The organism is Paraburkholderia caribensis, from assembly GCF_002902945.1.
In the GTDB taxonomy this organism is placed as follows: domain Bacteria; phylum Pseudomonadota; class Gammaproteobacteria; order Burkholderiales; family Burkholderiaceae; genus Paraburkholderia; species Paraburkholderia caribensis.
Genome location: NZ_CP026102.1, coordinates 2,815,285 through 2,872,248 on the forward strand (window position 1 = coordinate 2,815,285; position 56,964 = coordinate 2,872,248).

General features: G+C 63.2%; 54 protein-coding genes (1 of these 54 only partly in view). 35 read left to right on the forward strand and 19 right to left on the reverse strand.

The genetic code is table 11. The annotated features are described in order from the left end of the window. The 3 genes in view from gsiD to C2L66_RS29140 are tightly spaced (each overlapping or abutting the next) and all read left to right on the forward strand, a layout consistent with a single transcriptional unit that may run on beyond the window. Positions 1-295, forward strand: the 3' portion of a protein-coding gene (gene gsiD / locus C2L66_RS29130; RefSeq protein ID WP_054933288.1) for a glutathione ABC transporter permease GsiD. The gene continues 611 nt to the left of window position 1, outside the view; the window shows 295 of its 906 coding nt (coding positions 612-906); its start codon lies beyond the left edge, outside the window; it ends in the stop codon at positions 293-295. Next, on the forward strand, positions 292-1,353 hold the full coding sequence (locus C2L66_RS29135) for a DmpA family aminopeptidase (RefSeq protein ID WP_060604710.1): 1,062 nt from the start codon (positions 292-294) through the stop codon (positions 1,351-1,353). Before gsiD ends, C2L66_RS29135 begins: the two co-directional genes overlap by 4 nt. Beyond that, positions 1,350-2,174, forward strand: a complete 825-nt coding sequence (locus tag C2L66_RS29140; RefSeq protein ID WP_060604707.1) for a M55 family metallopeptidase — start codon at positions 1,350-1,352, stop codon at positions 2,172-2,174. Before C2L66_RS29135 ends, C2L66_RS29140 begins: the two co-directional genes overlap by 4 nt. 42 nt (positions 2,175-2,216) lie before the next feature. On the opposite strand, the gene araH is transcribed toward C2L66_RS29140, so the two are convergent. The 4 genes from araH to C2L66_RS29160 form a co-directional block, all read right to left on the reverse strand. Further along, the gene (gene araH / locus C2L66_RS29145; RefSeq protein ID WP_042304458.1) at positions 2,217-3,233 is read right to left on the reverse strand and encodes an L-arabinose ABC transporter permease AraH; all 1,017 of its coding nucleotides are present in this window, start codon (positions 3,231-3,233) and stop codon (positions 2,217-2,219) included. A gap of 39 nt (positions 3,234-3,272) precedes the next feature. Further along, on the reverse strand, positions 3,273-4,844 hold the full coding sequence (araG, locus tag C2L66_RS29150) for an L-arabinose ABC transporter ATP-binding protein AraG (RefSeq protein ID WP_082670413.1): 1,572 nt from the start codon (positions 4,842-4,844) through the stop codon (positions 3,273-3,275). Positions 4,845-4,857: 13 nt separating this feature from the next. Beyond that, the gene (locus tag C2L66_RS29155; RefSeq protein ID WP_054933285.1) at positions 4,858-5,862 is read right to left on the reverse strand and encodes an arabinose ABC transporter substrate-binding protein; all 1,005 of its coding nucleotides are present in this window, start codon (positions 5,860-5,862) and stop codon (positions 4,858-4,860) included. A 94-nt stretch (positions 5,863-5,956) separates the two neighbouring features. Further along, positions 5,957-6,886 carry a Gfo/Idh/MocA family protein gene (locus C2L66_RS29160; RefSeq protein WP_060604704.1) on the reverse strand — a complete coding sequence of 310 codons (930 nt, stop codon included), beginning with the start codon at positions 6,884-6,886 and terminating at the stop codon, positions 5,957-5,959. A gap of 484 nt (positions 6,887-7,370) precedes the next feature. Here C2L66_RS29160 and C2L66_RS29165 point away from each other — a divergent pair, with 484 nt between their 5' ends. Beyond that, positions 7,371-9,113, forward strand: a complete 1,743-nt coding sequence (locus tag C2L66_RS29165; protein ID WP_060604701.1) for an IlvD/Edd family dehydratase — start codon at positions 7,371-7,373, stop codon at positions 9,111-9,113. A gap of 27 nt (positions 9,114-9,140) precedes the next feature. Here C2L66_RS29165 and C2L66_RS29170 read toward each other — a convergent pair whose 3' ends face one another. Next, a complete protein-coding gene (locus C2L66_RS29170; RefSeq protein WP_036001991.1) occupies positions 9,141-9,869 on the reverse strand; it encodes a FadR/GntR family transcriptional regulator in 729 nt (242 codons plus the stop codon). 260 nt (positions 9,870-10,129) lie between these two features. Here C2L66_RS29170 and C2L66_RS29175 point away from each other — a divergent pair, with 260 nt between their 5' ends. Further along, a complete protein-coding gene (locus C2L66_RS29175; RefSeq protein WP_054933282.1) occupies positions 10,130-10,381 on the forward strand; it encodes a hypothetical protein in 252 nt (83 codons plus the stop codon). A gap of 10 nt (positions 10,382-10,391) precedes the next feature. On the opposite strand, the gene C2L66_RS29180 is transcribed toward C2L66_RS29175, so the two are convergent. Further along, positions 10,392-11,453 (reverse strand): asparaginase, encoded by a 1,062-nt coding sequence (locus C2L66_RS29180; protein ID WP_060604696.1) that lies wholly within the window; start codon positions 11,451-11,453, stop codon positions 10,392-10,394. 181 nt (positions 11,454-11,634) lie between these two features. Between C2L66_RS29180 and C2L66_RS29185 the strand changes: the two genes are divergently transcribed. The 9 genes from C2L66_RS29185 (at position 11,635) to C2L66_RS29225 (ending at position 22,738) form a co-directional block, all read left to right on the forward strand. Continuing rightward, a complete protein-coding gene (locus C2L66_RS29185) occupies positions 11,635-11,946 on the forward strand; it encodes a DUF4148 domain-containing protein (RefSeq protein ID WP_054933280.1) in 312 nt (103 codons plus the stop codon). Positions 11,947-12,278: 332 nt separating this feature from the next. Further along, positions 12,279-15,797: a response regulator gene (locus C2L66_RS29190; RefSeq protein ID WP_060604693.1), complete on the forward strand. Its 3,519-nt coding sequence runs from the start codon at positions 12,279-12,281 to the stop codon at positions 15,795-15,797. A gap of 19 nt (positions 15,798-15,816) precedes the next feature. Next, the gene (locus C2L66_RS29195; RefSeq protein ID WP_060604690.1) at positions 15,817-16,665 is read left to right on the forward strand and encodes a CheR family methyltransferase; all 849 of its coding nucleotides are present in this window, start codon (positions 15,817-15,819) and stop codon (positions 16,663-16,665) included. 41 nt (positions 16,666-16,706) lie between these two features. After that, complete coding sequence (locus C2L66_RS29200) at positions 16,707-17,342, forward strand: chemotaxis protein CheB (protein WP_054933277.1); 636 nt, start codon at positions 16,707-16,709, stop codon at positions 17,340-17,342. After that, positions 17,339-18,451: a hybrid sensor histidine kinase/response regulator gene (locus C2L66_RS29205; protein ID WP_060604687.1), complete on the forward strand. Its 1,113-nt coding sequence runs from the start codon at positions 17,339-17,341 to the stop codon at positions 18,449-18,451. The genes C2L66_RS29200 and C2L66_RS29205 overlap by 4 nt, the downstream gene beginning before the upstream one ends. A 184-nt stretch (positions 18,452-18,635) precedes the next feature. Further along, entirely contained in the window at positions 18,636-19,496 is an 861-nt protein-coding gene (locus tag C2L66_RS29210; protein ID WP_082670412.1) for a DUF2242 domain-containing protein, read from the forward strand. 470 nt (positions 19,497-19,966) lie between these two features. Then, positions 19,967-20,836 carry a flagellar motor stator protein MotA gene (motA, locus tag C2L66_RS29215; RefSeq protein ID WP_054933274.1) on the forward strand — a complete coding sequence of 290 codons (870 nt, stop codon included), beginning with the start codon at positions 19,967-19,969 and terminating at the stop codon, positions 20,834-20,836. Positions 20,837-20,858: 22 nt separating this feature from the next. Next, positions 20,859-21,842: a flagellar motor protein MotB gene (gene motB, locus C2L66_RS29220; RefSeq protein ID WP_054933273.1), complete on the forward strand. Its 984-nt coding sequence runs from the start codon at positions 20,859-20,861 to the stop codon at positions 21,840-21,842. Between the two features lie 308 nt (positions 21,843-22,150). Further along, positions 22,151-22,738 (forward strand): BPSL1445 family SYLF domain-containing lipoprotein, encoded by a 588-nt coding sequence (locus C2L66_RS29225; protein ID WP_060604670.1) that lies wholly within the window; start codon positions 22,151-22,153, stop codon positions 22,736-22,738. 75 nt (positions 22,739-22,813) lie between these two features. Here the strand turns inward: C2L66_RS29225 and C2L66_RS29230 are convergent, their stop codons facing one another. Further along, on the reverse strand, positions 22,814-23,464 hold the full coding sequence (locus C2L66_RS29230; RefSeq protein ID WP_060604667.1) for a hypothetical protein: 651 nt from the start codon (positions 23,462-23,464) through the stop codon (positions 22,814-22,816). Positions 23,465-23,714: 250 nt separating this feature from the next. Next, on the reverse strand, positions 23,715-24,653 hold the full coding sequence (locus tag C2L66_RS29235; protein WP_054933270.1) for a GlxA family transcriptional regulator: 939 nt from the start codon (positions 24,651-24,653) through the stop codon (positions 23,715-23,717). Between the two features lie 128 nt (positions 24,654-24,781). Here C2L66_RS29235 and C2L66_RS29240 point away from each other — a divergent pair, with 128 nt between their 5' ends. Beyond that, positions 24,782-25,597 carry an SDR family NAD(P)-dependent oxidoreductase gene (locus C2L66_RS29240; RefSeq protein WP_035998914.1) on the forward strand — a complete coding sequence of 272 codons (816 nt, stop codon included), beginning with the start codon at positions 24,782-24,784 and terminating at the stop codon, positions 25,595-25,597. A 210-nt stretch (positions 25,598-25,807) separates the two neighbouring features. On the opposite strand, the gene C2L66_RS29245 is transcribed toward C2L66_RS29240, so the two are convergent. Both C2L66_RS29245 and C2L66_RS29250 read right to left on the reverse strand, forming a co-directional pair. Next, entirely contained in the window at positions 25,808-26,923 is a 1,116-nt protein-coding gene (locus C2L66_RS29245) for a succinylglutamate desuccinylase/aspartoacylase family protein (RefSeq protein ID WP_060604665.1), read from the reverse strand. A gap of 36 nt (positions 26,924-26,959) precedes the next feature. Further along, a complete protein-coding gene (locus tag C2L66_RS29250) occupies positions 26,960-27,733 on the reverse strand; it encodes a transporter substrate-binding domain-containing protein (RefSeq protein WP_060604662.1) in 774 nt (257 codons plus the stop codon). 136 nt (positions 27,734-27,869) lie between these two features. Here C2L66_RS29250 and C2L66_RS29255 point away from each other — a divergent pair, with 136 nt between their 5' ends. Together C2L66_RS29255 and C2L66_RS29260 are read left to right on the forward strand one after the other, a co-directional pair. Next, positions 27,870-28,802, forward strand: coding sequence for a LysR substrate-binding domain-containing protein (locus tag C2L66_RS29255; RefSeq protein ID WP_060604659.1), 933 nt, complete (start codon positions 27,870-27,872; stop codon positions 28,800-28,802). A gap of 217 nt (positions 28,803-29,019) precedes the next feature. Next, positions 29,020-29,709: an HD domain-containing protein gene (locus C2L66_RS29260; RefSeq protein ID WP_060604656.1), complete on the forward strand. Its 690-nt coding sequence runs from the start codon at positions 29,020-29,022 to the stop codon at positions 29,707-29,709. A gap of 150 nt (positions 29,710-29,859) precedes the next feature. Here the strand turns inward: C2L66_RS29260 and C2L66_RS29265 are convergent, their stop codons facing one another. Continuing rightward, entirely contained in the window at positions 29,860-30,822 is a 963-nt protein-coding gene (locus C2L66_RS29265; RefSeq protein WP_060604653.1) for a helix-turn-helix domain-containing protein, read from the reverse strand. Between the two features lie 285 nt (positions 30,823-31,107). On the opposite strand from C2L66_RS29265, the gene hpaR reads away from it, so the two are divergent. Both hpaR and C2L66_RS29275 read left to right on the forward strand, forming a co-directional pair. Further along, entirely contained in the window at positions 31,108-31,602 is a 495-nt protein-coding gene (gene hpaR, locus C2L66_RS29270) for a homoprotocatechuate degradation operon regulator HpaR (protein WP_060604652.1), read from the forward strand. Positions 31,603-32,405: 803 nt separating this feature from the next. Further along, positions 32,406-33,677, forward strand: coding sequence for an IS256 family transposase (locus tag C2L66_RS29275; RefSeq protein WP_409372583.1), 1,272 nt, complete (start codon positions 32,406-32,408; stop codon positions 33,675-33,677). Positions 33,678-33,847: 170 nt separating this feature from the next. Here the strand turns inward: C2L66_RS29275 and C2L66_RS29280 are convergent, their stop codons facing one another. From C2L66_RS29280 to C2L66_RS29295, 4 genes are all read right to left on the reverse strand, one after another. Further along, complete coding sequence (locus C2L66_RS29280) at positions 33,848-34,027, reverse strand: hypothetical protein (RefSeq protein WP_060607018.1); 180 nt, start codon at positions 34,025-34,027, stop codon at positions 33,848-33,850. 25 nt (positions 34,028-34,052) lie between these two features. Further along, positions 34,053-35,750: an FAD-dependent oxidoreductase gene (locus C2L66_RS29285; protein WP_060604649.1), complete on the reverse strand. Its 1,698-nt coding sequence runs from the start codon at positions 35,748-35,750 to the stop codon at positions 34,053-34,055. Between the two features lie 22 nt (positions 35,751-35,772). Next, positions 35,773-37,137 (reverse strand): MFS transporter, encoded by a 1,365-nt coding sequence (locus C2L66_RS29290; protein WP_060604646.1) that lies wholly within the window; start codon positions 37,135-37,137, stop codon positions 35,773-35,775. Between the two features lie 154 nt (positions 37,138-37,291). After that, complete coding sequence (locus C2L66_RS29295) at positions 37,292-38,110, reverse strand: helix-turn-helix transcriptional regulator (RefSeq protein ID WP_060604643.1); 819 nt, start codon at positions 38,108-38,110, stop codon at positions 37,292-37,294. Between the two features lie 259 nt (positions 38,111-38,369). Here C2L66_RS29295 and C2L66_RS29300 point away from each other — a divergent pair, with 259 nt between their 5' ends. From C2L66_RS29300 to C2L66_RS29335, 8 genes are all read left to right on the forward strand, one after another. Further along, on the forward strand, positions 38,370-39,764 hold the full coding sequence (locus C2L66_RS29300; protein ID WP_060604639.1) for a selenium-binding family protein: 1,395 nt from the start codon (positions 38,370-38,372) through the stop codon (positions 39,762-39,764). A gap of 7 nt (positions 39,765-39,771) precedes the next feature. Then, on the forward strand, positions 39,772-40,383 hold the full coding sequence (locus C2L66_RS29305) for a hypothetical protein (RefSeq protein ID WP_060604636.1): 612 nt from the start codon (positions 39,772-39,774) through the stop codon (positions 40,381-40,383). A 340-nt stretch (positions 40,384-40,723) separates the two neighbouring features. Then, positions 40,724-41,836 (forward strand): BMP family ABC transporter substrate-binding protein, encoded by a 1,113-nt coding sequence (locus C2L66_RS29310; protein WP_098021615.1) that lies wholly within the window; start codon positions 40,724-40,726, stop codon positions 41,834-41,836. 33 nt (positions 41,837-41,869) lie between these two features. Continuing rightward, positions 41,870-42,412 carry a nucleoside deaminase gene (locus tag C2L66_RS29315; RefSeq protein ID WP_060604633.1) on the forward strand — a complete coding sequence of 181 codons (543 nt, stop codon included), beginning with the start codon at positions 41,870-41,872 and terminating at the stop codon, positions 42,410-42,412. A gap of 180 nt (positions 42,413-42,592) precedes the next feature. Further along, on the forward strand, positions 42,593-42,952 hold the full coding sequence (locus C2L66_RS29320) for a hypothetical protein (protein ID WP_060604629.1): 360 nt from the start codon (positions 42,593-42,595) through the stop codon (positions 42,950-42,952). Between the two features lie 165 nt (positions 42,953-43,117). Beyond that, the gene (locus tag C2L66_RS29325) at positions 43,118-43,687 is read left to right on the forward strand and encodes a cytochrome b (protein ID WP_060604627.1); all 570 of its coding nucleotides are present in this window, start codon (positions 43,118-43,120) and stop codon (positions 43,685-43,687) included. Between the two features lie 54 nt (positions 43,688-43,741). Continuing rightward, on the forward strand, positions 43,742-44,305 hold the full coding sequence (locus tag C2L66_RS29330) for a YceI family protein (protein WP_098021663.1): 564 nt from the start codon (positions 43,742-43,744) through the stop codon (positions 44,303-44,305). A 36-nt stretch (positions 44,306-44,341) separates the two neighbouring features. Beyond that, positions 44,342-44,920, forward strand: coding sequence for a YceI family protein (locus C2L66_RS29335; RefSeq protein WP_035998866.1), 579 nt, complete (start codon positions 44,342-44,344; stop codon positions 44,918-44,920). A 317-nt stretch (positions 44,921-45,237) separates the two neighbouring features. On the opposite strand, the gene C2L66_RS29345 is transcribed toward C2L66_RS29335, so the two are convergent. Both C2L66_RS29345 and C2L66_RS29350 read right to left on the reverse strand, forming a co-directional pair. Then, positions 45,238-45,633 (reverse strand): nucleotide pyrophosphohydrolase, encoded by a 396-nt coding sequence (locus tag C2L66_RS29345; RefSeq protein ID WP_054933244.1) that lies wholly within the window; start codon positions 45,631-45,633, stop codon positions 45,238-45,240. A 32-nt stretch (positions 45,634-45,665) separates the two neighbouring features. Then, on the reverse strand, positions 45,666-48,155 hold the full coding sequence (locus C2L66_RS29350) for a penicillin acylase family protein (RefSeq protein ID WP_060604617.1): 2,490 nt from the start codon (positions 48,153-48,155) through the stop codon (positions 45,666-45,668). A 138-nt stretch (positions 48,156-48,293) separates the two neighbouring features. Here C2L66_RS29350 and C2L66_RS29355 point away from each other — a divergent pair, with 138 nt between their 5' ends. The 5 genes from C2L66_RS29355 to C2L66_RS29375 all read left to right on the forward strand — a co-directional run bounded on the left by C2L66_RS29355 (position 48,294) and on the right by C2L66_RS29375 (position 51,611). Beyond that, positions 48,294-48,884: a helix-turn-helix domain-containing protein gene (locus C2L66_RS29355; RefSeq protein WP_060604614.1), complete on the forward strand. Its 591-nt coding sequence runs from the start codon at positions 48,294-48,296 to the stop codon at positions 48,882-48,884. Further along, positions 48,881-49,408, forward strand: coding sequence for a GNAT family N-acetyltransferase (locus tag C2L66_RS29360; protein WP_060604612.1), 528 nt, complete (start codon positions 48,881-48,883; stop codon positions 49,406-49,408). Before C2L66_RS29355 ends, C2L66_RS29360 begins: the two co-directional genes overlap by 4 nt. A gap of 136 nt (positions 49,409-49,544) precedes the next feature. Next, positions 49,545-50,009 carry a hypothetical protein gene (locus tag C2L66_RS29365; RefSeq protein ID WP_054933240.1) on the forward strand — a complete coding sequence of 155 codons (465 nt, stop codon included), beginning with the start codon at positions 49,545-49,547 and terminating at the stop codon, positions 50,007-50,009. 211 nt (positions 50,010-50,220) lie between these two features. After that, positions 50,221-50,748 (forward strand): ankyrin repeat domain-containing protein, encoded by a 528-nt coding sequence (locus tag C2L66_RS29370; RefSeq protein ID WP_007582862.1) that lies wholly within the window; start codon positions 50,221-50,223, stop codon positions 50,746-50,748. Next, entirely contained in the window at positions 50,745-51,611 is an 867-nt protein-coding gene (locus C2L66_RS29375; protein WP_060604609.1) for a S66 peptidase family protein, read from the forward strand. The genes C2L66_RS29370 and C2L66_RS29375 overlap by 4 nt, the downstream gene beginning before the upstream one ends. Here the strand turns inward: C2L66_RS29375 and C2L66_RS29380 are convergent. Next, on the reverse strand, positions 51,608-52,138 hold the full coding sequence (locus C2L66_RS29380) for a hypothetical protein (RefSeq protein WP_060604606.1): 531 nt from the start codon (positions 52,136-52,138) through the stop codon (positions 51,608-51,610). The two genes, C2L66_RS29375 and C2L66_RS29380, sit on opposite strands and share 4 nt — an antisense overlap. 233 nt (positions 52,139-52,371) lie before the next feature. Between C2L66_RS29380 and C2L66_RS29390 the strand changes: the two genes are divergently transcribed. The 3 genes from C2L66_RS29390 to hpnR all read left to right on the forward strand — a co-directional run bounded on the left by C2L66_RS29390 (position 52,372) and on the right by hpnR (position 56,074). Beyond that, positions 52,372-53,673: a sugar efflux transporter gene (locus tag C2L66_RS29390; protein ID WP_060604600.1), complete on the forward strand. Its 1,302-nt coding sequence runs from the start codon at positions 52,372-52,374 to the stop codon at positions 53,671-53,673. Positions 53,674-53,793: 120 nt separating this feature from the next. Then, positions 53,794-54,282 (forward strand): cupin domain-containing protein, encoded by a 489-nt coding sequence (locus C2L66_RS29395; protein ID WP_054933235.1) that lies wholly within the window; start codon positions 53,794-53,796, stop codon positions 54,280-54,282. Positions 54,283-54,532: 250 nt separating this feature from the next. Then, entirely contained in the window at positions 54,533-56,074 is a 1,542-nt protein-coding gene (gene hpnR / locus C2L66_RS29400) for a hopanoid C-3 methylase HpnR (protein ID WP_060604597.1), read from the forward strand. Positions 56,075-56,103: 29 nt separating this feature from the next. On the opposite strand, the gene C2L66_RS29405 is transcribed toward hpnR, so the two are convergent. Then, the gene (locus tag C2L66_RS29405; RefSeq protein ID WP_060604594.1) at positions 56,104-56,844 is read right to left on the reverse strand and encodes an SDR family NAD(P)-dependent oxidoreductase; all 741 of its coding nucleotides are present in this window, start codon (positions 56,842-56,844) and stop codon (positions 56,104-56,106) included. Between the last annotated feature and the right edge of the window lie 120 nt (positions 56,845-56,964).

Below are 56,964 nucleotides of genomic sequence, written 5' to 3' on the forward strand. Positions count from 1 at the left end.
GACCATCATCATGCGCCACATTCTGCCGGGCACGATTTCGTCGGTCGTCGTGTATCTGACGATGCGCATCGGCACGTCGATCATCACGGCGGCGAGCCTGTCGTTCCTCGGCCTGGGTGCGCAGCCGCCGACGCCCGAGTGGGGCGCGATGCTCAACGAAGCCCGCGCCGATATGGTGACGGCGCCGCATATCGCGCTCTTTCCGAGTCTCGCGATCTTCCTGACCGTGCTCGCGTTCAACCTGCTCGGCGATGGCTTGCGCGATGCGCTCGATCCGAAGCTGGACCGGCCATGAACATGTTTTCGATGCCGCATATCGGCACGTCGCCGACGGGTGCGTTGGGCACGATTGCGGATGTGCCCGGCGTAACAGTCGGGCATTGCACGCTCGCCGATGGTCCGATACAGACGGGTGTGACCGTCGTGCGCGCGCATCGCGACGATCCGTATCGTCACAAGGTGCCTGCGGCCGCGAGCGTGATCAACGGCTTCGGCAAGAGCATCGGGCTCGTGCAGGTCGAAGAGCTCGGCGTGCTCGAAACGCCGATCGCATTGACCAATACGTTCGGCGTCGCGGCTGTCGCGCAGGCGCAAATTCGCGCTGCTCTCGCGAGCAATCCGCAGATTGGGCGAGATTGGCCGACCGTCAATCCGCTCGTGTTCGAATGCAACGACGGTTACCTCAACGATATTCAGGCGTTGGCGATCGAAGAATCGCATTACATGCAAGCGCTCGACGCGGCAGCCGTCGAGTTCGAACGCGGCTCGGTCGGCGCGGGGCGCGGCATGTCGTGCTTCGACCTGAAAGGCGGTATCGGTTCGGCCTCGCGCACGGCGAATGTGGCGGGCAGGGATTTCACTGTCGGTGCGCTGGTGCTCGCGAACTTCGGGCGGCTGCCGATGCTGACTATCGACGGCACGCCGCTTGGGCGCGAACTACATCGACGTAAGCAGTCGACAGCGCCAGCAAAACCCGAACAAGGCTCGATCATCATGATCGTCGCCACCGATGCGCCGCTCGATTCGCGCCAGCTCAAACGCCTTTCGATGCGCGCCGCCGCAGGTCTCGCGCGCACCGGTTCGGTTTATGGACACGGCAGCGGCGATATCGCGCTTGCGTTCTCGACGGCCTGGACTGTTCCGCATGAGAGCGATTTCATCGCAACACCGCCGCTGCTCGGCGACGCTCGCCTCGACCCGCTGTTTCATGCGTGCGCGGATAGCGTCGAGCAGGCGATCGTCGATGCGTTATGGTCAGCCACTTCCGTCACGGGACGCGACGCGCACACACGCCTTTCGCTGCGTGAAGCGGCGCCCGATCTCCAGCAACTGTTGAAACGGCACACAGCATGAAGGTACTGATCTCGGTCGATATAGAAGGCGTGGCAGGCGTTGTGCATTCCGAGCAGACGCGCGCGGGCAATGGCGAATATGAACGCGCGCGCCGCTGGATGACGCTCGAGGCGAACGCCGCGATCGAAGGCGCATTCGCGGGCGGCGCGACGGAGGTCTGGGTCAATGACTCGCACGGCGGCTTTCGCAATCTGTTGCCCGACATGCTCGACGCGCGTGCCAACGTGATACTCGGCAAGCCGCGCACGCTCGGCATGATGGCGGGCCTCGAATACGGGCCTCAACTCGTGTTCATGATCGGCTATCACGCGATGGCGCAAAGCCGCGGCATTCTCGCGCATACGATCAACAGCTTTGCTTTCACCCGTGTGACGATGAATGGGCGCGAGATGGGCGAAGCCGGGATTTATGGCGCGCTGGCTCGCGAGTATGGCGCGAGTGTCGTGCTGCTTTCGGGTGACGATGTGTTTGCGGAAGAGACGCAACCCTTATTTCCCGATGCGACGTTCCTGGTCACCAAGAACGCGATGGGTTTCGGAAGCGGGGCGACGCAGACGCCGGACCGTGCATGCGCTGCAATCAGAGAATCAGCGCGGGATGTTGTTGCGAAATTCGAAGGGCTGCCCGCTGCGCAACGTCGCAAGCCTCAACCCGTCGATATCGAACTGCGCGTGCAAACCAGCGCGCTCGCCGATCTGTTTGTGCAACTGCCGTCGCTGGAACGCTTGGACGGCGTGACGTTGCGCTTTTCGACGCCTTCTGTCGAGCATGCGGTGCGCACGCTGAATTGCCTGTCGGCGATGTCGTTCATGTTGCGCTGACCTTTCGATACAAATCAGCGCAACCTCAAGCAAGCGGCAAGCTCAAACCCGCCGCTTGCTGCGCCGGAACTGATCGAACAGCACCGCCAGCAGCAGAATCCCGCCGCGAATCAGGTACTGATAAAACGTCGGCACATTCAACAGGCTCATGGCATCCTGCACCGAGCCCATGATCAGCACGCCGACCAGCACGCCTGAAATCGTTGCGACACCGCCCGTCAGCGAGACACCGCCCAGCACGCAAGCCGAAATCACCCCGAGTTCCAGACCCACCGACGTCTTCGGATCGCCCAGGCTCATGCGCGACGCAAGCATCACGCCTGCAAAGCCCGTCACCAGCCCTTGCAGCACGAACACCGTGATCTTGATACGCGTAACGGGCAGACCCGCCAGCAACGCGGCCTCGCTATTGCCGCCGACAGCCAGCACGTTCTTGCCGAATACCGTCTTGCGCAGCAGGAATCCGAACAGCACGAAGCCGACGATGTTGCTCCAGATCGGAAACGAAATGCCGAGGAACGAGCCGCCGCCGAGATCGAAAAAGCTCTCTTCCGAAATCATCACCGCATCGCCGTTCGATGTGATGAACGCGAGACCGCGCACCACTTCCATCATCGCGAGCGTGACGATCAGCGAATTGATCTTGTAGCGCGCAATCAGCACGCCGTTCACCATCCCGACCGCGCCGCCCGCCAGCACGCCCGCCGCGACGCCGAGCATCACGCTATGTGTCGCCGTGATCAGCGTCGACGCGACCACACCTGAAAACGCGACGATCGACGCCACCGACAGATCCACTTCGCCGAGCGCCAGCACGAACATCATCGTCACGGAGATCGAGCCGATCAGCGTGACGGAGAGCAACAGGCCCTGCATGTTGCGGGTGGTCAGAAAGTCGGGCACCGCGAACGACAGCACGGCGAACAGAATGACGAACACCATCACGATGCCCGACTTGTTGATCAGGTCCCACGTGCGCGCCGCGTGCGCGGCCGCGCCGGGCGATGCGGCGTGATTGGCTGCCGGCTCGGTCGCCGGACGTGTGCTTGGTGTTTGCATGGTCTTCCAGTTCCGTGGTCTACGTGGTGCGTTGTTGCGTCATTGCGGCAAAGCGAGTTTGATCAGCTGGTCGGGCGTGGCTTGTGCTTTCGGCAGATCGCCGACGATGCGCCCTTCCTTCATCACCAGCACGCGGTCCGCAATGCCGATCACTTCCGCGAGATCGCTCGATACGACGATCACCGTGCGCCCCGCTTCCGCGAGGTCGTACAGCAGGTCGTAGATTTCCGCGCGCGCGCCGACGTCGATGCCGCGCGTCGGTTCGTCGAGCAGAAACACGTCGATGCGCTCGGCCAGCCAGCGCGACAGAATCACCTTCTGCTGGTTGCCGCCCGACAACGTGCCGATCACGGTTTCGGTGTTGCGTGTCTTGATCGACAGCTTGTCGATGTATTCGCGCGTCAGGTCGCGCTCGCGCTTGCCGTTCAGCAGAAAGCTCAACGGGCTGAAATGCCGGCGGGCGCTGATGTTCAGGTTGTCGGCCACGGAAGCAATCGCGACGATGCCTTCCTGCTTGCGATCCTCCGGGCACAGCGCGATACCTGCGCGCACCGCGTCGCGCGGCGTCGCAAACGACACGCGCTTGCCGTTCAGTTCGACATGTCCGCTTGCCGGCCGCGTCGCGCCATAGAGCAGCTTCATCAACTCGGAGCGTCCCGCGCCGACGAGCCCGAAGAAGCCGACGATCTCGCCCTTGCGCGCAGTGAAGGAGACCGGAGCGGAAAGCCCCGGCCCCATCAACTGCTTCGCTTCAAGCTGTACCTCGCCCGCTGCACGCGGACGATATCCATATACATCGCGAATCGAGCGGCCCACCATGCAGCTGATGAGCCGGTCGCGATCCAGGTCCGCAACGGAATCGAACGTCTCGATCCGGCGGCCGTCGCGAAACACGGTGACGCGGTCGCACAGTTCGTAGACCTCGTCCATCCGGTGCGTGACGTAGATCACCGCGCGCCCCTGCGCGCGCAGTGCATTGATGATCTTGAAGAGCCGCTCCGTTTCGCGCGCGGACAACGAGCTGGTCGGTTCGTCGAAAGCGATCACGCGCGCGTCGCGCATCAGCGCCTTGCCGATTTCGATCATCTGCCGCTGGCCGATCGACAGGCTCTTCACCTGCGTGTTCGGATCGATCGATTCGCCCAGCCGCTCCAGCTCGGTCATCGCGCGCTTGACGAGCGCTTTCTCGTCGAGCACGCCGAAGCGGTTCGGCAACTGTCCGAGCATCAGGTTCTCAGCGACCGTCAGCTCGGGCACGAGATGCAGTTCCTGATAGATGATCGCGATACCCGCCTCGATCGCGGCCTTGGTCGTCGTGAACCTGTGTTCGACGCCGGCGAGCCGCAATGCGCCCGCCTGCGTCTGGTTCACGCCCGACAACACTTTCAGCAGCGTCGATTTGCCGGCGCCGTTCTCGCCCATCAGACCGTGCACCTCACCGCCGCGCACGTCGAAAGAAACGTTGTCGAGCGCCACCACGCCCGGAAACGCGACGGTGATGCCGTCGAGTTCGAGATGCGTGGCGGACGCCGTCAACGGCTGTTCCGAAGGAGCGACGTAGGTGGCATTCGTGGCGCTGGCGGCGTCATTCGCGTTCATCGTGTTTTGCATCCGTTCTACCGCATCAGATTCCGAGTTCCGTCCGCACGTCCTTCCAGTTTTCGCGCGTCATCAGCTTGCCCGTGGTCTGGGTATCGGCGGGCGGCTGCTTGCCCGACTTGATCCAGTCGACGAGATTCTGCGTGCTCTGCTTGCCGTGGTTCGTCGAGCTGACGGCGATCGTGCCGTAGAAGCCCGTCGGTTCCTTCTTCTGGAACTCGGCAAACGCTTCGCCCGCGCCGTTGATGCCGACGCCGATCACGTCCGAACCGGGAATGTGCAGCTGCTCGGTGGCGCGCACGCCGCCCAGCACGGTCTCTTCGTTCAGCGCGAAGATCACCCACTTCTTGATGTTCGGATGCTTCGACAGCACGGGCGACGCTGCGTTGAAGCCGCCTTCGTCGTCGGTGGTCTTTTGCGGGGCGTCGTAGATGTTCTCTTTCTTGAAACCGTTGGCGAGCAGCGATTCCGTTGCGCCGTCGGTGCGCAGCTTGGCCGTCGGCAGTTCATAGTCGGTGATGCGGATCGCGCCCACTTCTTCCGGCTTCCAGCCGCGCTTCTTCATTTCGTCGGCGATCGCCTGGCCAACCTGATTGCCGATCTTGAATGCCGACATGCCCAGATGCGGCACGCCCGCGAGCGGCTTGCCCGTCGAGTCGACCAGTTGATCGTCGACAGTCACGAACTTCATGTTGTAGCGCTTGGCGCGGGCCTGAATCGCCGGTCCGAGACGCACGTCGGGCGGGCAGATCACGAAGCCCTGCGCGCCTTGTGCGCCGAGGTTGTCGATTGCGGCGAGCACTTTCTCGCCGTCGGGCGCGCCGATATTGACGACCGAGAAGCCTTCCTTCTGGCCCAAAGCCGCCGCCGCTTTCTGCTCGTTGATGAACCATGCCTGCTCCGGCATTTTCACGAGCACGCCGATTTTCAGCGGCGTATCCGCGTGTGCGGTCATCTGCACGGCGAACGGCGCGGCCAGCAGCGCGGCGGCCATCGCGGACAAAGTAAGGCGTCTAAGCTTGCGGGTCATGCTTGTCTCCTTGGATCAGGTCGTTGCGTGTGATTGTTCGAATGAGCGCTTAACAGGTCTAACGGGACGACCAGGCCCGCGCGTCTCTCAGGCGCTAGTCGTGAAACGGCTCGACCTCGTGACGACGGCCAAGCAGGAATGCATCGGCCACCAGCCGCAGCGGGCGCACGTCCACATCGTGCTCGCCATGCGTGATCAGCCAGTGAAACCGCTCATACAGCGACGGATACTCGCGCTCGGGTCCGAGTTCGACCGGCTTGCCCGCGATCACGAGCTTCTTGCCGCCTTCGCTCAGATGCAGCACGCCTTCCGTGGTCTTCACTTCGATTTCCCATTGCTCGACGGGACCATGGCGCCAGTCGAATTCGGCGCGCACGGGCACGCCCGCTTCGTCGATGAAATCGAGCTCGGCGGCAATCGGCGTCTGCACATTGGCGGGCACCGAAAGCGTCGCCTCGCGCAGAATGACTTCGCGCGGCAGCATGTGCGTGATGATCGACAGCGCGTTGATGCCGGGATCGAACACGCCGAGCCCACCCGGCGTCCAGATCCACGCCTGACCCGGATGCCAGCGGCGCACGTCTTCCTTCCAGCGCACCTGTACTTCCTGCAGCGTGCGCGAGGCGAGCCACTCGCGTGCTGTTTCGACAGCGGGCGCGTAACGCGAATGCCATGTCGCAAACAGCGTGCGGCCCGCGTTGCGCGCCATCGCACGCAATACGTCCACTTCATGCACGCTCGCGCCGGGCGGCTTTTCGAGCATCACGTGCTTGCCCGCCGCGAGCGCGACGCGCGCCTGATCGAAGCGCACCTGAGGCGTCGCGCACAACGACACGGCGTCGAGTTGCGGCTCGTTGGCCAGCATCTCTTCGATGGTCTTGTAGTTGCGCACGCCGTCGACCTGCGCATTGCGGCTCGCGCACGCAACGAGTTCAAAGCCGTCGAGCGCGGCGATAGCTGGAAGATGCTGGTCACGCGCAATCTTGCCGACGCCGACGATGCCAATGGAAAGTCTGTTGTTCATATAGTGAGCTTCGAGGGACTAACGAATTGTTAGCGGCCTCAGCGTAACGCAAGCGCGTTTGACGCGCGTACGAGTTCGCATGAATCGACGCGTGCGGCATTCGACACCGAGTCGACCCGCCGGGCGAGTCGCACAACGTGGGATCGGAAGAAGCGTTTGCCCGACATTGCCACTATTTGAGACTCCTCGTTTTCCTCACGCAGCCAACTCGCCCATCGAACCGGCCGCCGACGAATTAGCCAAACTATATGCGGGGAACCGATACGTTGTGATTGGTGTTTTCCCCCATGCACAACACTCAAAAGTCATTCTATTTATCAACCTCAGCGACGCATGCAAGGTATTACAGCGGGTTACGTACCCGCTATTTAAGACATTGCGCCGACAATACACTTTTCAAAAGTTTGCTTGTAAGCCCTAATGGACATCGGCGCGCGTGGCGCATATAGTCTTACTATATTTGAACAATACTGAACGAGACACCATGACCGACCAACCCCGCAAACTGCGCTCCGCCGCCTGGTTCGGCACCGCCGACAAGAACGGCTTCATGTACCGCAGCTGGATGAAAAACCAGGGCATTCCCGATCACGAATTCGCCGGCAAGCCGATCATCGGCATCTGCAACACGTGGTCCGAACTGACGCCGTGCAACGCGCACTTTCGCAAGCTCGCCGAGCACGTGAAGCGTGGCGTGTACGAAGCGGGCGGATTTCCCGTCGAGTTCCCGGTGTTCTCGAACGGCGAGTCGAACCTGCGGCCCACGGCCATGTTCACGCGCAATCTCGCGAGCATGGATGTCGAGGAATCGATTCGCGGCAATCCTATCGACGCCGTCGTGCTGCTCGCCGGCTGCGACAAGACCACGCCTGCGCTGCTGATGGGTGCGGCCAGTTGCGACGTGCCCGCCATCGTCGTGAGCGGCGGCCCGATGCTCAACGGCAAGCACGAAGGGCGCGACATCGGATCGGGCACGGTGGTGTGGCAACTGAGCGAACAGGTGAAGGCGGGCAAGATCTCGATTCACGAGTTCATGTCGGCGGAAGCGGGCATGTCGCGCTCGGCGGGCACCTGCAACACGATGGGCACGGCCTCGACGATGGCCTGCATGGCGGAAGCGCTCGGCGTCACGCTGCCGCACAACGCGGCGATTCCCGCCGTCGATTCGCGCCGCTATGTGCTCGCGCATTTGTCGGGCATGCGTATCGTCGAGATGGCCTTGCAGGACGTGCGGTTGTCGAAGCTGCTCACGCGCGAAGCCTTCGAGAATGCGATTCGCGCGAACGCGGCGATCGGTGGATCGACCAATGCGGCGATCCACCTGAAGGCGATTGCGGGGCGCATCGGCGTGGAACTCGAACTGGACGACTGGACGCGCATCGGGCGCGGCACGCCGACGCTCGTCGATCTGCAGCCTTCCGGCCGGTTCCTGATGGAAGAGTTTTACTATGCGGGCGGCTTGCCCGCCGTCCTGCGCAGGCTCGGCGAAGCGGGTCTGCTGCCGCATCCCGATGCGCTGACCGCGAACGGCAAGACGCTCTGGGAAAACAGTATCGAAGCGCCGATCTACAACGACGAAGTGATCCGCCCGCTAGACAAGCCGCTGCGCGAAGACGGCGGCCTGTGCGTGCTGCGCGGCAATCTCGCGCCCAATGGCGCGGTGCTCAAGCCGTCGGCGGCGACGCCTGCGCTGTTGAAGCATCGCGGCCGCGCCGTGGTGTTCGAGAACTTCGACGACTACAAGAAGCGCATCGTCGATCCGGAACTCGACGTAACGGCGGACTCCGTCCTCGTGATGAAGAACTGCGGACCGAAGGGTTATCCCGGCATGGCGGAAGTCGGCAACATGGGCCTGCCGCCGAAGCTGCTCGCACAGGGCGTGACGGACATGGTGCGCGTATCGGACGCACGCATGAGCGGCACCGCGTATGGCACGGTCGTTCTGCACGTGGCGCCCGAAGCGCGCGCGGGCGGACCGCTGGCCGTGGTGCGCGACGGCGACTGGATCGAGCTGGATTGCGACGCGGGTCGCCTGCACGTCGACATCGACGACAAGGAAATGACCGCCCGGCTCGCCGAATGGAAGGAGTCGCAACAACGCAATCCCGCCGACGCGAGCGGCTATCGCAACCTCTATATCGACCATGTGCTGCAGGCCGATCAGGGCTGCGATTTCGACTTTCTGGTGGGTTGTCGCGGCGCGGAAGTCCCGGCGCATTCGCACTGAACGCGCCGCGCTGCGCGGCGTAGCGAATCAGCTCAGGCTGTGCGCGGCGATGCCGAGAATCGTATCGGCATCGACGCGCGCGTTTTCCAGCTGCACGAGGCTCGCCTGACGCGCGGCCAATGCATCGCGATTCTGGATCGCGGTGAGGATCGCCTTATGGCGCGGCAGCGACAGCGCATGCGTGTCAGGGTGGCGGCTAGTCAGCTTGATCGACTCCGACAGCGCCAGCGACATCATGTTGCCGATATACGCGAGCATGTCGTTGTGCGTCGCGGCCATGATCGCGCGGTGGAATTCGAGGTCCGGCTCCAGCAGATCGCCCGCGCTCTGCGCGTGCTCCATGCGGTCGTACGCGGAGCCGATTCGCACCAGGTCTTCATCCGTTGCCGCCGTCGCGGCGAGCGCGGCCGCAGCCGGCTCGATGATGCGGCGCACCGTCATCAGCGACAGAAAGAACTCACCTTCGGGAATGCTGTTGAGCGTCCAGTAGAGCACATCGGGATCGAGCATGTGCCACTCTTCGCGCGGCCGCACGACGCTGCCCACGCGCGGCTTCGAAATGACCAGCCCCTTGGCGACCAGCACGCGCGTCGCTTCGCGCAACACGGGGCGGCTCACGCCATATTTTTCGCACAGCGTCGCTTCGGCGGGCAGGCGTTCGCCTGGCGCCAGCCTGCCGCTGACGATTTCGATGCCGAGTTCCTGCACGATCCGCGCATGCAGGCTTTTGCGTTTCTGAAGATGCCGGTAGTCCATGATGTATTTGTTGTGGCCGTGCGAATGCGGATAGCTGTACCGTTCCCGTTGCGGGCTGTGCAAGCATAGCATGGGGCGCACGCGCCGCCTTCCGCTTTGACGCAGCATGACGCGCTGTCATTATCGCGCTGGCCTGATGTCGTCATGCGTGCGCTGCGCCGCGTTGGGTTCGTTTTTTGCTTGATCGTTTGTGGACGGACTGCTTTACTCAAAGGCAGCCAGGAAAAACCGTGCATTCAACTCGACATGGACCACGGCAAATGAAGCTCAAACCGCTACTTCTGCTGGTCGCATGCGTGGCGGCGGCGAACGTCGGAACGGCCGCTACGCGCGACGAGCAGACCAAGGCCTGCAAGCACGACGCGATCAAATTCTGCGCGATCCATATTCCCAACAAGGAGAAGATCGAAGCGTGCATGAAGCAACACTACGACAAGCTGTCGCCGAAATGCCAGGCGATGTTCGATTCGCCCGACAACGACGGCGGCAGCGGCGGCCAGTCGTCGAGCTAGGCACGCCTGCTTATCGGCTTGCCCGGCCCGCTTTGACGAGCGGCACGGCCACTTCGACCCGTCCCGTTTCGAGACCGGCCGTGTTGCGCATGGCCCGCAAACGGAAACCATCGAGCGCGCGGTGCGCAGCGTCGTCGCCTATGCCGAGCTTCGCGAGCAGATCGGCGACGATCGCATAGAGGATCGTCGAGTTGCCGTCTTCCACTTTCACGGCGATGCCGAGCGCGCCCTTCGCGCCGAGCTTCGCGGTCTGCGCCGACGCGCGCACGCCGATCGCATAGCTCGCGTCCGCGCCGACCTTGCCCACCAGCGCGCCGTCGAATGCACCCATCAGCGCGGTGCAGAACCGCCCTTCGCCCGCGACCATCTCCGGGTGCGACGTCATCGCGCGGAAGATGCGCGCAAGCGCCGCGTCTCTTGTCGAATCCGTCGATGCGTGGCCGTCGGCGGCCCGCGCGAGCTTCATGTAAAGACGCGCGAGACGGTCGAGCGCAAACGCGGGCGTCGGCAGATTGCAGCCGTCCACAGCCCATTGCACGCTGTCGTCGGGCAGATCGCAGGCGCCGGCAACCGTGCGCTTCACGAGGCGCTGCAACGGATGCTCCGGCAGATGGTAATCGGCGAGCGCCATGCCGAGCGCACGCGCGCCCGCCAGCATGCCCGCGTGCTTGCCGGAACAGTTGCTGCACACGGCGCCCGGAACGAAGTCGCGCTTGATCCATTCGCGGTACACGGCATCCGAAATGGGCGGATGGCCGCCGCAACGCAAGTCGGCTTCCGTTGCCTGCGACCTGGCGAGCATGCGACGTGCGCGCTCGATATGCCGATCTTCGCTGCTGTGCGAGCCGCACATCAGCGCGAGGTCCGCGTCCTCGAAACCAAAGCGCTCGAGCGCGCCCGACTCGACGACGGCGAGCGCCTGCGCCGGCTTCGCTGCCGATCTGACCAGCGTGACGCGCGACGGGTCGCCACACGAATACAGCAGCGCTCCGTCCGTATCGACGACAGCCACATGCGCGATATGCGTGTTCTCGACGACATCGCCGCGATAGACGGTTGCAGCAACGGACATCCCGGTCTCCTTTTGTGTTCGGTTCGCTCTGCCGGAACGGCAGAGCGTGCCGCCGGATTCTACAACCCTGCCAGGCGCGATACGTGCGTGTCGGGTACATTGGAATCACCCGACAGGGTTCATCCGAATCAGGCCGCGCAAGCGGAATCGATCGTAAAGCTATTACGACAGGAGAAAAGAAATGCACATCACCAGGAAACTGATCGTCCTCCTCGCCTCGGCCTCGCTGGGCATCGGCGCGGCAGCGCCGGCATTCGCACAAAACGACGCGTCGACGGACACGGGCGCGGCGGGCGTGGCCGCCTCCGCCGCGAAGCCGACCAAGCAACAGAAAAAGCAGGCCCGCAAGGAAGCCCGCGCGAAGAAGAACGCCGAACTGAAGAAGCTGGAAGACGCGGGCTACCAGCCTGGCCGCGCGAACGACTCGAACTACCCGCAAGATTTGCAAGACGCGCAGAAAAAGGCAGGCATTGGCCAAGGCGCGAGCCAATAAACATCGTTCGATTCAGTCGGCCGCGCGCGGCGTTTTCCGCACGCGGCCGCGCCGGTTTTCGGGGTGTCGATAGTCGATGGTCGCGGTTCTTCCCTTCTCGCCAGTCCTCCCTAAGCGCTCACTTTCTGTCCGGCTGCCGCAATTTCAGCGGCTATTCCACGACGCCTGACGCTATGTGATACTTTCCAACGCTTGTCCACACAACGAATTGCATCGCTGCAATGCGGGCATTGTTGTGCAGTCGCACATCCGGCTACAACTAAAGACGCCAACGTTTTTTCCAGTCAAAAATGCCGAATTCATCACACGCGCCAAGCGGCACTGCAGAAAAATTGACCGCTATCACCGCTGTCGATCAGATTAGTTTCCGCCGCATCATTCGCCGCAATATCGCGCTGCCGCTTGCGCTCGGCGTCGTTACGATAGCGCTGTTCGTCGCGCTGATCGCCTATCTCGTCAATACGATGAGCTGGGTCGAGCATTCGGAGCGTGTAATCGGCAACGCGAATGAAATGCTGCGGCTTGCCGTCGACCGCGAGTCCGCATTGCGCGGCTTCCTGATCACGGGCGACGAGACTTTCCTTGCGCCCTATCAGCTGGGCCAGCCGCGTTTCGAAACAGAGCTCGACACGCTGATGCAGTTGACGGCCGACAATCCGTCCCAGGTCGAACAGCTCAAACGGATTCGCGGCGTGCAGCAGCGCTGGGACCAGTTTGCGCAGGACATGATCGATCTGCGCAGGCGTAACCTCGACTACACCGACCAGGTGAAGAGCGGACGCGGAAAGATCGAGTTCGACGAAACGCGGCGGCTATTCGGGCAGTTTCTTTCCGTCGAGGAAGCGCTGCGTCAACAGCGCTCCAGCGACACGCGCAGCGTCACCTCCATTCTGGTGGGCATCTTTCTGCTTTTCAGCCTGTCGATCAGCGGCTTCATCGCCTATCGCGGGCGGCGCGATCTGATGAATCTGTCCGAGTCGTACGACAGCGTGCTGGCGCGCCAGGCCGAGCACACAGAAGTTTTGCAGCAACAGGTATGGCTGCGCTCCGGGCAGCGCCTGCTCGCGGAGAAAATCATCGGCCAGTCGAGTTCGCCGCTCGTCGGCCGCGCGATACTCGACTTTCTCGCCGAATATCTCGATGTCGCTGTCGCCGCCATCTATATACGCGACCGCGCGACCAGCAGCCTCAAACGCATCGCCACCTACGGCTTCAGCCAGGAAAGCGAACAGGCGGCGCGCACGTTCCGCGAAGCCGAAAGCCTGATCGGCCAGGCCGCCGTGTCGCGCCGCACGCTTGTCTTGCACGACGTCCCCGACGATTACGTGAAAGTCGTCTCGGGCACGGGCATGAGCCCGCCGCGCAATCTCGTCGTGCTGCCTATCGAAAATGACGGCATCGTGAACGGCGTTGTCGAGCTCGGCTTCATGCGCAACATCACGCCGCGCGATCACGAGTTCCTGCAACTGATCGCGAACAGCATGGGCGACGCCATCGAGGCCGCGCTGTATCGCGAGCGCCTGCAGGATGCGCTCGCCGAAACGCAGCAGTTGAATGAAGAACTCCAGGTGCAGCAGGAAGAGTTGCGCGTGTCGAACGAAGGGCTCGAAGAACGCGGGCGTGCGCTGGTCGAATCGCAATCGCAGCTCGAAGCGCAGCAGGCGGAACTCGAGCAGACCAATGTGCAGCTCGAAGACTACGCGAAGCGCCTGGAGCGCCAGAAGGCCGATCTGCTCGAAGCGCAGGACGAGCTCGCCGCGAACGCCGCGCGGCTGGAGCAGTCGAGCCGTTACAAGTCCGAGTTCCTTGCGAACATGTCGCACGAATTGCGCACGCCGCTGAACAGTTCGTTGATCCTCGCGCGGTTGTTGCAGGAGAACCGCACGGGCAACCTGTCGGAAGAACAGGTGCGCTACGCGGAGACCATTCATGCGTCGAACAGCGATCTGCTGGTGCTGATCAACGACATTCTCGATCTGTCGAAAGTGGAAGCCGGACAGATCACGATCGACAGCGAACCGGTGCCCGTCGACTCGATGCTGCAATCGCTGCGCGAAATGTTCGAGCCGATGGCGGCTGCGAAGCATTTGCAGTTTTCGGTCGAACGTGCGCCCGGGGTGCCCGAAACGGTCGTCACCGACGGCCAGCGTGTCGCGCAGATCCTGCGCAATCTGCTGTCGAACGCGCTCAAGTTCACCGAGCACGGCGGAGTCGCGCTGACGGTCGCCGCCGGCGACGCGGACACGCTGCGCTTCGACGTGCGCGACACGGGCATCGGCATCGCCGCCGACAAGCTCGAACTGATCTTCGAAGCCTTCCAGCAGGCAGACGGCTCGACGAGCCGCCACTATGGCGGCAGCGGCCTCGGCCTGTCGATCTCGCGCGAATTCGCGCGGCTGCTGGGCGGCCGCGTGAGTGTCGCGAGCGAGCCAGGCAAGGGCAGCGTGTTCACGCTATGGCTGCCGCTGCAAGGCCCGGCCGATGCGCGGGCCCACGCGACGCAAGCGAGCGAGCCGCTCGTGCGGCCCGTGCGCAGCCAGCCCGCGCCGTCGCCAGTGACCCACGCCGCGTACGCGTCTGCGTCTGCGTCTGCGTCCCGGCCCGTGCCTGCGCCCGCGCAAACGGGCAACGGGCAGCAGACCATCGGCGACGACCGCGACAACCTGCGCCACGAAAACCGCCTGATTCTAGCGATCGAAGACGATCTCGTCTTTGCCGAAATCCTGCGCGATCTCACGCATGAGCTCGAATTCGATTTCGTCCATGCCACCGACGCGACGACGGGCCTCACGCTGGTGCGCGACATGCAGCCGACGGCCGTTCTGCTCGACGTCGGCCTGCCCGACCGCTCGGGGCTGACGGTGCTCGAATGGCTGAAGAACGATCCCGCCACGCGTCACATCCCGATCCACATCGTCTCCGCCACCGATCACGCCGAAAAGGCGCTACATCTGGGCGCCGTCGGCTATACGCTCAAGCCCACGGCGCGCACCACGCTCGAAGCCGCGATCCGGCGGCTCGAGTCGCGCCTGCAGCAGCGCATGAAGCGCGTGCTGGTGATCGAGGACGATGCGGCGATGCGCGAGAGCATCCGCGCGCTGCTGCAAAGCGACACTACCGAAATCGTCGCCGTCGCGACCCTCGCGGGCGCGCTGGAGCAACTGTCCACAACGCTGTTCGATTGCGTCGTGACCGACCTCGCGCTGCCCGACGGCACCGGCTACGATCTGCTCGAACAGCTGGCCGCCGACGTCACGCATCAGGCCATGCCCGTCATCGTCTATACGGGCCGCATGCTGTCGGGCGACGAGGAGCACCGGCTGCGCCGCTACTCGAAATCGATCATCATCAAGGGCGCGAAGTCGCCGGAGCGTCTGCTCGACGAGGTGACGCTGTTCCTGCACAGCGTCGAGTCGTCGCTCGCGCCCGAGCAGCAGCGCATGCTGCGCACCGTGCGCCAGCGCGACAACCAGTTCGAAGGACGCACCATCCTGCTAGCGGAAGACGACGTGCGCAATATCTTCGCGCTGTCGCACGTGCTGGAGCCGCTCGGCGCGAAGCTCGAAATCGCGCGCAATGGGCGCGAGGCGCTCGAAGCGCTGAACGGCGGACGCGAAGTCGACCTCGTGCTGATGGACATCATGATGCCGGAGATGGACGGCCTGACGGCGATCGCGCACATCCGCCGCGACCCGCGCTTCGCGCAACTGCCCATCGTCGCGCTGACGGCGAAAGCGATGGCGCAAGACCGCATGCGCTGCCTCGAAGCGGGCGCCGACGACTACATCTCGAAGCCCATCGACGTCGACAAGCTGATCTCGCTGTGCCGCGTCTGGCTGCGGCAGCGCTAGGCGCAAGGAACCGTCAGCCATGAGCCGCATCTCGTACGACGATTCACCGCAACGCATGCACGATTTCAACATCGAGTTGAAGCTGTTGCTGGAAGCGATCTATCTGAAGTACCAGCACGACTTCCGCCGCTACTCGATGTCCTCGCTGCGGCGGCGTCTTATGCAGGCGCTCGACGAGTTCGGCGTGAGCTCGCTGTCGCAGTTGCAGGACAGGATCATGCGCAACGAGGCGGACTTCGTGCGGCTCTTTCACTACCTGACGGTGCAGGTCAGCGACATGTTCCGCGACCCGGACTACTTTCTCGCGCTGCGCAACCACGTGCTGCCCGTGCTGCAAACGTATCCGTCGATCAAGGTGTGGGTGGCCGGCTGCAGCACGGGCGAGGAACTGTGGTCGTTGAAAATCCTGTTCGACGAAGCAGGTCTCACCGAGCGCACGCTCTTCTACGCAACCGACATCAATCCCGACGCGCTGGCGCGGGCCGAAGCGGGTATTTACGCGCTCGACCGGATCGCGGGCTTCACCCGCAACTATCTGGCCGCGGGCGGCAAGCGCTCGCTCGCCGATTACTATCACGCGGCGTATAGCGGCGCGCGTTTCTCCGGCTCGCTGAAAGAGCGCGTGGTGTTCGCGGACCACAGCCTGTCGACCGATGAAGTGTTTCTCGAAGCGCATCTCGTATCGTGCCGCAATGTTCTGATCTATTTTGATCGCGGCCTGCAGGACCGCGCGCTGGGGCTGTTCAAGGACACGCTGGTGCGGCGCGGCTTTCTCGGACTCGGCAGCAAGGAAAGCCTGCGTTTTTCGACGCAGTACGATGCATTTGAAGAATTTCGCGAGCGCGAGCGCATCTATCAGAAGCGTTAGACTGCCCGCGCACTCCCATATCGAACGAACGATCAACGCGTATGAACACACTTCGCCGACCTTCTCCGCCGGGCGCAGCCGCGCCAGTGGAAACGCGTGCGTTCGAGGCGGTCGCGATCGGCGCGTCGGCGGGCGGCATCGACGCATTGAGCGTGTTGTTGCCCGCGCTGCCGGCATCGTTCAGGCTCGCCGTGCTGATCGTCTCGCACCTGCCCGCCGATTCGCCGAGCCTTCTGGCCGAGACGCTCGGCTATCGCTGCGCGCTGCCCGTCGTCGAGCCGGATGCAGGCGAGCCGCTCCTGCCGGGCCGCGTGCATCTCGCGCCGCCCGGCTATCACATGCTGATCGACGACGACCGCACGGTCGCGCTGTCGATCGATTCGACGGTGCGCTATTCGCGGCCGTCCATCGACGTGCTGTTCGAATCCGCCGCGCACGTGTACGGCGAGCGGCTGGTCGGCATCCTGCTGTCCGGCGCGAACGACGACGGCGCGCACGGCCTCGAAGTGATCCGCGCAATGGGCGGCATTGCGTGGGTGCAGGACCCGCAAACCGCGGTCTCGCCGACGATGCCACGTGCGGCCATCGCGCGCGGCGCCGTCGACGAAGTGCTTTCTCCAACCCTGATGGCCCGGCGGCTCGCCGGTTTGCCGGCTCACACTAGAACGATGACATGAGGAACTCAACCGTCAACATTCTGATCGTCGACGATATCGCGCATAACATCACGGCGCTCGAAGCACTGCTGGCACGCCCGGGGATCGAGCTGCTGGTCGCGAACTCGGGCACGGCCGCGCTCGACCTGCTGCTCAAGCATGAAGCCGCGCTCGCGATCCTCGACGTCAACATGCCCGGCATGAACGGCTTCGAGCTCGCGTCGCTGATGCGCGGCAGCCCGCGCACGTCGCACGTGCCGATCATCTTTCTGACGGCCACGACGGAAGACGCGTCGCGCACGTTTCGCGGCTACGAAGCGGGCGCCGTCGATTTCCTGCACAAGCCGTTCGACCCGCGCATCCTGCAATCGAAGGTCGATGTGTTCGTGCAGCTTGAGCAGCACAAGCGGCAACTCGCCGATCAGCTGCTGACCACGCGCCAGCTGCTCGAAGCGAACGAGATGTTGATGGCCGTGCTCGGCCACGATCTGCGCACGCCGCTCGGCACGGTGCTCGCGTCGGCGGAATATCTGGTGCGCAACGCCTCCGACGAGCAATCGGCGACCGTCGCCAACCGCATCAGGAACAGCACGATGCGCATGTCGCGGATGGTGCATCAGCTGCTCAATCTCGCGCGCCTGCAAGGCGGCCGCATGCAATTGCAGCCGCGTGCAAGCGATCTGGCGGCGCTGTGTCGCGGCGTGATCGAAGAGTTCGCGACGCACGAGCGCGCCGGACAGATCGTGTTGACTTCGCGCGGCAATACGACAGGCACGTGGGACACGGACCTGCTGTGGCAGGCCATTTCGAATCTGATCAGCAACGCGTTGCATCACGGCGAGCACGACAGCCCGATCACCGTCGATCTCGATGCCGACGAGCCGAACCGGCTCCGCCTGACCGTCGGCAATCGCGGCGCAATTGCGCCCGCGATGCTGCCGCATCTGTTCGAGGCCTTCGGCTCGAACGGCGCGGGCGAGCGCTCGCGCGAAGGGCTCGGCCTCGGGCTGCACATCGTGCACAAGATCGTGCACATGCATGGCGGCAAGGTGACGGGTAAATCGGACGAGATCATCGGCACCGTCTTTACGGTCGAACTGCCGCGCACCGCGCAAAGCTGGGTGCCCTGACACGGCGTGACGGCCACAGGCCGCGCGCCTGAAATACTTTGTAAGAGATGCGCCAGCGGCGCCCGCGCCTTGTGCGGCATGGGCAAGCGTCCGCGCCCCGTTTCGCGCGCCGCCCGGCGCGTGCGGCTGTCAGCCGATGTAATAACGGCTTGCCAGCAAACCGCACTACAATGCTTGCCGTCCGATGCCCGTTGTTCGCTTCTTCATCATGTCCAGCCGCCTTTCCCGTATTGCTCTCGCGTTCACCCTGCCCGTGCTTGCCGCGCTCGGCGCGTGCTCGACGCCGCCCAAGGCGAAGCTGCAGGAAGACTTCGTCAGCAGCGGCGCGAGCCCGTACACGCGCACGTTTCAGGTGACGAGCACGGAGGCCTGCGAAGGCGCGCGCCGCGCGCTGTTGAGCCAGGGCTACATGACGACGCTGGTGCGCCCCGATACCGTCGACGCCAGCAAGAACTTCCAGCCCGCCAGCGATTCGCACTTCACCGTCGAATTCCATATCGTCTGCACGGCGGGCGACGATGCGACCAACAGCAGCATCGTCTATGCAAACGCGGTGCAGAGCGGCTACGCGCTCAAGAAAAGCGATACGTCGGCGAGTGTCGGGCTGAGCGTGCTCGGCTCGCTGTCGCTGCCGATCCGCCAGAACAGCGACGCGATGGTGAAGATTTCCAGCGAAACCATCCAGTCGGGCAAGTTCTACGACGGCTTCTTCAATCTGATCAGCCACTATCTGGCGAATGTGGTGCGCAGCGTGCCCGTGCCCAGCAATACCGTCGACGCGACGCCGCTGCCGGTGCCCGCGCCCGCACCGGCGCTGGTCGTGACGCCGATGTCGTCCACGCCGGGCGGCAATGCGGCGCCTGTCATCATGCCCGCGCCTTCGAAGGAACAGACCGCGCCGCTTGCAGCGGCAGCGGCGCCCGTTGCTTCGGCAACGCCCGTCTCCGCGACGGCGCACGCGCACGAAGCGGCCGCCGCTTCACCTGACAGTACGCCTGCGTTCATTGAATCGCCGGCTTCGGATGCGGCGGCTTTGGCGCAGTGAAGTCCCCACTTCGTGTGGTCGGGTGATCGGAACCTGTGTCCCGCTGGTCGCCCCGAGGCGATTGCGCGCTTGGTCGACTCAAATCATGAGTCGATATTCACTTGCCCTGCGAACTGAATTGCCGCCTGCTGGCGCTCGCTTCTCTCCAGCTTGACCGGCGACCTGTCATTCACCCGGCGATTTTTATTTTCCGCCCCACACTCAAGATTCCAGCCATTTTGCCGACCGCGAACGATTATCTGTTTTAAATCATCGATCGGTAAAAATGGGCTGAGTAAGAGCGACCGAAGCATCGATATAAATCAAACAATCGAAAATATTTTCCTGATTCGGCTTTGCCCACACTTCAGCACAGCGTCGACCGAGCCGTTACTACCTTCACGGAATTAACAAAACGGTACGCAATTTTCAGGCAGCGAAACCTGCCGGTTCATTGGTGTGCCGCATGTGCCAAAAATTGGAGAAGGTCCATGTTTGTCGCTATTGGTTGGGTGCTGGTTCTCGGCTCTGTGATCGGGAGCTTCGTGGGAGTGGGCGGCCATTTGCCCGCGCTGGTTCAGCCGTTCGAACTGCTGTGCATTTTCGGCGCGGCAATGGGCGCGTTCGTCGTCAGCAATCCCGTTTCGGTATTGAAGAAAACCCTCAAGGCTTTGCCCGGATGCTTCAAGGGCGGCAGTTATTCGAAACAGGTTTATCTCGAGCTGATTGCATTGCTTTATGAGCTGCTTCAGAAAGCGCGTAAGGAAGGCATGATGGCGCTCGAAGCCGACGTGAATGCGCCTGAGGAAAGTGCGCTTTTCCAGAAGTATTCGCACGTTTTGAAAGACCATCATCTGCTTGATTTCATCGTCGATTATCTGCGGATGATGGCGACGGGCAACGTCAACGTGCACGAGATGCAGGACCTGATGGACGAAGAGCTGGCCACGCATCACGCCGAATCGTCGGTGGCCGCGAACGCGATCCAGAAGATGGCTGACGGTCTGCCCGCGTTCGGCATCGTCGCGGCCGTGATGGGCGTCGTGCACACGATGGGCTCGGTCGGCGCGCCGCCCGCCGTGCTTGGCGAGATGATCGCGGGCGCGCTGGTCGGCACGTTCCTCGGCATTCTGCTCGCTTATGGCTTCATCGGCCCTGTCGCCGATCTGCTCAATGCGAAGGGCCGCGCGGAAGCGAAGCCGTATCAGTGCGTGAAGGCCGTGCTGCTCGCGTCGCTGTCCGGCTACGCGCCGCCCGTCGCCGTCGAATTCGGCCGCAAGGTGCTGTTCACGGCCGACCGTCCGAGCTTCCAGGAGCTCGACGACGCCGTGCGCGCCACCAAGATGCCGAAGTCGGCCTGACGCGGGCTGGAAGGAGACTGTCATGGCCGAAAGACGACCGCGCAGCGAACAGGCGAGCGAGAAAGCCGCGCCCGTGATCGTGCGCCGCTCGAAAAAGGGCGACGGGCACGCCGGGCATCACGGCGGCGCATGGAAAATCGCCTACGCGGACTTCGTGACCGCGATGATGGCGTTCTTCCTGCTGATGTGGCTGCTCGGCTCGACGTCGAAGTACGAGAAGCAGGGCATCGAGGATTACTTCAACACGCCGCTGTCGAGCCTGCTCGGCGGCAACGAGGGCACCGCGGCGGCGCGTCCGAATGTGATCCAGGGCGGCGGCCGCGACATGTCCGACACGCGCCCCGGCGACGGCAAGAAAGCGCAGCAGGAACCTGCCAGGCCAACGCTCACGCAAGCGACGACGGCGCCCAACGACACCGCGCGTCTCGAACAGCTGAAAGCGAAGCTGTCGGCGCTGATCGAGCAGACGCCCGCGTTGAAGGCGTTCAAGGACCAGATCCGCATCTCGATCACGAACGAGGGCCTGCGCATCGAGATCGTCGATTCGCTGAAGCGCCCGATGTTCGCGACAGGCAGCGCGAAACTGCAGAGCTACGCGGTCGAGATTCTTACGCAGATCGGTGCGTCGCTGAACGATGTCGACAACCGCATTTCGATTGCAGGCCACACGGACGCCGTTACATACGCGAACGGCCCGGCCGGCTACTCGAACTGGGAACTGTCGTCGGAGCGCGCGAACGCGGCGCGGCGCGCACTGGTCGCGGGCGGCATGCGCGAAGACAAGCTGCTGCAGGTGCGCGGTCTGGCGGACGTACTGCCGCTCAACGCGAACGTCGCCGACGAGCCGACCAACCGGCGCATCAGCGTGCTCGTGCTGAACAAGGCGGCCGAGCAGGCGTTCTTCCGCGACGGCGGACGCACGTCGGTGGATGAAGCGCTGCCCGCAAGCGAGGCGATCCCCAACGTGGTGTCGAAACTGAAGGTAAGCACGCGCAGCGCGTATTGATCGCGAGGTCGTGTGTTCGGCCGCGCGCTTCGAAAGAAGCGCGCGGCTTTTTTTATCCGCTCCCGCGCGGATTCATCACCCGAATCGCCCGGACGACGAAACGGTCACACGCACTGTTTCGCCCTACGATACATTCACGTCGTCAATTGCGTCCGATCTTGCGCTCAGGCAAGGCAATTTCAGCGCTGCACTTCACAACCGCAACACGTTTCTGATATTGGTAGAGAAAGCGTAGCTGTTGCGCTTGCGCGAGATCACGCGTGCAAACGTGCATTTCCCTTCCATTGCTTCATTGACGGAGAACGACAATGCAAAGAAGACACTTCGTGACAGCAAGTATTGCTGCACTCGCATACGGCGGTCTGCTGTTGTCGGGCTGCAGCACGACGACGGGCAGCGGCGAATCGGCGGCAACCGACATGGCCAAGCGGCAGTCGATCGACGCCAGCGTCGACGGCGCGCTTGCGAAGCTCTACACGTCCGTACAGGGCTCGCGCGAACTGGTCGGCAAGGCGCAAGGCATACTTGTGTTCCCATCCGTGTTGCAGGTGGGCTTCGTGGTGGGCGGGCAGTATGGCGAAGGCGCGCTGCGCGTCGGCGGCAGCACGGCGGGTTACTACAGCACGATCTCCGGCTCGTTCGGCCTGACGGCGGGCGCACAGTCGAAGGCGATCATCTTCCTCTTCATGACCCAGGATGCGCTCGACAAATTCCGCAACGCCAAGGGCTGGTCGGCGGGTGCCGATGCGTCGGTGGCGCTCATCAAGGTCGGGGCGAACGGCGCAGTCGATACCACGACAGCAACCGCGCCTGTCGAAGCGATCGTCATGACGAATTCCGGGCTGATGGCCGACGTATCGCTGGCTGGCACCAAGGTGTCGAAGCTGAACATCTGAGCTCGATGCCGCGCGCAAACACAAACGGCTCGCCATGACCAAGGGCGAGCCGTCTGCTTTAGCGCGATGCGGCGATCAGAAGCGATACGTCACGCCGACCTTCACGATGGGATACCAGCGCCACTTGTCGGCCTTGTCCTGCAGATCCTGGCGTTCCTGGTCGACGTTCGCCTGACCGGCTTCAGCGACGATGTCCGCGGGGACGTCGAGCGTCACGTGCGGGCGGCCATAGGTGACGCCGGCATCGAAGAACGCCGAGAAGCCCTTCTGCGCGACGGGCGTATGACCAAAGCCAATGCCGATATACGGGCGCACCGTCGGATACTTCGCCTTCGCGTGAACGGTCTCGCCGTTCGTCGCGTAGTTGGTGCCATTGATATTGACCGTGCCGCTCGGGCTGTTCGCGTCACCCGACACGTTATCGCCGCCGATCAACATGCCGGCCGTGATGCGGAACGGCACCGTGGCGGGCGCCGGGAAGAAGTCGACGTACAGGCCGCCGTGATAGATCCTGGCCTTGCCGTCGTAGTTCAGGCCGCCGGCGCTGAAATCGTGCGAGAGCGCAAAGCCGTTGAATTCGGCGCGGATGTTGTTGCGCGTGCCAAGCGGTTCGGAGAAGCCGATACCGAGGCCCTCCGTGCCGACCTGACCATAAATTTCGTGAGCGTGCGCGACGGGCGCGGACAGCGCGAGGCCCGCCGCAAGCGTGACCAACAGCCTTTTCATCTGTGAGATTTCCTTCGGGGTTCTGGAGGGCGCCTGACCTTGACGCCGCGTGTATCGGGAAAAATTGCCCGTCACACGCAATGACCTTGCGTCGCGGCGGCGTCCCAGACCCGTCTTATTACGGACCACTCACAGACAATCTTTAATGAATATTTAAAACGTTCTTCAGGTGCCGACTCAAGCCCTTTAAATGCCGGGTTCCCCGGCTGAAACGGGCAAATTACCCGGTCTTACCAATGCTTTAAATCCGTCATTCGATGCCGCGCGTCAGTCGTTGAATCGCCTGAGGCGGCTGGCCGAATGCGCGCAAAAAAGCCCGTCGCATGCGCTCGCGGTCGCCGAAGCCGACATCGCGAGCCACCACGTCGACGCCGTGCCGCCCCGTTTCGAGCATCAGGCGCGCCGCTTCGACGCGCAGCCGCTCGACAGCCTTCGCCGGCGTCTGTCCCGTTTCTTCCCTGAATGCGCGCGTGAACTGCCGCGGGCTCAGATGCGCAGCATCCGCGAGCTGTTCGACGGAAAGCGGCGTGTTCAGATTGCGCCTCGCGTACGACAGCGCCGTCTGGATGCGATCGGACTTCGGCTCGAGTTCGAGCAGCGCCGAAAACTGCGATTGACCGCCCGCGCGCCGGTGATACACGACGAGCTTGCGCGCGACATGGCGCGCGAGTTCCACGCCCGCGTCCTTCTCGACGAACGCCAGCGCAAGATCGATGCACGCCGTCATCCCCGCCGACGTCCACACGTCGTTGTCGATGATGAAGATGCGATCCTCTTCCACTTTCACAGCCGGATAACGTTTGCGCATGTCGTCGGCGTAGTACCAGTGCGTGGTCGCGCGCCGGTCGTCGAGCAGGCCGGCATCGGCCAGATGAAACGCGCCCGTGCAGGCGGCCGCGACGCGGCGCGCCGCAGGCGCCGCCCGCTTCAGGAACGCGATCAGCGACGGCGGCGACGGCTGCAGATCGTTGTCGCCGACCACGAGAATCGTATCGAAGCGGCTGTCGTCGAACGGCCGGGTCGACACCTCGAAACCGGACGAGCACGGCACCGGGCCGCCGTGCTCGGACAGCAGGACGTATTCGTACAAGGGCTCGCTCATCTCACGGTTCGCGAACTCCAGCACGCTCGTCATGCCGAGATTCATCACCTGAAAACCGGGAAACAGAACAATTCCGACGCGCAGCATGGCTTCACTCCAGCGATGTCTGAAAAAGAGGCATATACGACATTGAGGCCATGTGAGTATGCACCTAATCTGATGGTCATGCAGACGACGCCGCGTCGCCTGCGCCCTCTGACCTCAGGAGCATTGATATGTCGAATTCTTCCAATACCGCAGCGAACCTCGGCACGGCCGTCGTGACGGGCGCCTCGTCGGGCATCGGCGCGATCTACGCGGACCGTCTCGCGCGTCGCGGCTATGACCTGATCCTCGTTGCCCGCAACCGCGCGCGTCTCGAACAACTGGCGACGCGAATCTCGAACGAAACGGGCCGCTCGGTAGAAATCGTCGCCGCCGATCTGAACGACGACGCCGATATCCGCCGCGTCGAAAACGTGCTGCGCACCGACGCGAGCATCACGATGCTGGTGAACAACGCAGGCGTCGGCGCAGCGGCGCCGCTGTTGGATTCCGAAGTCGACAAGATGGAAGCCATGATCAAGCTGAACGTCGTCGCGCTGACGAGGCTCACGTATGCCATCGCGCCGGGCTTCGTCGCGCGTGGCGGAGGCAACATCATCAACATCGCGTCGATCGTGGCGGTGGCGCCCGAAATCCTCAACGGCGTCTACGGCGGTACGAAGGCATTCGTGCTGGCGTTCACGCAATCGCTGCATCACGAACTGGCGAGCAAGGGTGTCAAGGTCCAAGCCGTATTGCCGGGCGCGACGCGCACCGAATTCTGGAGCGTCGCTGGCGTGCCGATCGAGGCCGTCGAAGAGCGAGGCATCGTGATGTCGGCGGAACAGATGGTGGACGCGTCGCTTGTCGGCTTCGATCAGGGTGAACTCGCGACGATTCCGTCGCTGCCCGACTACGCCGACTGGCAAGCGTTCGAGTCGGCGCGTACCGCACTCGGGCCGAACCTGTCGCGCACGGCGCCCGCTGCGCGGTTCAATGTCGCTTGATGTTGTGAGATGAGTGGTTGGCGACGCGACGGGGTTTCACGTCGCGTCGTGTTTTGCCGTGCGGGGTGCGGCGAGTTTATGCGCCTAAACCGCGTGGACGAAGCGACGGACGTCGCACGCCGCGAAGCGCCAGCCCGCGCCCAGCCGCAGAGTTTATGCGCCTAAACTCACCTCCCAGCCGAGGTCCGCCGCAGCCGCGCGCTACACGCATCACGCGCCAAGCAGCACGCCGGTACGAAACGCTCGCGTTCCCGTCACGCGCCCAAGCGGCGCACCCGCCGTCACGAATCGGATCGCGCGGCGCATATAGAGCACGCCCTCCGTATTGCTGGTGATCGTCGTGGTTTCGTCCGTCAACGGATCGACGATATCGAACAACGCGTCGCCGATGCGAATCCGGTCGCCGATCTTCACGCGATGCACGAGGATGCCGCTAACGGGCGCGTAGAACTGCTCGCTGCCCGCCAGCGGCGTCGCGGGCGTCGGCAGTTCCGGCAGCGGCTTCGCGCGGCCTTCAATCGCCTTGCGATGCGTCAGATAGTCGACCAGCGCGTCGGCATCCTGCTGCGCGACTTCATACGATACGTCGCGCTGTCCGCGGCATTCGATCGTCACGGCGACCGTGCCCGTCGGCACCGGCTTGCCTGCGGGCATCTGTTGCTGCAAATGCCACCACAAGAGGCTGTGCGTTTCATCGAACGCGTGGCCGCCCGAGTCGGTTGCGAGCAGTGACGCTTCCGAGCGCAGATAGCGCGCGAGCGGCTCGACCTCCGGCCAGCCCGCTTCGCTCGTGTAGACGTGCATCACAGCTTCGAGCGAGCAATGCAGATCGATGACGACGTCCGCATCGTAAGAAAGCTTCAGCAATGCGAGTTGCAGCGATTCGTACTCAGTGAGCGGCTTTTGCGCATCCAGTTGCTCACGCACCAGCGCGCGAATCAGCTTGCGGTTCTCCTGCGCATCGGAGCCGAGGCGATCTTTCGCGCGATCCAGCAGCGTCGTGAACTGCAGGAAGTGCCGGTTGAAGTTCTTGCCGCTGCCCGTTTCGAAACGGCCGATAAACTGACCGAGCACATGCTGCCCAAGCCCGACGGGATTCGCGACGGGCACGAGCACGATTTCGGCTTTCAGCAAGCCTTGCGCTTCGAGCTCGACAAGGCGCCGCTTGAGCAGCACCGTCGTGAGCATCGCGGGCGTCTCGTCCGCATGCAGCGACGACTGGATATAAATCTTCTGCCCGCTGTTTTGCGGGCCGAAATGAAACGCGACGAGTTCGCGTGACGTGCCCACGGCGGGCGAGAGAAGCGGAATCGATTGCCTGTTCATGTGACTCTTCTGAGTGTCATTCGACGTGTAAGCCGATCAGTTACCGTACGGATCGAAGTCGAAATACTTGTGCGCGATCTGCGCGTACGTGCCGTCTTTGCGCATCGACGCGATTGCCGTGTTGATCGACGTCTGCAATGCGGCTTCGTCCTTGCGCAAGCCGATGCCGACGCCGCGATCGCCCATATCGAGCGGCTCGCCGACGAACCCGAAGCCCTTGCCTTGCGGCGTGCGCAGGAAGCCATAGTCGGCTTCGACGGTGCCGAGCAACGCGCCGTCCAGGCGTCCGTTGACCAGGTCGCTGAATACTTCGTCCTGGCCTTTGTACGCCACCACGTGGACGCCAGCGGGCGCCCAGTGCGACTGCGCGAACGACTCGAACTGCGTGCCCGTTTGCACGCCGATCTGCTTGCCGGCAAGCGTCGCGGGTGCGCTTCCGTTCAGGGCGGTGCCCTGCTTCGCAACCAGCCGCGACTTGAACTGGAACAGCTTCGACGAAAAGAGAATCTGCTGCTCGCGCTTCGCGGTGATCGCCATCGACGACATGATCGCGTCGATCTTGCGCGCCTGCAGCGCCGGAATCATGCCGGAAAACTCCAGTTCGACCCATTCGCAGCGTGCGTGAATGCGCTTGCAGATTTCATTGCCGAGATCGACGTCGAAGCCCTTGAGACTGCCGTCCGGTGATTTCGCATCCATCGGCGGATAGGTCGGGTCGATGCCGAGACGAATCGTGTCGTTATCGCGTGCGAACGCGCCCTGGCTTGCGAAACCCAGTGCGGCAAGGAGAAGTATCAGCGAAGTCTTCATGACTAACGGGCCTATCGGTCGGCTGTGATGGGAGCATGCTGAGTCGATCCTACGATGCGCCAGTGATACAAAAAAGTGCAAATCTGTCTATCATGATCACTTCTTCTGATCGCCAGATTTTCCGTCCCTGTCGACGATGGCCCTGACCATTTCCCAACTTCGCGTCTTCACGGCCGTGGCCGAGCACGGCAGCATCCGCGCCGCGTCGCGCGCGCTCGGCATCGCGCAAAGCGGGATCACGCAGCAATTGCAGAACCTCGAATCGATGCTCGGCGCCACGCTTTTCACGCGCACGAATCGCGGTATCGCGCTGACGGCGGTTGGGCAGCGCATGCTGCAACGCGCGGCGACGATTCTCGGCGAATGCGCGCGAGCCGAACATGAAGCGCAGCAACTGCGCGGCGAGTATGCCGGACAGGTCACGTTCGGCCTGACGACCGAGCCGTTGATCGACGCGGGCGCGCCCGTGCTGACAGAGTTTCGCGAGCGTTTTCCGCGCGTGGCCGCGCACATGCGTACGGGCACGTCGCGGATGATGATCCAGTGGATACGGGAGGGCACGCTCGACTTCGCCGTCGCGCTCGTGTCGAAGCACACGGATACGACCGATCTGTCCGTGACGAAGCTGTACCCTTCCGATCCCGTCGTCGTATGCCGGCGTGGTCATCCGATGGCGCAGGCGAAGTCGCTTGCCGAACTCGCGGATTGCTCATGGATCGCGACGCGCTCGCCCAATCTCACCGACGATCCGCAAGCGCACCGCCTCAACGACCTGTTCAAGAGCCACCGTCTCGCGCCGCCAAGAATCGTCTCGACGGTCGAAGGGCTGTTCGAGTCGCTGCATCTGGTCAGCGAGACGGACTGTCTGTCGCTGGAGGCAGCCGTGGTGACGAAGCGCGGCCCGTTCGCGCGCGTGCTGACCACGATCGACGTGCGCGAGCGCGTGGCCGCGCAGGACGTCTGCGTGCTGCAACGCGCCGCCGCGCCGCTCACGCCCGCCGCCCAGGAACTCGCGACGATGATCGCGTCGTACACGCGAACCGTGCGCGCGCGAAGTCATCGGACATAGTTGAGCCGGCAACCACCGCGCACGGTTCGGGCTCCCGTAAACCCTCACCTGAACCACGTTCCGCCCGCCTTGGCAGAAAACCGCGCGCGGTTGGCAGCATCGCGCGTATCAATGCTTTTGCCGCGCACGAGGGCCCTCCCTACACTTTGATCACACGCCGATCGCTCGCTTCGACACAGCGAACGGCCACCACCGATCACGTTCTGGAGAACCCGAAATGAGCGAAATCATCGCAGGCATCAAGATCCCCGACAGCAAGATGGCGCGCGAAGCGACGCAACTCGTGCGCGACACCGAAACCGATCTGCTCTATCACCACTCGCGCCGCGTGTTCCTGTTCGGCGCGCTGACCGGCGAGCGCAAGCAGTTGAAGTACGACCCGGAGTTGCTGTACATCGGCGCGATGTTCCATGACATGGGCCTGATGGAAAAATACAGCAGCGCGCACGACCGCTTCGAAGTCGACGGCGCAAACGTCGCGCGCAATTTTCTGCAGGGCTACGGCATCGACGAAAACGACATCGACATGGTGTGGGACGCGATCGCGCTGCACACCACACCAGGCATTCCGCAGTACAAGAAACCCGTGGTCGCGCTGGTGACGGCCGGCGTCGAAATGGACGTGCTGGGTCTCGCCTACGACGAGTTCTCGACGGAAGACCGCAAGCTGATCGTGGCGGCGCATCCGCGCGGCGAGAGCTTCAAGGAAAACATCATCGATGCATTCGCGAACGGTACCAAACACAAGCCGCTGACGACGTTCGGCAACGTAAAGGCCGATGTGCTCGCGCTGAAAGACCCGGAATACAAGCGCCTGAACTTCTGCAGCATCATTCTCGGCTCGGCGTGGAACGACTCGAACGTGCAGGCGGGCACGTGCCGCAATCCCGCGCACAACCACGGCTAAGCTCGACGGTCTCTTCTCTCCTCGTCAAGGTCTGTTGACGATCAAGCCGCTTGCAGTCTCCGCTCAAGCGTGCCTTTGAATCCGCGTTCTCGCGAGCGCGGATTCTTTTTGATTGCGAAGGAACTGCGAACCGATGTGTTCGCGCTTAACTCATCGCGCCGGAATCGCGCGTGACGACCGTCGAACGGTGTGCGAAGGCAACTCGCCGAACTGCGCCTTGTACGCACTGGCGAAATGCCCGAGGTGCACGAATCCCCATTGCGCGGCGGCATCGCTGACAGAGAGATCGGCCTGGCGCGTATCGAGCAACAGACGCCGAACCTGGGCGAGCCGCAACGAACGCACGTAGGCCAGAGGATTGGTTTGCACGACAGCCTGAAAGCTGTTCTGCACGGTGCGCCGGCTCACGCGCAACTGCGTGCAGAGACTTTGGATGTCGATGAGCTCGTCGGGATGGTTGATCACGAAGTCGTGAATGCGGCGCACGATATCGGCCTGACACGCATACGTCAGCCGGTTCGACGTCGCCGGCACGTGATACGCGAGCAGATCGACGAGCGCCTCGCTCACCTGGTTGTGCACTGCGTGCTGCGCGCGGACGTCGTCGAAGGCTTCGGGCTGCGCCAGCACGCGCTCGATCAGCGTCGCAAGCTGCAGCCCCGCGCGCGTGCACGCGGCATTCGGAATATCGAGCACTGTGCGGCGAAAGAGATTGTCGTCGAGATCGACACCCGCGCAATCGGCGACGCCCTGCAGCATGTCGGAGTCGACCACGACGCCGATCAATGCCATCTCGTCGGGCGAGTGGAATTCGAACGGCGTGCCGCCTTGCGCCATCACGAACCCGCCGCGGTCGATGCGCACGCCGCCGAACGAGAAGGCGCCCGCGCCCGCGAGCGGGATGCCAAACGTCATATGGTTGTCCGGCAACTGCCCGCGCTGCACGACGCGCAGATTCGCCGACTCGTGGAACACCTGCACGCCGTCCAGCTCGATCTGCTTCACCGCGCTGCGAAACGTGCCCGAGCCGATCTGGTCGTAACGCTGATCCCAGCCCCGCAGCGCGGCCGCGTGGTCATCGGCGTCGTTGAAGAACTGGTGATGGACGTACACGGTGCCCCCACAATCTCAAAAAACCGCCAAGTTGCGTAGAATAAACCGACCACGCGGTCGGGAAAATATGTCCGAGGGTATGTCCTGGGCATTTTCGTCGGCTGGGCGCGACAGTCCGTGGCTTCTCATGGACGCGGCGCTGATGGCCACATTCTAGCCAGCGTCAAAAATCCGCCGAAGCCTTCCAGAACACCAGGCGCGCTAAAGAAAATCCTTAATGCCCGGCTGTTACGCCGCCAGATTTACTTATATCCTAGCGAATCGTTTTTTTGCGCCTCGATATCCATGGTGATGACCCGATCCCGCGCTGCCGCGCCGCTCGCGATGCATCGCAATCTGCCGATGCTGCTGTTGCGCGCGCGCGAACTCATGATGGCGCGGTTCCGTCCGTTGCTTACCGCGCAGGGGCTGACCGAGCAGCAATGGCGCATCATTCGCGCGCTGCATGAGAACGGGCCGCTGGAGCCCCGGCAGATATGCGCGCTGTGCACGATTTCGAGTCCGAGTCTCGCGGGCGTGCTCGCGCGTATGGAAGATCTCGGGCATGTGACGAAAGAACGCTTCGAGGACGATCAAAGGCGCGTGCGCGTTTCGTTGACGGCGCAAAGCGAGGCAATCGTCGAGCGGATGAAGCCGATGCTGGAGGCGGAGTATCGGGCGCTGGAGGATAAGGTCGGAGAGAAGGTTGTCGGTGATTTGTATGCGGCGGTTGATGCGTTGATCAGGGAACTGGAGGTGGGGGAAAGCCGCGAGGCGGAGGAGGATGAACGCGGGGCGTAAGGCGAGTGGGTTTGCGGTGGCATCCGCGATACGTTAGCGTGCTTCACGCTTCTTGATTTGGTGTTTTAGGCTTTGCGATGGCATCCGCGATACGTTAGCGTGCTTCACGCTTCTTGATTTGGTGTTTTAGCCTTTGCGCTGGCATCCGCGATTTGTTAGCTCGCTTCACGCGTCGCCCCTGTGCGGGGCGGCACCTACTTTTCTTTGCCGCCGCAAAGAAAAGTAGGCAAAAGAAAGCGGCTCACACCGCCAGCCCTTGACCTTTGTTCACGGGCCCCCAACGTCCCCACCCTTCACACACCAGCGCCTTGGTTGGTGCCCGTTGCCAACGCTTCGAACAGGTGCCTCACCCGCTTCGATTACCCGTACCCGGGCCAGCGGCAGCGAACGGTATGTGCCGCCCAGGTGGCAAACTGTGTGTAGGTTGTCGCGTCGTATAGGGTGGCGCTCTTACCGGGTGGGACGCGTGCGCTAATGGTCCGGAGTGAGGCGTGTGGAGCACCGAGGGCCGACACACAGTTTGCCACCTGGGCGGCGGTGGCCTGTCTGGCGCGGTGTGCTGAAACACGGGTGGGTGAAGCGGGTGAGGCGCTCATTCAGAGCGCTGGCAACGAGCACGGGCCACGTGGTTGCCGTGTGAAGTGTAAGAACCTGTGGGGGCCCTCAGGCAGAAAAAAGAGCTGGCGGTGTGAGCCGCTTTCTTTTGCCTACTTTTCTTTGCGGCGGCAAAGAAAAGTAGGTGCCGCCGGGCCTATCCGTCATTTTGTGGGCGAGGCATATCATGAGAGGTAAAAGTCATGGATATGCCAATGAAGAAGAAACGCACGGTGGCGTCTCAGGCAGCGGCCCGAGGGCCGCTGCCTGAACTGCCCAAAGCACTGCTGGACGAGCTGGTCAAGGGGCCGATGACGCCGACCGAGGTGCAGGATCTGATGCTGGCGTTTAACAAGGCGATTATCGAACGCGCGATGGGTGCGGAGATGAATCTGCATCTGGGGTATCCACCGGGCGAATCCAAACCCGCTGGCCAGGCCAACGAGCGCAACGGCGCCAGCCGCAAGACGGTCATCACCGATCGTGGCGTCGTCCGGGTCGAGTTGCCGCGCGACCGCGACGGCAGCTTCGAGCCGATCCTGATCCCCAAACACGAACGCCGCTTCACCGGCTTTGACGAGCGCATCATCGCGATGTACGCGCGTGGCATGAGCGTGCGCGAGATCCAGGCCTTTCTGGCCGAGAGCTACGGCACCGAGGTGTCGCCCGATTTCATCAGCTCGGTCACCGACGAGGTGATGGCCGAAACGCTGGCCTGGCAGAACCGTCCGCTCGAGACGATGTATCCGGTGGTCTTCTTCGACGCGTTGCGGGTCAAGATCCGCGATGACGGTGTGGTCAGCAACAAGGCGGTGTATCTGGCTCTGGGCATTCAGGCGGACGGCCAGCGCGATGTGCTGGGCCTGTGGATTGAGCAGACCGAGGGCGCGAAGTTCTGGCTCAAGGTGTTCAACGAACTCAAGACCCGCGGCTGCCAGGACATCCTGATTGCGGTCGTTGACGGCCTGAAGGGGCTGACCGACGCGATCGGCGCAGCTTACCCGAAGACGGCGGTGCAGACCTGCATCGTGCATCTGATCCGCAACAGCCTGGAATACGCTGGCTGGAAGGACCGCAAGGCTGTCGCCCAGGCGCTGCGTCCGATCTACGCAGCTGCCAGCGAAGAGGCAGCGAAGCAGGCTCTGCAGGCCTTTGCTGATGGGCCATGGGGCGCGAAATACCCGACTATCGTGCAGTCCTGGCAGCGCGCCTGGGAGCACGTCACGCCGTTCTTCGTGTTTCCACCCGAGATCCGGCGGGTCGTGTACACCACGAACGCCATTGAGAGTCTGAACATGCAGTTGCGCAAGATCATCAAGACCCGCGGTCACTTCCCCAATGACGAGGCTGCAATCAAGCTACTCTGGCTGGCATTGCGCAACGTCCTGGCCAAAAACGTGCGCTCAGCCTTCGACTGGAAGTCAGCCATGAACCAGTTTGCTATTCTGTTTGGCGATCGATTTACGCAGGCGCGCGGCTAACGATTCCTTTAACCGCCTCGCCCACAAAAATGCGGACAGGCTCGTGCCGCCCCGCACAGGGGCGACGCCTGAAGCACGCTAACGATTCGCGGATGCCAGCGCAAAAGCAAATCACGAATGCCCACCCCAAAACCCAAAACACCAAACGATCAATCCATGAACCACAAAAGCTACCCGCTTACCCCATCGCCCGCCGCCTCGATCAACTTCAACGACACATCGGCATCGTCAATCCTCTCAATCGCCAGCAGCGCAAACCTCGCCAGAAACATCGGCGCATTCGCCTCACCGACTTGAGTCATCGTCCTACACAGCCGCGTATAGACAGTATCGAGTTCCGCATCGGTCATCGCGTTCTCCATTCGTTGAATCGGTTCATCGAGCAAGCGCGCGCGTAATCGCCGCATCGACATCGTCCGCGCGCGCATTGCGCCAGCGCCCCAGCACATGTCCATCGGGGCGCACCAGATACACCGTGCCCGGCTTCGCGTCATAACGCCCGAAGATGCGTCCCGTGTGATCCCACGCGTGCACACCCCGCGCCTGGGCACGCAAATGCGCGCTGATCGACACAACCTTGAACGGCACCCCACGTTCACGCATCGCTTGCGCAAGCGCGGTGAAATCAGCGGACACTTCACCCTCGTCGCTAAAACACAGCGCCGTAAACCGCGCACCGACAAGATCGGTCAAATGCGCCTCACGCGCATGCCCACCTTCAGCAATCGTCAGCGGAAACTCGGCGAGCACCGCCCCCGGCACAGGCCCAGCACCAAACCCATCGCCGTCGGCAACATTCAACGGCGACTGCACATAAGTAATCGCCGACGTCTGCCGCGGATTAATCAGCGAGCGCACACCCGGATGCTCCACAGCAAGACTCAACACCGCCTTGCGCATCAGATCGAATGCAAATGAAGGCGGGGCCATGAACTCGGTGCTCTTCGTGCCATAACTCAAATTCTCATGCGTAGCGGCAACACGTTCATCCGAATAACTGTCGAGCAACGCATCAGACGCCAATCCCTTCACGACAAACGCCAGCTTCCACGCGATATTGTCCGCATCGTCAATACCCGAATTCGCGCCGCGCACACCGAAGATCGGCACGAGATGCGCAGCATCGCCCGCGAACATCACGCGCCGATGACGATAGCGCTCGAGCGTCAACGCATTGGCCTTGTAGATCGTGATCCAGATCGGCGCCCACTCGCCTTTCTCTCCCATCATGTCGAGCAGGCTTTGCACGCGCGGCATAACGTTTTCAGGCTTCACGGCCTGCCCCGCGTCTTCGCCATCGCGCAACTGATAGTCGATGCGCCACACGTTATCCGGCTGCTTGTGCACGAGCACGGTCGAACCCGGATTCGACGAAGGATCGAAATACGCGAGACGTTCCGTCGGACGATCGCTTCGCAGTTCGATATCGACGATCACATAACGCCCTTCGTAGCTCGTGCCTTGCAACTGCAAGCCGAGCGCTTCGCGGATCGTGCTGCGCCCGCCATCGGCGGCGACAACCCAGTCCGTTTCCAGCGCGTAGTCGCCATCAGGCGTGCCCAGTTGCAGCGTTGCGCCGTCATCGCGCGAATCGATCGACTTCACGCGCGTCTGCCAGCGGATATCGATCAGATCGGCGCGCTTCTCCGCCGCATCCAGCAAGAACTGTTCGATGTGATATTGCGCGAGGTTCACCATCGGCGGCAGCTTCTGGTTTTCGTCCTGCGGCATCGTGAAGTGCAGCACTTCCGTCTCGCGATAGAAGCTGCGGCCGCCCGTCCACGGCAAGCCCGTTTTCAGAAAGCCATCGAGTGCGCCAAGCCGTTCGATGATCTCCAGGCTGCGGCGTGAAATGCAGATCGCGCGGCTGCCATAGCAGACGGAATCGTCCGCTTCGATCAGCACGCAGCGCACGCCGTGATTCGCCAGACCGAGCGCGACAGCGAGACCGACGGGCCCACCGCCGACAATCGTCACCGCATGACGCTGCGCGTCCACACCCTCTTTCAATTGCGGCACGCGCGCTGCGTACTTTTTCGCGGTGAACGGATACGGTTTGAATTGCTTGTTCATCCAATGCTCCAGATCGATTCCTTCAGGCGAGCCGCGCGTGTGGCGCTTCGCGTTTGTCCATCGGCAACAGCGTCACGATGATCACGCCGATCACCAGCAGCACCGCCGAATACAGCAGCCCCGCCGAAAAGCTGTGCGTCGCGTCCTTCAGCCATCCGACGATCAGCGGGTTGAGCGCCGAACTGATGTTGCCCGTCGCGTTGATCACGGCAATGCCGATGGCGCGTGCGCGAAAGCTCAACGCATGATCGGGCGTGGTCCAGAAGATCGACATCGCCGTGTACGAACCGGCCGACGCAAGACACACGCCGACCATGCGCATGGCCGGATTCGACGAATATGCGGTGCACAGCCAGCCCGCAGCAGAGAACAGCATCGGAATCATCAGATGCCATTTGCGCTCCTGCTTGCGGTCAGAGCGGCGTCCCCACCAGATCATCGCAACGATCGTGCACACCTGCGGAATCGCGGCGAGCAGGCCAATCGTGCGATTGCTCGCATCCGCGCTAAAGCTCTTCACGATCAGCGGCGTCCACACGGCGACCATTGCCAGCGTGTTGACTAGGCAGAAGTACGCAATCGCAAACTTCACGACAGCCGGCGACAGCAGTTCACTGACGATACTTTTCTCGCGACTCGCACGAGCATCCACAGCAACGCCCTGCCGATGTTCCGCAGCAAGCGTTGCGGCGAGCGTGCGCTTTTCTTCGTCGTCGAGCCAGCGCGCCTGTTGCGGACTGTCGTCGAGATACGCGTACACAGCGAGACCCAGAATCGCCGATGGCAAGCCTTCGAGCAGAAAGAGCCATTGCCACCCCTTCAGCCCAAGCGTGCCGTCGAGTCCGAGAATAAAGCCCGACAACGCCGAGCCGGCAGCCGCCGTGACGGGCATCGCTATCATGAACAGCGCGTTGGCGCGCGCCCGATACGCAGCCGGAAACCAGTAGGTCAGATACAGCAGGATGCCTGGCAAAAAGCCCGCTTCCGTCACGCCCACCAGCACGCGCAACACGTACAGCGTGCCCGGGCTCGAGGCGAACATCGTCGCCGTCGAAGCCAGTCCCCACGCGATCATGATCGTGCCGATCCATCTGCGCGCGCCGATGCGCGCCAGCACGACGTTGCCCGGAATGCCGAACGCGATGTAGGCGACGTAGAAGAGCGTCGTCGCGAGACCGAATTGCGTGCTCGTGAGCCCGAGGTCCTTCATCATCGTCAGGCCGGCGAAGCCGATGTTGATGCGGTCGAGAAACGAGAAGAAGAACAGCGCGAACAGGAACCCCAGCAGATGCCGCGATACCTTGGCGATGACGGGCTGTTCGTGCGCATGCGGCGCGGTGGTGGCAGGCGTCGCATGCAGCGAGCCGGCTCGCGAGGAGGTGTCCATACCGTTGTCTCCGATGTTGTCGCTTTCTGATGCGTCGCAGTATGGAGCGCGGCTATGTACGGCCTGTCCTCATTTTGGGTACAACGTGGCGCCTGTTCAGGCCTGGGGAAAACGCGGATACGTCAGCGCAAATGCGCTGAAGAAAAGGAATGCGTCAGACCTTGCCCGGCCCGATGCACAGCGCAAACAGCTGCCGCTGGCTCGAAATGCCGAGCCGCCGGAACGCGCGCTTCTGATACGTGACGACGCTTGTCGCCTTGATGCCCATCGTGTCGCCGATTTCCTGCGCCGAGCGTCCTTCGAGCACGCCCGTCAGCACGTCGAGTTCGCGCTTCGACAGTTCGGGACAGAGGCCGCGCACGCGCGCGAGCATCAGATGCGAGATCGCCAGATCGCGCTGGCCGCAGATCGCGTAGTGATGCTTCGCCGCGTGCGCGATCAACGGCGCCATCGCTTCGATCAACGCGATCTCGCGCGGATGGTAATTGCCGAAGCGGCGATCGCGATACAGGTTCACCGAGAGCCAGATATCGGGCGTCGGCTGCACGAGCAGCGAGACGCGGTCCGACACGTTCGGCTGCTGATAGCAGGCCGCGCGATACGCTTCGTTGAGGATGTCTTCGCTCGTCTGCTGATGCAGCACGAGTGTCGAGCCGGGCTTGTCGCTGCGTGCCGACGAAACGATCTTCTGATTGCCGTCGAGCGCATAGAAGTGGCGCGCGTAAGTATCGGCGACGTCGCGCAGAAAACGCCCGCCGCGATGGTCCGCCACGGAAACAGTACGCGGCCGGTTGCCGAACTCGTACGCGAAGATCGTGCACTGCGAAATCGCCGCGATGTCGCCGAGCAGCTTCAGCACTTCGGCGGCGAGCGCATTCGTATCGTCGCTGCCGATCGACGACACGAGGCCCGTCGCGCGGCTGAGATCCAGCTGCCCTTGCGAAACGGGACGGTCGAGACGCCATGAACGCATGATGGGAATACGGCTAGAAGCGGCGAGAGAAAACGTGGAATCGCATCATTTTAATCTGCGTGGCGTTTGCGCATGGGCGGCGGGCGCCTGGACAGGCAAACCGGCGCTATTGCGTCGACCGGCCTTTGACGCCAATACCAACAATCCCGCAAGCCGCCGCGAAATTGCCTACAGTGAAAAGCTCAAACGCTCGTGCCGTTTTGATACATGGCGCGCGCGACTCGCGTGCCGCATCGCAACATCTTCCTGGAGATGAGTCATGGCGACATGGAAACCCGATCCGACCTTTTATCCGTCCGCGCGCATGGCAAGCAGCGCGCCGAAGGAAACCGTCGCGTATGTGGCGAGCTTCGATCCGTCGCGCGAAAGGCCCGACGAGCTTGCCGTCGTCGATGTCGATCCTGGCTCGGCGGAATATGGGCGCATCGTCGGCCGCGTGGCGATGCCCAATACGGGCGACGAGTTGCATCACTTCGGCTGGAACGCGTGCAGCTCGTGTCTATGTCCGAACGCGCCGCATCCGCATACGGAGCGCCGCTATCTCGTCGTGCCGGGGCTGCGCTCGTCGCGTATCCATATTCTCGATACGAAGCCCGACAAGCGGCAGCCGCAGATCGTACGCGTGCTCGAACCCGCGGAAGTCGCGGACAAGGCGGGCTATACGCGCCCGCACACCGTGCACTGCGGGCCGGCGGGCATCTACGTGGTGTCGCTGGCGAATGCGCAGGGCGAAGCGCCCGGCGGCATCTTCCTGATGGACCATGAAACGTTCGACATTCGCGGCCAGTGGGAAATCGATCGCGGCCCGCAGCAACTCGCGTATGACGGCTGGTGGCATCTCGGCTACGACACCGTCGTGACGAGCGAATGGGGCCTGCCCGCGACCTTCGAGAACGGCCTTGTGCCGGAAGTGCTGCTCGGCGGGCAGTACGGGCATCGGCTGCACTTCTGGGACATGAACACGCGCAAGCACAAACAGGTCGTCGACTTCGGCGCGGAGAACCAGCTGGTATTCGAACTACGCCCCGCGCACGATCCAACCAAAGCCTACGGCTTCGTGAATTCGGTGATCAGCCTCAAGGACCTGTCGGCGTCGATCTGGACGTGGTATCGCGACGGCGATCAGTGGGCCGCGCGCAAGGTGATCGAGATTCCCGCCGAGCCCGCCGACGCCTCATTGCTGCCGCCCATGCTCAAAGGCTTCGGCGCCGTGCCGCCGCTCGTCACGGATATCGCGCTGTCGCTCGACGACCGCTTCCTGTACGTGTCGTGCTGGGGCACGGGCGACCTCAGACAATACGACGTCTCCGATCCGATGAAGCCGGAACTGACGGGCACGGTGCGCATCGGCGGCATTGTCGCGCGTGCGACGCATCCGGCGGCAGGCGAGCGGCCGCTGAACGGCGGCCCGCAGATGGTCGAAGTAAGCCGCGACGGCAGCCGCGTGTACTTCACGAACTCGCTGTACGGCGCGATCGACGAACAGTTCTACCCGGACGGCCTCAATGGCTGGATGGTCAAGCTCGACGCGGGGAAGACGGGCGGCCTCACCGTGGCGAAGGACTTCTTCGTCGACTGGCCGAAGTCGCATCGGCCGCATCAGATCCGGCTGGAAGGCGGCGACGCGTCGTCGGATTCGTATTGCTATCCGTGAGCGCGCAATGAACGGCGTGTGGGCGACGGTGATCGGCAGCGGCATTTTTCATGGCGTGAACCCGGCGATGGGCTGGCTGTTCGCGGCCGCGCTCGGGCTTCAGCATGGCAGCCGCAAAGCCTTGCTGATGGCGCTGCCGCCGCTCGCGCTCGGGCATGCCGTCTCCGTGATGTTGGTGACGACGTCGGCCGTCGCGCTCGGGCTCTTCACGCACACCGTGCATCTGCGCATCGTCATGGGCATTCTGCTGATTGCCTGGGCCGCGTATCACCATTTCTACGGCCACAAGCAACGCGTGCGCGTCGGCATGACAGCGGGCTTCGTGGGGCTCGCGCTGTGGTCGACAGCGATGGCGACGATGCACGGCGCGGGCCTGATGCTGCTGCCGGCGCTGCTGCCGCTGTGCGGCGCGGGGATGCCTGTCGGCAGCTCGCTCGAATCGGTCGGTCAGGTGACGGCCGTCCATACCGTCGTCACGCTCGTGACGGCCAGCGCTATCGCGCTCGCCGCCTATCAGTATCTGGGGCTCGGCATGCTGCGCCGGGGCTGGATCAATTTCGACTGGCTTTGGTGTGGCGCGCTGAGCGTCACGGGCGTGCTGCTGATCGTCACCGGCTAGCCGCGCGCAGTGCTCGACCCAGGTCCCGAATAACCTCACCTTTCGCTACAGTGCCGTGCGGGTTACGAGGCAACTCACCGTTGCTCGGCTCCCGAATAGCCTCACCGCAAGCGCAATCGTGAGCCATCGACGACCAGCAAGCTCACCATGACGAAGACGACGCAATGACGACCGCCCGTCCGTTCCTGCTGTTCCAGGCGTGGCAACTGAACCTGCCGCGACCCGCGAACCCATCCTTCATATCAATTCCGTTATAGGGCGCATAACGGAATTCAATTTCGACCTCGATATTGGCTTACGACCATCTCCGCTGATTCCCTTCCCCGTCTCCGGAGATTTCATGAAAACAACAATGGCCCGCGCAGTCATGCGTTCGCTGCGCGTCCCGGCCGCGCTGCTCGCCACACTCGGCGTCGCCGCTGCCCTCAGCACATCTGCCACGGCTGCCGAGCCGCTGGGCGTCGCCTTCGTCTACCTCGGCAATCCCGGCGACGCCGGCTGGACCTACGCGCACGAGCAAGGCGTGAAGGCGATCGAAACGAAGTTCGGCGACAAGATCAAGGTGACGCGCGTCGAGAACGTGCCCGAATCGGCGGATTCTGAGCGTGTGTTCCGCGACCTCGCGAACAAGGGGAACAAGATCATCGTCGGCTCGAGCTTCGGCTTCCAGGACTTCGAACTGAAGACCGCGAAGGATTACCCCGACATCGTCTTCGAGCACGCGACCGGTTACAAGAAGGCCGCGAACTTCGCCACCTACGACGTGCGCACCTATCAGAGCGCCTATCTCGCGGGGCTGGTCGGCGGCTATACGACGAAGACCAACACGCTCGGGTTCGTCGCGTCGGTGCCCGTGCCGGAAGTGGTGCGCAACATCAACGCATTCACGATGGGCGCGCGCTCGGTCAATCCGAATGCAAAGGTGAAGGTGGTGTGGATCAACACCTGGTTCGACCCGGGCAAGGAAAAGCAGGCCGCCGAAACGCTGATCGGCCAGGGCGCCGACGTGCTGATCCAGAACACCGATTCGACGGCCACGATGCAGACGGCCGAGCAGAAGAAGGTGCATGCGTTCGGTTGGGACTCGGACATGAAGCAGTTCGGCCCGAATGCGCAACTGGGCGCGTGCGTCAGTTACTGGGGCGTCTACTATTCGCATCTGATAGAACAGGTACAGTCGGGCAAGTGGACCAATGCGCCGACGTGGTGGGGCCTCAAGGAAAAAGCGATCGACCTGGCGAGCATCAACACGCAAGCCGTGTCGCCCGTCGCGCAGAAAGCGCTGGCGCAAAAGCGCGACGACATCATCGCAGGCAAGTTCGACCCGTTCTCCGGGCCGATCAAGGATCAGGGCGGTGCGATCAAGGTGGCAGCGGGCAAGTCGCTGTCGGATGCGGAACTGTTGCGGCTGAACTGGTTCGTGCAGGGCGTCGACGGATCGTTGCCGAAGTAACGCTCGCATAACCACCCACGGAGGAGACACCGTTTGAGCCTGCGCCATCCCTCGAAACAGAACGCGTCGGACTTCCCCGAGCAGGGGCTTGCGCCGACGCGCGAACAGATCGTGCGTCATCTGCGTCATGCGAGCGTCGTGGCAGAACGCGCGACGCTGATGGGCCATCATCCGTTCGGCGCGATTCTCGTCGGCCCGGATCAGGAGACCGTGCTGATCGAACAAGGCAACGTCGATACCGTCAATCATGCAGAATCGGTGCTGGCACGCATTGCGGCGCTCAACTTCACGCCGCAGTATCTGTGGAGTTGTACGCTCTATACGACCGTCGAACCGTGCTGCATGTGTGCGGGCACCGCGTACTGGGCGAACATCGGGCGCGTGGTGTTCGGGATGACGGAAGAACGCCTGCTGCAAGCCACGGGTAATCATGCTGAAAACCCCACGATGAGCGTGTCGTCGCAATACGTCTTCGATCATTGTCAAAAGCGCGTCGATCTGATCGGGCCTGTCGCCGAAGTAGAAGAAGAAATCATGCAGGTGCAGCATGCTTTTTGGGCTTCGCGTTCTGGCTAAAGCGCCGCGCAACATTGCTAAAGCGCAAAGGTTTGGTGATCCATCCTTTGCCTCGTCCCATGCATGTGCTCGATGTGCGCATGTTCTTGCCGACAGTGACGATTCGTTGATTTTTCTCAGTGTCGAAGTGCACCGTTCGGTGCCTATACTCGGCTCCATCGCTGGCCACTATCCACGATCATGGACGCCCGGGTCTTACTCATTTCGCTTTGCATCGTCACACTGACGTGTAACGCCATTGCGCAAGCCGCCGTAAAACCACTTGCGACCGGCTCTCCCGGCAATACGTATCGCAGCCCGCTCCAGCAGAACTTCGACAGGTCCATGGCCACACCGCTCAAAGACGACTCGGACTTCGAAAGGCGCTGTAGAGAGATCATCCACAACTATATCGAGTCTTTCCGTCCACCAGAGCAAGATCGGGCAAACGCCGTCGTCCCGAAGTTAGGCGGCTACAGCGGCGAACCGGAAACCACCTTGCAAGGCTACTTCCGACGTCAGGAGGCAGAACAAGCCTATCGCGCTTCAAGGTGCGACTAATCAGCAGAATTGTTAAACGATTGCTCGCACCACCGCAACGATCTGTTCTCCCGCGCATAGCTATTCATAGGCATATTCGCCCACTACCATTCGCGTTCAATCGGAGGCGGCGTCATTGCGTCGCACTCCACAGTGAACAGAACACGCGAAGGTACTCGATTGCCTATGACGTCCCACGCTTCTTCTCAGAGCCCAGGCCAGAGTCTGCGCTACAGCCGCACGGCCATTGCGCTGCACTGGCTGATCGCGCTGCTGATGATCTGCGGCTTCTATCTCGGCTGGATCATGACGGACATTCCGGGCTTCACGCCGACCAAGCTCAAATACGTGTCGTGGCACAAGTGGATCGGCGTCACCGTGTTCGCGCTGGCCGCGCTGCGCGTCGTGTGGCGCGCAACGCATGCAGCGCCGCCGATGCCCGCTGCGATGCCCGGCTGGCAAAAGGCCGCCGCGCACGCTACTCACGCGCTGCTCTACGTGCTGATGCTTGCCATTCCCGTTACCGGCTACTTCTTCAGCTCGGCGGCGGGCGTGCAGGTCGTGTATCTCGGCGTGTTGCCGCTGCCCACTTTCATCGGACCCGATCAGGCGCTGAAGGCGATTCTGCGCACCACGCATATCGCGTTGAACTACACGCTGCTCGTGCTGTTTGCCATGCACGTGCTCGCGGCGCTCAAGCATCAGTTCGTCGAACGCGACGGACTGCTTGCCCGCATGATTCCCTTCCTCAAATGAGCGCGCTTTTCATGGCGCTTTCATGTTGACCTTACGCTGGATCATCGAATGAACATGAAGAACAACTCTTATCGCCGCGTGCTGGCGGGCGCCGCCGCCGTTCTGTTCGCCGTCGCGTTGCCAGCCCTCGCGCAAGTCGATGCGGGCAAGAGCACGGTCGTCGCGACCTCGAAGCAGATGAACGTGCCTGTCGACGGCACGTTCAGGAAGTTCAACGCGCAACTGACGTTCGATCCCGCGAAGCCAACGGCAGGCAGCGCGAACCTGTCGATCGACACCGACAGCTACGACCTCGGCGACCCCGAATACAACAAGCAGGTGCGTGGCAAGGAATGGTTCGACAGCGCGACGTTCCCGAAAGCGACTTTCGTTTCGACAGCGATCGCGCCCGCGGGCGGCAATCAGTACAAGGTCACGGGCAAGCTGACCATCAAGGGCAAATCGCAGACTGTCACCGTGCCCGTTTCCATCACGCAGCAAGGCGCGACGCAGACGTTCGACGGCTCGCTGCCCATTAAACGCACGCAGTACGACATCGGCTCGGGCGAATGGAAGGATACGTCGGTGGTCGCCGACGACGTCGTCATCAAGTTCCACATCGTCGCCGCAAAGCATTGAGCGCGCGGGGCACACTCATCAACTCAGGAGAATAACGTGAAGAAACAACTGTTGATCGCAGCGGGCGCGCTGATCGCGGGCATGTCGTTCAATGCAATGGCCGCCGATACGTACCAGCTCGATCCGAACCACACGTACCCGAGCTTCGAAGCCGATCACTTCGGCGGCATCTCGGTATGGCGCGGCAAGTTCAAGAAGTCGAGCGGCACGGTGACGCTCGATCGCGCGGCGAAGACGGGCACGGTCGACGTGACGATCGACACGGCGTCGATCGACACGGGCAACGACAAGCTCGACAAGCATCTGCAAACGCCCGAGTTCTTCGACGCAGCGAAGTACCCGACGGCGACCTACAAGGGCACGCAGATCCGCTTCGACGGCGACACGCCCGTCGAGGTCATCGGCACACTGACGCTGCATGGCGTGACGAAGCCGCTGAACCTGAAGATCGAATCGTTCAAGTGCTTCATCAACCCGATGCTCAAGCGCGAAGTGTGCGGCACGGAATCGACGGCGACGTTCGACCGCGCGGACTTCGGCATCGACTGGGGCAAGTCGTACGGCTTCAACACGAAGACGGTGCTGCATATCCAGGCAGAAGGCGTCAAGCAGTAAGCGCTTCGCGCCGACCGCTACGCGAGCCGCCTTCGGGCGGCTTTTTTCATGCTTCGGCCTTAACTTGGCCTTAATTTCGCCTTTACCTGGCCCAACGCGAACCACTCCCGAAAACACTCACCTATTGCCGGGTCGAGCCTCCATATCGCGACGGCGTTGCGCTGATCGGCGACGATGCGGCGGCATCCGATCCGTCGTTCGGCTGCGAACTCGCGTTGACGCTGCGCGACGTGCGCGTGCTGCGCGACTGTCTGCTGTCCAACGACGACTGGCGCGCCGCCGCTTCTTCGCGGAAGACGTCGCCACGGTACAAACCGCTAATCGCCGCCGTGCTCCGCGCCGTGCTCCGCGTCGTATTCCGAATACTTGCGCGAATCGCCGCGCACCTTGTGCGCCGGATATTTCGCGCGATTCAATTCGATCTTCTCCAGCACCGCCGCATACAGATCGACGTCGAGCCGGTCGGCGAGCATCACGAGATATGTCAGTACGTCGGCCATTTCGTGACGGATTGCGGTGAGCCTGTCGTCGGCGAGTTCGCTTTTCTCGCCCGACTGCAGCCACTGAAACGGCTCCAGCAATTCGCTCGCTTCGACGCTCAATGCCGTCGCGAGATTCTTCGGCGAATGAAAGCGCGACCAGTCACGCTCATCGACGAACTGCCTCAACAGATCGCGCACCGCCAGCAGATCGCTGCTGCGTTCCTTCTCCATACGGACACTCCAGTCAAACCTTCAATACAGAATCATTGCCCCGTCCGGCCAAGTATCAGCCGGTGCACGGGCGCGCCCGGCAGGAACGACGTCTTCTCGCCGCGCACCCACGCTTCGTGACCGGCGAGAAAGTATGGCGACAGCGGATGCCCCGACTGTCCGCCCGGCATCTCGAAGATGCCGCTCTGCTCGCGTCCCGGCGACACGATCATCCGTTCCGATGCGCCGAAAGCGGGCCCCTGCACGCGCGGCATGTTGATATCGCCGGGCAACGCATCGTGCGGCGCGCCGAGCCAGCCGCGCACCCACGGCAGCCACGCCGGCACGATACGCGCAAACGGATGCTCGATCGCCGCGCGATTGCGCTCGCCCCAGCGCGCCTGTTCGATCGGCGTATCGGCCGGTAGCTGCGCAATCGTGCGATCGATGCGGTCGAGCATGAACGCGCGCCAGTCCCTGAAGCCGTCCGGCATCCACGCATGATGCCCCGCGAGCGTCTCCATGACGGCTTCGTAGCGCGAGTTGGCAACCCGCAGACCAAGCGGCGGATTGCCATTCCCGCCGCCTGGCATCGCGCCCGCAAGCTCGGCGTCGAGCCTGCCGAACCACGCGTCGTACAGTGCGAAGAAGAAACCGCGCGTGAGCCGATAGCCGACGGCGTCGACATCCGCGCGTCCATTCCATGCGACCAGTTGCTGGCGGAACGCCGCGCGCTGCGGATGACCTTCCAGCGCGCCGGCATCGAGCGCTTCGAGCGCCACGCGCCGCCAGACCTCGATCCATTGAGCGCGGTCGTCGGTCTGGATGGACAGCATGGCGTGCTCGTCGGGGCTCGGCGCGGCGAGCAGGTCGTCACGGATCTGCGACGCGCGCGCGCCGAGGTCGGCGCCCGAGTCGCCGATCAGCGCGGCGTCGCGCGACATCACCACGCGATTGTTCGCCGTCCACAAACGGCCGAGCGGCGGATCGACGCGTTTGGGGTACGACGCGGGCGGCAGATAGCGCTGCCAGCCTTGGTATGTCGCCGAGTCGTACGGCGTGTCGCTGTCCGGGCCGTGTTGCAGGTCGGCGGGATCGCGTTGCGGCAGCGGCCCCGCCAGCGTCCAGCCGATCTTGCCGCGCGAGTCCGCGACCATGATGTTCTGGGTGGGCAGGCCGCTGGTTTGCGCGACGCGCAGCGCTTCGTCGATCGTCTTCGCGTCTTCGAGCTTTTGCAGATTGAGGTTCACGGCCTCGCGATCATGCGCGACCCAGCGCAATGCATACGCGCGCGCGCCGACCGTCAGTTCCGGACCCCAGCGCGTTTCTGCCACCGGCAAGTCGACGCTCGCGCCGCCCTTCACGTCGATACGCTCGTGATAGACACTCGCGCGCGCCCAGACGCCTTCGGGCGTGCGGTACTGCAGGCGGTCGGCAGGATTGCGTTGCAATTCGATCAGATCGATATAGCGGCCGTAGCTGTTCGTGAAGCCCCACGCGATCTTGCCGTTGCTGCCCGCAATCACGAGCGGCGCGCCGGGCAGGCTCACGCCTGTCAGCGCGTGCATCGGCAGTCCGTCGCCGGCAGGCCACATCAGCGACACGCGATACCAGATGTTCGGCAGCGACAGCCCCAGGTGCATGTCGCTCGCGAGGATTGCGCCGCCATGCGCGCTGTGCGCGCCGTCCACGACCCAGCCGTTGCTGCCCACCGCGGACTCGCTCACGTCCTGCGTCTGCTCGCTCGCGACGCTCACCGGCTTCGGCGCCGAGAGCCAGTCGGGGCGCGTGGAAGGCAAACGCGCAGGTTCGACGGGCGGCGTCGATGCGCTGTCGAAAGGCGCATCCCAGTGGCTCGCGGCGGGCAGCAAAAACGCGTACAGGTCGGCGCTCACGCGGTCGCGCAACACGGCGCGCGCCAGAATGCGGCGCGTTTCGGACGACTGCAGATCGAAGTACATCGCGTAGACGACCAGCAGCGAATCTTCGGCACGCCACGGCTCGGGCTGCGTACGCAGCATCCAGTATTCGAACGGCCGCGACGACAACGCCGCCAGCCCCGCATTGACGCCCGCCGTGTAGCGCTCGAGCAGTTGCCGCTGACTGGCGGGCATGGCTTCGACGATCGCATGCGCGCGGGCGCGAAATCGGTGCAGCCGGTTGCGCCTGTCGAGTTCGAGCGCGTTCGGGCCGACCAGCGCCGACATTTCGCCCGCCGCGACGCGCCGGAGCAGGTCCATCTGCAGGAAGCGATCCTGGGCGTGCAGGAAACCCGTTGCGTACGCGACATCGGCGCGCGTCGCGCCGTGAACGGTCGGCACGCCGAGCGCGTCGCGCTCGATCGTCACCGCCGACGACAGCGATAGCGCGCGCTGCGTGCCGTCGAGCTGCGCAAGACTGCCGCGCAGCAGCAGCCAGCCGCCGACCAGCGCCGCGCCCAGCAACGCGACGACGAGGCCCGCCAGCACGAGCGCGGCGAGGCCGACGGTTTTACCGATCGATCTGCTTGACGACTGGCTTGCGACGGCGGGACGACGGCTCATCGTTCGGGTTCGTAGTAGTTCAGGGAGTCGGGGGCGTCCGGGCATTGTGCACGAAGCAGTTTGCACGCTCCCATTCGACAGTAACGAAAGCGCCCACAATCCAACATACTGGAATTTTGATCCAGTATTCTAGATGTCATGGACATCCATGCACTGATTGCGCGCCGCGTGCGCGAACTGCGCGACAGCCACGGGCTGTCGCTCGAAGCACTGGCCGAACGCAGCGGCGTGAGCCGCTCGACTATCTCGCTGATCGAGCGCGGGCAAAGCAGCCCGACGGCAGCCGTGCTCGACAAGCTCGCCACGGCGCTCGGCGTCGTGCTCGCGTCGCTGTTCGAAGCGCCCGCGACGCCCGCCGGGTCGCCATCGCCGCTCGCGCGCGCCGCAGAGCAGGCCGTCTGGACCGATCCGGCGTCCGGCTATGTGCGGCGCAGCCTCTCTCCGGCGTTGCCCTCGCCGATCCAGTTAGTGGAGGTTCACTTTCCCGCCGGCCAGCGCGTGGCCTACGAGACGGGTGCGCGCGAGGCAGAAATCCATCAGCAGATCTGGCTGATCGAAGGCGCGATGGAAATCAGCGCCGGCGACGCGCACTGGCGGCTCGAAGCGGGCGACTGCGTGGCGATGCGCCTCGATTGCCCGACCGTGTTTCACAACCCGACGCGCAAACCGGCGCGTTATCTGGTGGCGCTGTCGACGCTGCCGTTTTCATCCGTGAGGAGAAACGCATGACGGAAACGATCAGCGTGCGGCGCGTCGGCGCGCACGAAGCCGCGCAGTGCATCGACGGCCTTGCCGATGTGCTGATGGATTGCGTGGCGGGCGGCGCTTCCGTCAGCTTCATGTGGCCGCTCTCGCGCGACAAGGCAGTCGCGTTCTGGCAAATGGTGGCGGCCGGGGTCGAACGCGGCGAGCGCGCGCTGTTGATCGCCGAAGACACGGACGGGCGCATCGCCGGCACGGTGCAGCTGGTGCTCGCGCAGCCCGACAATCAGCCGCATCGCGCGGATGTCGCGAAGATGCTCGTGCATCGCCGCGCGCGTCGGCAAGGCGTCGCGCACCGGCTGGTGGCCGCCGCCGATGCCGTGGCCCGCGACGAAGGCAAGTCCGTGCTCGTCCTCGACACCGTGACGGGCGGCGAGGCCGAGCGCGTGTACGAGCGTGCGGGCTGGCAGCGCGTCGGTGAAGTGCCGAACTACGCGTTGATGCCTGATGGATCGTTTTGCGGCACGACCTTCTACTTCAAGCATCTCTAAAGCCGCCGCTCACCCGTCCTGCAAAATAGGGAAATATGAGATTCGACAAACGTTTGCGGTTTAGGGAAATCAGCCCTTAATCTTTTCCGCGTTGCGCCGTTATCGCTAGAGCATTCCCAATTTTTTCTCAGGCGATATGGCCAAGACCATTCCGTTTCCCGGCAGCAATCAGGCAGCGCGCGCGCGGCAGGCAAAAGCCATGCTTCTGCCGATTCCGCGCAGCATGGCCGTCGAGCTGATCCTGCCCGTGCACATTGCCCTCGACGCGCTGCGTCGCGGCGCAGGCAGCATGAGCGCCGCGCAGACGCTCACGCAGACGATGCTGCTGACCGGCTTTCTGTGCGACCTCGGCTACGGTGAGATGACCTACGATCAGCTGCGCACCGCCGATCAGGCGCTTGCCGTCACGTTCGAGCGAGGCCGGTCGAGCGACGAGTGGTGTATCGACGAAGCGCATGTCGAACTGCTCTCGCACATCGTCAGCACTTACGACGCGCAATTGCAGCGTGCGCCGCTCAGCGCGCTGACGGATGCGAGCGCCCGGCTCGACCGCATCATGGCAAACGGCGACGCGGAACCGACCATCCGCAAGCAGGCGTAAGCGCTGCGGGACACGGCTCCCGAAAATCCTCACCGTTACCGAAGCCTCCCAGCAAACGCTTCTGCCTGTCCACGTCGCGTATCCCGCGTATCCTTTACGGGGCAACGCATGACCCGGCCAGGGGCAACATCAAACAGGCATTGCCTGTATCCTCTGCTGTACCCGACGCGCCGCGCAATCGGCGACGTTCGTTCGACAGTGGAGAAGCTTCATGACAGACGACAAGCGCAGCCCAGACGACATCGATCCTGATCTGCTCGAAGTAGCGCGCGAAATATTCGACGCAGCCCGGCGCGGCGAAGCGAACATGCTGGCCGCCGTCATCGAGAAAGGCGCGCCGCCCAATCTGCGCAACGAGAAAGGCGACAGCCTCGTGATGCTCGCCGCCTATCACGGCCATGCGGACGCGGTGCGCGTGCTGCTCGAACGCGGCGCGGACCCGAACCTGCGCAACGACAACGGACAGACGCCCCTCGCGGGCGCGGCCTTCAAGGGCTTCAAGGATGTCGTGCAGACGCTGCTGGCGCATGGCGCGGATGTCGAAGGCGCATCGCCCGACGGACGCACGGCGTTGATGATCGCCGCCATGTTCAATCGCACGGAAATGGTCGAGCTGCTGCTCGCGCATGGCGCGAACCCCGACGCTCGCGATGCGAACGGCGTGTCGGCCGCCGACGCGGCAAGCCGCATGGGCGCACCGGAAACGGCCGCGCTGCTCGCGAAAAAGGCGGGCGCATGAAGCTGGAAGGCAAGACAGTCGCCGTCGTCGCGCCGGCGGGCGTGCCCGACATGCAGCACGTCGAGCAAAGCATCGCCTTGCTCGAAAGCTGGGGCCTGCGCGTGCAGGTCTGCGCGCATGTGCGCGACCGCTATCGCTATCACGCGGGCAAGCATGAAGATCGTGCGGCCGATCTGCATCGCGCGTTGACCGATCCTTCCGTCGATATCGTCTGGGTGGCGCGCGGCGGCTACGGCAGCATTTATACGCTGCATGCGCTGCCCGATGCCGTGCCGTGCGCGAAAACGCTCGTGGGCTTTTCCGACGCGACCGCGCTATTCGGTGCGCTGCATGGCATGCCGAACGTGCGCGTGATTCACGGCCCGACCTTGAACGGCCTCGCGACCAAACTCGACGACGCTTCGCGCGCCAGCATGCTCGCCGAACTGCACGAAGAGCGCGCCGCGCCCGCGCCGTTGCAGCTTCTGTCTGGTTCGGATGGACGTCGTGTCGAAGGACATCTTGCGGGCGGCAACATTACCGTGCTCGCGAGTCTTGCGGGCACGCAATGGCAGGCGCGCTGCGACGGCGCGATCGTGCTGCTCGAAGATGTGACCGAGCTTGCCTATCGGATCGACCGCAGCGTCATGCAGTTGCGCGAAGCAGGCGTGTTCGACGGCGCGCGTGCATTCGTGCTCGGCGATTTCATTCGTTGTCCGCTGCCTGAAAACGCTGACTTCACGCTACACGACATGATGGTCGATCTGTTGAAGCCGTACGGCGTGCCGATTTACGCCGGCTTTCCGATCGGCCACGGTTCGCGCAATCACGCGTGGACCTATGGCGCGCCGGCAGCGCTCGAGGGCGATCAGCTGGTGCGTTAGCGCGTCAGTTGCGTGACGGCGCGCTGAACGGTTTCGATGTCCGGCGCGTCTTGTTTCAGCGCGTCGCGCGCGCACCACGGGTATGGCAAGCGGCTCGCCCAACGCAAGATGCTTTCGGCAAATTCTGCGGCGAGTGTCGCCATGTCTTCGATCGTGATGTGCAGCCGCGTCACTCGCGACGATTGCCCATCGCTCGTCCACTCATAGCGTCCGTAGCCGACACGCGCCGCGCCTGTCGCCTTTTCCGTCATGCAGACCAGCCAGTCGCACGAGAACTGGCTTTGGTGAGCGGCGGGCACCGCGCCGACGCAAAACGTGTACACGTTCTCGTACTTCAACGCGAACTCGCTCACCAGCACGGATGCAATCGCATCACGCCCGTGAGTTTCTTGCGGAAACGCGATGGCGGCCGTTTTCACGGTCATCGCCAAAGACGCATCGCGCGCGAAGGCATCCGTCAACAGATGCGGACGGTTGCCGTCCTTCGCCAATATGTAGGATTCGATTGAGCCTTTGAGTTCGGTCATCTGTCAAAGCATGTCAACGTAATGAGTCAATCAGTCTAAGCGCTGCACGTCGGCGCATTTCGCTTGCCCTTGATGCCGGGCGGGCTTCTGCCGTTTTCACACATGCGGCGCGCATTCTTTGCACAACATGACGAAACTGCGTTGCGCGCGACGCGCTTTGCGTTCGACAATGCCTCTTCCGTGCGCGATTCCCCGCTTGCGCCCGCATCCCACAGTTCGAACACGCGCCCTCGATGAACTCCCGCTTCGCCAGTCTCACGCGCATTCATTCTTTCATGCCGCTTGCCGGCGCGACGCTGATGCTGGGCATCGCGATGTCGTTCACCGCACCGTATCTGTCGTTGTTCGGCGTCGAGCAGACGGGCATGACGCCGCTGCAGCTCGGTCTGTTCATGACGCTGATCGCCGCGAGCGGCGTCGTCGCAAGCGCGTGGGCGGGCAAATGGTCCGACCGGCACGGGCATCATCGCGCGTTGTTGCTGGCCGCGTTGATCGCGGCCTCGCTCGGCTTTCTGCTGCTTTGTTTCGTGCGCAACTATCTGACGCTGCTCGTGATCGGCGTGGCGTTTCTCGGCGCGGGCGGCTCGGCGATGTCGCTGGTGTTCTCGTTCGGTCGCGCGGCGCTGCCCGTGCACGACGAAGCAGAGCGCTCGTTCGCGCTGGCGACGCTGCGCACGGTGCTGTCGATGGCGTGGGTGTTCGGGCCGTCCGTCGGTGCGCTGGTGCTGGCGGGCGCGGGCTTTTACGGGCTCTTCCTGTTCGCGGCAGCGTGCTTCGCGGCGTGCGGCGCGATCGTGTGGCGCATGCGCGAATCGCCCGCTGGCGATCCGCACAGCACGCCGGTGCACTATGCGGGCGACCCGGCTTCGTCGCTCGAAGTGACGACCGTCACCGAGCCCGCCGAGCCGCCGCCGCCCTCGCCGCCCCATGCACCCGGCACGCAGCGGCAGATCTGGCGTTCCGTCGTCGCGCTGACGCTGATCGGCCTCGCCGCGAACGCGACGATGATCGTGCTGCCGCTTTACGTCGTGCATGGCCTCAAGGGCACGCGGCTCGATGTGTCGATCATGCTCGGGCTCGGCGCATTCCTCGAAATTCCGATGATGCTCGCGCTCGGCGCGCGCGGCTCGACGCTCAACAAGCTGAAATGGCTCGCGGCGTGCGCGGCCGTGCATGTGGTGTATTTCATCGCAGTCGCGGCGGCGGGCACGGTCAACGTGCTGATCCCCATGCAGGCCTTCAATGCATTCGTCGTCGCTGTCACGTCGTGTCTCGGCATGACGTATATGCAGGACCTGATGCCGCGTTCGCCCGGCGCCGCGACGGCGCTGTTCTTCAACGCTTCGCGGGTCGGGTCGATACTGTCGGGTGTATTGTCGGGTGTGCTGGTTGCGGGTCTTGGCTATCGTGGGACGTTTCTTGTCTGCGGATGCCTCGCGCTCGGCGCGCTGATTCTGTTTGCCGATCCGCCGTGGAAGCGCATGGCGCTGCGGGCGCGGGATGCGTGGGAAGACTGGCGGCATCCTGCTCAGTGAGTCCCGTCGCGGTGCGATAGCTCGCCATCCTGGCCGGCACGCACAATCCCGCGCGGCCAAGGCGTCTTGTTCTTCCCGCAAGCCGTTATTATCGACATCCAATCCAAAGGAGAGCGACTGATGAACCGACCGGATTTCATCAAGCACTGGACTGAACTCGAAGAACCGGATGCGCATTCCTATCGCGGCGATACCGAGCCAATGGCGCTGGACGCGCCGCTTTCCGCCGCGCTCGGCATTACGCGTATCGGCATTCATCACATCAGGCTTCTACCTGGCCGGAGGACATCGTATCCACACGCCGAAAGTACCGAACAGGAGTTCGTGTACGTGCTCGAAGGCAAGCCCGACGTATGGATCGACGGCACGCTTCATCCCATTGCTGAAGGCGATTCCGTCGCGTTTCCGGCAGGCACCGGCATCTGCCATACCTTCATCAACAATACGAAGGAGGACGTCAGGCTGATGGTGATAGGCGAACGTCCGCGCGACGATAACCGTATTCGTTATCCGCTCAACGAAGCATATGAGCTTACCCGCCCGGATCGCTGGGTGGACTGGCCAACCCGCCCGCTCGGCGACCACGACGGGAAGCCGGACCCGGTTTGACGCCAAGGGCTGCCAGACGGGCGCCCTCCACACGCAAGCCGCCCCGGCTCCCGAAAACCCTCACCTCCAACTGCCCGCGCCCGCCACCGAGCACACCCGCGCGATGACAAGTAGAATCAGGTAGAGCCCACTGCGGTGAGGTCCGGCAGGACGCACAGGCTCAGCAGTCGACCCGTACCAGGGATACCAGCACGAAAGCCCGGCACGCAGCGTCCCAGCACGCGCGCCCTTTCCGCCGCAAGGAGATCTCATGAAGGTGCTCGCTGTTCACCCCAGTGGCCTGATGTACACCCGCGTGTATCTGCGCCTCGAGCCGCTCGGGCTCGAAACGGTCGCCGCCGTCATACGCGAAGCCGGCCACGATGTCCGCCTGATCGACCTGCAAGTCGAATCCCATCGCGCACTGCACAATCTCGTGCGCACGTGGCGGCCCGACGCAGTCTGTTTCTCCGCCAACTATCTCGCCAATATCCCCGAAATCATCGATCTGTCGAAGGCGATCAAGGCGCATTTGCCGGGCTGCTTCGTGTTTGTCGGTGGACATAGTGCATCGTTCACCGCGCGCGACATGTTGAAACACGCGGAAGGTGCGATCGATTGCGTGCTCAAGGGCGAAGGCGAAGCGAAGGTCGTCGATCTGCTCACTGCCGTTGCGCGCAAGGGCGAGCTGTTGCGCATTCCGGGCGTCGTCACGCACGACGGCGAAGGCCCGCCGCCCGGCTTCACCGAAAGCCTCGACCAGATTCGTCCCGCGCGCGATCTGTTGCGGCACCGGCGCAAGTACTTCATCGGCGTGCTCGATCCGTGCGCGTCGATCGAGTTTGCGCGCGGCTGTCCGTGGGACTGCACGTTCTGCAGCGCGTGGACGTTCTATGGACGCAGCTATCGTTCGCGCAGCCCCGAAGTGATTGCCGATGAACTGGCATCGATTCGCGAGCCGGGCGTGTTCATCGTCGACGACGTCGCCTTCGTGCATGCCGATCACGGCATGGCGATCGGACGTGAAGTGGAGCGGCGCGGCATCCGCAAGAAGTATTACCTCGAGACGCGCGGCGACGTGCTGTTGCGCAACAAGGAAGTGTTCGAATATTGGCGCACGCTCGGCCTGCAATACATGTTCATCGGACTCGAAGCCGTCGACGCCGAAGGACTGAAGGCGTTTCGCAAACGCATCGACGTCGACAAGAACTTCGAGGCGCTCGCGTTCGCGCGCTCGCTCGGCATCACGGTCGCGATTAATCTGATCGCCGATCCCGACTGGGATCACGAGCGCTTCGAAACAATCCGGCAATGGTGTCTGGAGATTCCCGAGATCGTGAACATCAGCGTGACCACGCCGTATCCGGGCACGGAAATCTGGTTGCGCGAACAACGGCGGCTGACGAGCCTCGACTATCGGCTCTACGACATCCAGCATGCCGTGCTGCCGACGAAGCTGCCGTTAGCCGAGTTCTACGCGGAACTGGTACGCACGCAACAGGTGCTCAACCGCAAGCATCTCGGCTGGGGCGCGTTGTATCGCGCGGCGGGCGAAGCGGCTTCGCTGCTGATGCGCGGACAGACCAACTTCGTGCGCATGCTGTGGCGCTTCAACTCGGTGTTCGATCCCAATCTGCAGTTGAGCGATCACGCGCGCGAAGTGCGCTACGAGATGACGCCGCCGCCCGCGCAACCGCCCGAGGAGAGCAACGTCAAGGTGCTGTACGTGCACGGCCCGGCGGGACGCAAAGGCCGCAAGATCGACGACGCGACCGAAAAATTCGTCGATCAGACCCGCATGGGTACGGGCTGATCGCAATCGGGCGCGCCTGGCCCGCCCGCTCAGAACGGCTCTTTAAAAGGACGCAGATCGATTTCGTGCGTCCATGCTGACGGATGTTGGAGATGTAGCTGCCAGTACGCTTCGGCAATGGCGTCGACATTCAGCAGTCCGTTTTCGCCGCGCTCGGCGGCGGCCTGCGGACGCGAGACATGCAGGCGCTCGCCGTCGATGCCGCCGTCGATCACCACATGCGCGACATGCAGCCCGAGTGGCCCGAACTCGCGCGCCATGCTTTGCGCGACCATCCTCAGCCCGGCTTTTGCCGCGGCAAAATGCGCGAAACCAGGCTTGCCGCGCAGGCTCGCCGATGCGCCCGTGAAGATCACCGTGCCACGGCCGAGCGGCGCGAGCCGCCGCGCCGCTTCGCGTCCCACCAGAAAGCCGCCCACCGGCCCGGAGCGCAAGAAGTCCTGCATCTGCGCTTCTGTCAGGTCGCGAAACGGAACGCGCCGGTTGTTGCCGACGTTATAGACGACGAGCGAAGGCACATCGATATTGTCGGGCGGCGACATCGCGTGATCGTAGAGACGCATGATGTCAGCTTCCGATGTGCCGTCCATCGCGAACGATTCGGCCGATCCGCCTTGGCCCGCGATGCCGTGCGTCACGGCGTCGAGTTTGACCTGCGTGCGGCCCGCGACATACACGTGATACCCGTTTGCAGCGATCTTCCTGCACAGCGCCGCACCCAGTCCGAGTTCCGCGCCGACGCCGATCACCAGTGCGCTGTTTCGCTTCATCGTGTGCCTCCGTTGTCCTCTCGCGCATGCGGCGCGGGAATGGTCGCGTGATTATAGGCAGCGGATGTGCACGGCTGCCCGTGAACTGCATGCTCGTGTGTCCGCGAATGTGACAAAAAT

Coding starts and splice junctions, on each gene's coding strand:
- C2L66_RS29135 (WP_060604710.1), top strand. CDS start 292: ATGAACATGTTTTCGATGCCGCATATCGGCACGTCGCCGACGGGTGCG.
- C2L66_RS29140 (WP_060604707.1), top strand. CDS start 1,350: ATGAAGGTACTGATCTCGGTCGATATAGAAGGCGTGGCAGGCGTTGTG.
- araH (WP_042304458.1), bottom strand. CDS start 3,233: ATGCAAACACCAAGCACACGTCCGGCGACCGAGCCGGCAGCCAATCAC.
- araG (WP_082670413.1), bottom strand. CDS start 4,844: ATGCAAAACACGATGAACGCGAATGACGCCGCCAGCGCCACGAATGCC.
- C2L66_RS29155 (WP_054933285.1), bottom strand. CDS start 5,862: ATGACCCGCAAGCTTAGACGCCTTACTTTGTCCGCGATGGCCGCCGCG.
- C2L66_RS29160 (WP_060604704.1), bottom strand. CDS start 6,886: ATGAACAACAGACTTTCCATTGGCATCGTCGGCGTCGGCAAGATTGCG.
- C2L66_RS29165 (WP_060604701.1), top strand. CDS start 7,371: ATGACCGACCAACCCCGCAAACTGCGCTCCGCCGCCTGGTTCGGCACC.
- C2L66_RS29170 (WP_036001991.1), bottom strand. CDS start 9,869: ATGGACTACCGGCATCTTCAGAAACGCAAAAGCCTGCATGCGCGGATC.
- C2L66_RS29175 (WP_054933282.1), top strand. CDS start 10,130: ATGAAGCTCAAACCGCTACTTCTGCTGGTCGCATGCGTGGCGGCGGCG.
- C2L66_RS29180 (WP_060604696.1), bottom strand. CDS start 11,453: ATGTCCGTTGCTGCAACCGTCTATCGCGGCGATGTCGTCGAGAACACG.
- C2L66_RS29185 (WP_054933280.1), top strand. CDS start 11,635: ATGCACATCACCAGGAAACTGATCGTCCTCCTCGCCTCGGCCTCGCTG.
- C2L66_RS29195 (WP_060604690.1), top strand. CDS start 15,817: ATGAGCCGCATCTCGTACGACGATTCACCGCAACGCATGCACGATTTC.
- C2L66_RS29200 (WP_054933277.1), top strand. CDS start 16,707: ATGAACACACTTCGCCGACCTTCTCCGCCGGGCGCAGCCGCGCCAGTG.
- C2L66_RS29205 (WP_060604687.1), top strand. CDS start 17,339: ATGAGGAACTCAACCGTCAACATTCTGATCGTCGACGATATCGCGCAT.
- C2L66_RS29210 (WP_082670412.1), top strand. CDS start 18,636: ATGCCCGTTGTTCGCTTCTTCATCATGTCCAGCCGCCTTTCCCGTATT.
- motA (WP_054933274.1), top strand. CDS start 19,967: ATGTTTGTCGCTATTGGTTGGGTGCTGGTTCTCGGCTCTGTGATCGGG.
- motB (WP_054933273.1), top strand. CDS start 20,859: ATGGCCGAAAGACGACCGCGCAGCGAACAGGCGAGCGAGAAAGCCGCG.
- C2L66_RS29225 (WP_060604670.1), top strand. CDS start 22,151: ATGCAAAGAAGACACTTCGTGACAGCAAGTATTGCTGCACTCGCATAC.
- C2L66_RS29230 (WP_060604667.1), bottom strand. CDS start 23,464: ATGAAAAGGCTGTTGGTCACGCTTGCGGCGGGCCTCGCGCTGTCCGCG.
- C2L66_RS29235 (WP_054933270.1), bottom strand. CDS start 24,653: ATGCTGCGCGTCGGAATTGTTCTGTTTCCCGGTTTTCAGGTGATGAAT.
- C2L66_RS29240 (WP_035998914.1), top strand. CDS start 24,782: ATGTCGAATTCTTCCAATACCGCAGCGAACCTCGGCACGGCCGTCGTG.
- C2L66_RS29245 (WP_060604665.1), bottom strand. CDS start 26,923: ATGAACAGGCAATCGATTCCGCTTCTCTCGCCCGCCGTGGGCACGTCA.
- C2L66_RS29250 (WP_060604662.1), bottom strand. CDS start 27,733: ATGAAGACTTCGCTGATACTTCTCCTTGCCGCACTGGGTTTCGCAAGC.
- C2L66_RS29255 (WP_060604659.1), top strand. CDS start 27,870: ATGGCCCTGACCATTTCCCAACTTCGCGTCTTCACGGCCGTGGCCGAG.
- C2L66_RS29260 (WP_060604656.1), top strand. CDS start 29,020: ATGAGCGAAATCATCGCAGGCATCAAGATCCCCGACAGCAAGATGGCG.
- hpaR (WP_060604652.1), top strand. CDS start 31,108: ATGGTGATGACCCGATCCCGCGCTGCCGCGCCGCTCGCGATGCATCGC.
- C2L66_RS29275 (WP_409372583.1), top strand. CDS start 32,406: ATGCCAATGAAGAAGAAACGCACGGTGGCGTCTCAGGCAGCGGCCCGA.
- C2L66_RS29280 (WP_060607018.1), bottom strand. CDS start 34,027: ATGACCGATGCGGAACTCGATACTGTCTATACGCGGCTGTGTAGGACG.
- C2L66_RS29285 (WP_060604649.1), bottom strand. CDS start 35,750: ATGAACAAGCAATTCAAACCGTATCCGTTCACCGCGAAAAAGTACGCA.
- C2L66_RS29290 (WP_060604646.1), bottom strand. CDS start 37,137: ATGGACACCTCCTCGCGAGCCGGCTCGCTGCATGCGACGCCTGCCACC.
- C2L66_RS29295 (WP_060604643.1), bottom strand. CDS start 38,110: ATGCGTTCATGGCGTCTCGACCGTCCCGTTTCGCAAGGGCAGCTGGAT.
- C2L66_RS29300 (WP_060604639.1), top strand. CDS start 38,370: ATGGCGACATGGAAACCCGATCCGACCTTTTATCCGTCCGCGCGCATG.
- C2L66_RS29305 (WP_060604636.1), top strand. CDS start 39,772: ATGAACGGCGTGTGGGCGACGGTGATCGGCAGCGGCATTTTTCATGGC.
- C2L66_RS29310 (WP_098021615.1), top strand. CDS start 40,724: ATGAAAACAACAATGGCCCGCGCAGTCATGCGTTCGCTGCGCGTCCCG.
- C2L66_RS29320 (WP_060604629.1), top strand. CDS start 42,593: ATGGACGCCCGGGTCTTACTCATTTCGCTTTGCATCGTCACACTGACG.
- C2L66_RS29325 (WP_060604627.1), top strand. CDS start 43,118: ATGACGTCCCACGCTTCTTCTCAGAGCCCAGGCCAGAGTCTGCGCTAC.
- C2L66_RS29330 (WP_098021663.1), top strand. CDS start 43,742: ATGAAGAACAACTCTTATCGCCGCGTGCTGGCGGGCGCCGCCGCCGTT.
- C2L66_RS29345 (WP_054933244.1), bottom strand. CDS start 45,633: ATGGAGAAGGAACGCAGCAGCGATCTGCTGGCGGTGCGCGATCTGTTG.
- C2L66_RS29350 (WP_060604617.1), bottom strand. CDS start 48,155: ATGAGCCGTCGTCCCGCCGTCGCAAGCCAGTCGTCAAGCAGATCGATC.
- C2L66_RS29355 (WP_060604614.1), top strand. CDS start 48,294: ATGGACATCCATGCACTGATTGCGCGCCGCGTGCGCGAACTGCGCGAC.
- C2L66_RS29360 (WP_060604612.1), top strand. CDS start 48,881: ATGACGGAAACGATCAGCGTGCGGCGCGTCGGCGCGCACGAAGCCGCG.
- C2L66_RS29365 (WP_054933240.1), top strand. CDS start 49,545: ATGGCCAAGACCATTCCGTTTCCCGGCAGCAATCAGGCAGCGCGCGCG.
- C2L66_RS29370 (WP_007582862.1), top strand. CDS start 50,221: ATGACAGACGACAAGCGCAGCCCAGACGACATCGATCCTGATCTGCTC.
- C2L66_RS29375 (WP_060604609.1), top strand. CDS start 50,745: ATGAAGCTGGAAGGCAAGACAGTCGCCGTCGTCGCGCCGGCGGGCGTG.
- C2L66_RS29380 (WP_060604606.1), bottom strand. CDS start 52,138: ATGACCGAACTCAAAGGCTCAATCGAATCCTACATATTGGCGAAGGAC.
- C2L66_RS29390 (WP_060604600.1), top strand. CDS start 52,372: ATGAACTCCCGCTTCGCCAGTCTCACGCGCATTCATTCTTTCATGCCG.
- C2L66_RS29395 (WP_054933235.1), top strand. CDS start 53,794: ATGAACCGACCGGATTTCATCAAGCACTGGACTGAACTCGAAGAACCG.
- hpnR (WP_060604597.1), top strand. CDS start 54,533: ATGAAGGTGCTCGCTGTTCACCCCAGTGGCCTGATGTACACCCGCGTG.
- C2L66_RS29405 (WP_060604594.1), bottom strand. CDS start 56,844: ATGAAGCGAAACAGCGCACTGGTGATCGGCGTCGGCGCGGAACTCGGA.